This window comes from Paractinoplanes ovalisporus, from assembly GCF_016834655.1.
GTDB lineage: Bacteria > Actinomycetota > Actinomycetes > Mycobacteriales > Micromonosporaceae > Actinoplanes > Actinoplanes ovalisporus.
Genome location: NZ_JAENHP010000001.1, coordinates 1,132,569 through 1,189,499, shown reverse-complemented (window position 1 = coordinate 1,189,499; position 56,931 = coordinate 1,132,569). Strand labels below are relative to the sequence as shown.

Sequence of the window (56,931 nt, the reverse complement as noted above, 5' to 3'; positions counted from 1 at the left end):
CCGAGGTGTGGTTCACCGGCTTCCACAGCGACATCGGCGCCGGTGACATCACGCTGCGCTGGATGCTCGGCGAGGCCCTGCACGACGCCCCCGGTCTGGTGCTGACCCCGGAGGCGCTGAAGTTCCTCGCGGAGCCGGACTCCACGCCCCCGATGACGGACTCGTCGAATGTCGTGTGGGGACTGATGGAGCAACTGCCCCGCCTCGAGATCTTCAACGACGACAAGTGGCCCTACCGGCGCTGGGTCTGGGGCAGCGACGGCGCCCGCAAGCCGTCGAAGGTGGTGCGCCGCGACAAGCCGACCGCCCACGCGACCAACAGCGACGCCGCCGTCATGGGCCCGGCCGCGACGTCCACGACCCGCCGCCCGGAAGCGCCGTGATCCTCACCGCCGGGGATTTCCGCCGGCTGGTCCTCGACCGGGTGCACACCCTGCTCGAGACGATGGCGGAGGACGAGAAACTCACGGCGGCCGGCGGTTTCGCCAAACGTGAGCCCACGCCGCTGCAGCACCGCCACAGCCTGGCCGAGGTATATCGTCGGGCGGCCGCCCTCGCCTCGGAGCTGCGGCGCGATCACCCGGGAACCGCGCCCGTCGTGGACAAGACGGTGGAGTTGGCCGGCCAGGCCATGACGGCGCGCACCACGGCCGAACTCGTCGATGTCTACGCCGACGTTCTGAGCCTGCACGGGCACCGGCAGGACGGCCCGGCCGAGCTGCACGCCGAGCCGGACCGGGTACGCATCACCGTCGGCCGTGAGGAGAACGACGCGGAGTTCCTCGACGCGGTGACCGGCCTGCTGTCCCACAGTCGCCACGACGACCACCGTCCGGCTGCCGGTGAGGCCGCAGCGATCCAGGCCGCCTACCGCTGTCTCGACCGGGGGGTCGCGCTGACCGGCCCGTACCGGTCGATCGGGGTCCCGGGTTTCCGCCGCTTCCCGACCGCCCTGTCGGTGGCGGATCCGGGTGACTCGCACATGCGGGTGACCTGCCGCGGGCCTGACCTGACGCGCGGTCTTGTCGTGCACGTCGAGCACATCGACCGGGACCGGGAGTTCGACCGCGAGAAGGTCGAGCCCTACCGGATGCCCGCCGTCGTCGACGCCGCCCGGGTGCGCCTGCACACCGGCACCGATGCTCCGTGCAGCGTGTTCATCGGGCGTCCGGTCTTTGAGAGCGAGTCGTTCACGCGCGACCTGCTCAAAACGGTCCACCTGTACGCGGCGGCGGTCGCGGCCATGTTCATGCACGGCATCGCCGACTGCAAGCTGGGCCTGGAGCACATGACGGCGGCCGAGGCGGTCGAGTTCATGCGGGCGGTGGCGGGCAACGTCGTACGGGATCCCTCGCGCCAGACCCTCACGGCGGCGCTCAGCCTCAACACCCCGATCGTGGACGACCGCGCGGGCGCACCTGTGCTCGTCTCGGAGCCGTTCGACGTCGCCACCCTCGGGATCGAGCTGGTGCGCGACGGCGGTTTCGACCGGATCGCGTGGGACGGCTCGTCCAACCAGGTTCCGGCCGTCCCGGTCGTCGAGCAGCTGTCGTTCGGACACCTGCTCGGGCTCGTCCACCACGCCCACGAGACAGGCCTGGACACCTACATCTCGGCCGGAATGCTGCCCGACCACATGCGGACGGCCGTGAACCTCGGGGTGGGCGGCGTGGGCATGGGCACCAGCCTGCACCACGTCGACCTGGACACCCGCCTGATGGGCCGGCTACGACCCGAACTCATCCGCCGCGCCCTCGATGTGCGCGACCGGTCCGCGTCACGCTGGCCCGGCCGCGGGGCCGCGCTGCTGGCCCGCCTCGACCGCCTGCACTTCGAGAACGCCCTGCCCGCCGTGTGGGTCTCCGCCCGTACGGAACTCTTCGAAGTCCTCCAGGCCCAGGACCGGGCCGGCGTGGTCGAGCTGACGGGCCGGCTGGCCGAGGCCGAACGGATGCCGGAGGACACCGACCACCCGGTCATCGAACGCGCCCGGCGGGTGATCGCCCGGGCCCGCCGCGAATCGGTGACCGTCGCCGAGCTGGAGCGTGTTGTGGCCGGCCGCGACGTGACCCACCTGCGGGAGCTCCTGACCGGCGTGGTCGACTGATACCCGCAGGTCGTCCGGACGAGGGGAGCGGGACCGTGAACTCCGACGCCGAGGTCGAGGCCCAGGTGCGGGAAAATCTGCGCCCGGGCGAGACCTTCCGCGCCGCCGTGTGGGCGAGCCGGGCCGACGGCCGTACGCTGGCCGACCTCACCAAGGCCGACCTGTCCCCGTGGCGCTTCCGTCGTCCCTCCTCGGCCGTTCCCGAGAACCGCCGGGGCCTGCACGGCCGGCCGCGCAGCCGGGCCGTCGCCATGGACGAGCACATCCGCATCGTCACCGACCCGCGGCTGCTGGCCGTCACCGACCAGCGCCTGATGGTCCTGGCCAAGCGCCGGGGCGGCTGGCGTGACGTGTTCCGCTCGTCCACCGGCGAGGCGACGGCTCTGAGCGTGCGGTGGGAGTGCCCCCGCGAGGAGGTCGCCTCGGCCACCGAGCAGGACGGCCGTCTGCGCCTCGACTTCACCGACGGCTCCGCGGTCACCCTGCTCACCCCGTCCGCCGAGAGCCGGCCCTTCCTGGCCGCCCTGAGCTGACCGGCCGGCCCTCAGCGCTTCCGGCGGATCTCCCGCACCAGGAAATACAGGCCACCGAGGGCGCCCGGGAGGGCGATGAACCAGGCGGCCCACCACACGCCGTCCGCCCGCCAGCCGAGGAACGCCTGCACGGCGAGGCTGATCCCGACCAGGATGCCGACGATGTGAGCCGGTCGGGTGCGCCAGAACGGCACCTTCCGTACGGGCTCGTTCTCCTGAAGCTGCCGCGCGTACTCCTCGACCGGCCCGAATTCCTCCCGCGGCGACCGGCTGCGGGCCCGGACCCCACGCGTCAGCTCGGCGGCGCGGTCCGGCGGCAGGTCGTAGCGGCCGACCAGCAGACCGTCCAGGCGCTTGAACCAGGCGTCGGCATCCTCGGGTTCCGGAGCCCGTGCGGCCGGGCCCTGCGGCTTCTTCGGGGCCCGGCCCTGCCACGCCAGGGCGGCCGCCGCGACCCCGACGACGGCCAGAACCGGGATCGGGAACAGGTGCTCGCGGGGCAGCGTCGTGAACGCCGTCGCCGTGGCCAGAATCAGGACCACCACCCCGAGGTAGCAGTACTTCACCAGGTGGGGCCGGCCCGAGGCGCGCACCGCCTGCGGCACGCCGTGCGCACCGAAGAACGTCGCCGCCAGTAGCGCGAGACCGGTCAGGCCGGCCGTGGTCGCCGGGAACGTCCAGGTCCGGTCGATCGCGGCGAACAGCGGCGTCGCCACGAGGACGAGCAGCGTGAGGGCGAACAACTGGCCGCTGAGGTAGTCCGAGGGCGTCATGCCCTCACGGTCGACCGCTTCCCGCAACTCCACCGGCACGTCGGCGGCCGCCCGCGCCGCGAACACCCGGGGCTCGCCGAACGCCTCGTACGGGCTCTGACCGGTGCTCTCGCAGTGGGCCCGCGCGTCCTCGATGATCGGGTTCGCCGTGTGGTAGCCGACCCCGAGGTCGCCGAGGGCGAGCCGGGCCGGCAGTTCCCAGGATTCGAAGGTCGTCGTGGTCATGGGGAAAGGATGGCCGCGACGGGGGTGCCCGGGCGTCTGCCGGGCGACGGAACCGGCCACAACGAAAGTAGGAGACCCGAGGTCAGGCCGGTGACGCGTCGAGCAGGCCGGTGCGCTGGGCCAGCATGGCCGCCTGGACCCGGTTGTCGACACCGAGCTTGGCGAACACGTGATAGACGTGGGTCTTCACGGTCCCCTCGGAGACGAACAGCAGACGGCCGATCTCGGCATTGGACAGGCCCTGGGCCAGCCGGATCAGCACCTCGCGCTCGCGGTCGCTGAGCATGCCGACCTTGATCAACTCCTCCGACGGCCTCACGGGGGCGGGCGGCAGACGGTCGAGGACCTGCCGGGTGATCTTCGGGGAGAGGTAGGCGTTGCCGGCCGCGGCGGCGCGGACGGCGTATTCGAGCTCCTCGGCCGCGCTCTCCTTGAGCAGGAACCCGGCCGCCCCGGCGTGCAGCGCCTGAGCGACATAGTCGTCCTGGCCGAACGTGGTCAGCACGACGACGCGGACGGCCGGCGCCACCGTACGGATCTCGCGCAGCGCGGCCAAGCCGTCGAGGACGGGCATCTGGATGTCGAGCAGCGCCACGTCGGGCCGGTGCCGCACCGCCGCCTCGACCGCGGCCCGGCCGTCGGCCACCTGCGCGATCAGCTCGATACCGGCCGCCGGGCGCAGGATCGCGTCGATGGCCGTGCGGATCAGCGAGTCGTCGTCGGCCAGCAGGACCCGCAGCGGGTCGGTCATGACGGTTGCCCCCGGATGATCTGTTTGTCGACCAGCATGCCGTCGCGGAAGCAGAACCGGTAGCTGACGTCGCCGGTCTCGTCCCGCACCTGGTCCATGAGCGAGGCCGTGTAGTCGAGGCAGTCGGCGTCGGTCACCTCGTCGACGGTATCCGCGGCGTCGGCGTCGGGCAGCATCTCCCGCACCTCCCGTTCGCTCTGGCCGACCCGGACCGCGTCGTACGTGTCGCGGTCGACGACGACCAGGGCCGCGGCCAGCCAGGCCCCGCCCACACAGAGGGCCAGAAACGCCGCAATGGACAGCGTGGTGGCGACGACGACGAACTTGGTGCGCCGGCCGTGCCGCTCGATCACGCCCGCGAAGTCGGGACCCGCCGAGGGCGCCGGGACCACGGCCGGGGGCGCGGCCGGAGAAGCCTCGGCCTCCAGGTGGGGCAGCGTGGCCGCCACCCGGAAACCGCCGTCCGGGGTCGGCCCGTGATAGAGCATGCCGCCGGCGACCCGGACGCGTTCGGTCAGCCCGAGCAGTCCCTGCCGGCTGCCGGCGTGCACGGTCCGCTCCCCGGCGGTGTTGGTCACGGCGGCGATCAGGGCGTCCGGCTCGTAACGCAGCAGCAGGGTGATGGCGCCGCCACGGGCGTGCCGCAGCGCGTTGGTCAGACCCTCCTGGATCACCCGGTACGCGGCGTGCTCGGTCAGCGCCGCCTGGGCCCGGGGCGTTCCCTCGCGGATCAGCTCGACCTGGGCACCCGAGGCCCGGGCCTGGTCGGCCAGCTCGTCGAGGCCGGTCAGCGGGCGCACCGAGGACTGCGGGTCGTCCTGCCCGAGCAGCCCGAGGATCTGCCGCAGCTCGGACATGGCGGCCGCCGACGTGTGGCGCACCAGGTCGGCGGTCTCGGCCCGGCGCTGATCGTCGGCCGTGCGCAGCATGCCCGCGTACAGGGAGATGAGGGTCAGTTTGTGCCCCAGCGAGTCATGCATGTCGCGGGCGATGCGGGCCCGCTCCCGGGTCTGGGCCTGCCGGGCGATCTCGCTCTGCTGGTTGTGCAGCTGCACGTTGCGGCCGTGCATCGCCGCCAGCAGGGTGCGCCGCCGCCGGACCAGCCGGGCGACGCCGGCCGGGAGCACCGCCGTGACGGCGAACAGGGCCGAGGTCAGCACGGCCCACTCCACGGTCAGCGTCTCTTCCCAGGCGACCGACAGCACGAAGCAGACCCAGGCCACGGCCAGCGCGGCGACCACCTTCCACCACTGGACGAGGCGGTAGCTGACCGAGGCGCTGAGCACGATGAGCAGCAGGGTGCTGGGGCCGCCGGTGCCGAGGCCGATCAGGGCCGCGGCAATGTAGGCGACCAGCGGGTGGGTGAGCCGCGCCAGCATCAGTACGGGCGTGGTCACCCCGACCAGCCAGGGCGCGAGCGGATACCAGCCGACCGCGGCCGACGGGACCACGGCGCCGGTCGTCACGAGCGCGACCAGGGCGATCTCGTACGCGAGCCGCCATGTTTCGGTGAGGCCGGCCCGATCGCGCCACCGGGTCACGGCCGGCCCGATCTCGAATCGCATGACCATCAGTGTGACCGGGTCATTCCGGGATGCTGAGGGCGCCCGTTGGCGCGAGCCGCCACAGCTTCGTGCCGTCGGGTCCGCGGTCCATCTCGAACGCTGGGTGGGTTGCTGTCGCGGCCCATTTCGAACGTCGGTGGGTTGCTGTCGCGGCCCATTTCGAACGCCGGGTGGGTTGCCTTCGCGGCCCATCTCGAACGCCTGGTGGCCGGATGAGCCGGGACTGCCGTGGGTGACTTCCGCATGGTGTTTTCTCCGTGGTGAAGGGGATGCGGAAAGCCTGCCGGGATCGGGCGCGGGGGTCGTCAGGGCTTCGGGAGATCCGCGCGGCCCGGCCCTGCGACTTTCGTTGCAGGGCCGGGCCGTGGATGAGGCGGCGGCTTTGTTACGGGGCCGGGCCCTGAATCAGGCGGCGGCATTGTCGCGGAGCCGGGCCGCTTTGTTGCGGAGCCGGACCGCTTTGTTGTGGAGCCGGGCCGCTCTTGTTGCGGAGCCGGGCCGCTTTGTTGCGGAGCCGGACCGCTTTGTTGTGGAGCCGGGCCGCTCTTGTTGCGGAGCCGGGCCGCTTTGTTGTGGAGCCGGACCGCTTTTGTTGTCGAGCCGGGCCGTGGGTCAGGCGGCGGCGCAGCTCACGGTGGGGGCGGTGTTGGTTCCCGCGTACGAGGCGGTGAAGCCCCACGACGTGGCGGCGCCCGCGGCCAGGCTGCCGTTGTAGGACATGTTGCGGGCCGTGATGGCGCTGCCGGAGGTGGTCACCGTCGCGTTCCAGGTGTTGGTGAACTGCTGGCCGCTGGGCCAGGTCCAGGTGACGGTCCAGCCGCGGATGGCGGCCGTTCCGGCGGTGACGGTCACGGCGCCCTGGAAGCCGCTGCCCCACGAGCCGGTCACGGCGTACGTGGCGGTGCAAGCGCCTGACGCCGGGGGCGTGGTCGGTGGGGTTGTCGGAGGCGTCGTCGGGGGAGTGGTGGGCGGCGTGGTCGGAGGCGTTGTGGGCGGCGTGGTCGGGGGCGTGCCGCCGAAGATGGTGGCCTCGCGCGCGGTGGCCTTGATGCCGTTGGCGCCGTTGAACAGGCGCTGGCCCCATGAGGTGAGCTGGGCCGGGTTGAAGCCGGTGACCATGTCCAGATATTCGACGCCGCCGCCGTTGCCGCTCCACGACCAGCCCAGATAGCCGATGCCGCGGGCCTGGGCGGTGGCCAGGATGGTGTCCTCGTCGGGGTTGCCGTCGGAGTGGTTGTGCCCGAACTCGCCGATCACCAGCGGCAGGCCGGCGCTCTGGAACCGGCCCACATAGTCGGTGATCTCGGCCGCGGTGTCGAAGACCCCGTACATGTGGATGCTGAAGATGGTGTTGCGCTGCGGGTCGGAGGCGAACACCGAGGCGGCGTTGTCGCGCATGAGGAACTGCCAGTCCTGACCCCAGTTGGGCGCGTCGACCATCAGGGCGTGCGCGAAGCCGGCGGCCCGCAGGCGGGTGATCGCGTTCTTGGTGTCGGCGTTCCAGCCCGAGGCGTTGGTGTTCCCGTACGGCTCGTTGCCGATGTTGACGATGACGTAGTTCTCCTGGCCGTCGAGCGCGCTCTTGACGCCGATCCAGTAGTCGGCCGCGCGGGCCAGCGTCGTGGCCGCCCCGTCCTCGCCGTAACCCGTGGTGTCGTGGGCCTCGAGCACGCAGATCATCCGCAGGCGCTTGCACTCGGCGACGACCTTGGCCACGTCGGTGGCGTCGTTGCGGGTCCAGCGGTCACCCGTGCTGAGCACCACCCGTACGGTGTTGGCCCCCAGCGCCTTGATGTCGGCCAGCGACGAGAACCGGTCGGGATACCAGGTGTGGGCGTGGTTGACGCCGCGCATGACGAACGGGTTGCCGTTGCCCTCGAGGATCTGGGTCCCGCTGACCTTGATGCCGGTCGCCGCGGCGGCGGGCTGGGCGGTGGCGGCCAGCCCGAGACCGGCGGCGACGAGCACGGCGGCCAGACCGCCGAGCCAGCTTCTTCGCATGTTCACGGATCACCTCTTGTCGGTGGGGAGCGCCGTCTTGGGAGCGCTCCCAAAGCCTGCGTGAGCGTGACAGCGTTGTCAACCATTCGGAAACATCGATGAAATTGCTCATCACCGCGCAAACGCTCATCCACTGCGCGGACGCTCGCCTCTGCGCGATCGCTCATTCAGTGCGCGAACGCTTGCCTCTGCGCGATCGCTCATTCACTGCGCGAACGCTTGCCTCTGCGCGGACGTTCTCCCACTGCGCGAATGCTCGCCTCTGCGGGAACGTTCATCCACTGCGCGATCGCTCGCCTCTGCGGGAACGTTCATTTACTGCGCGAACGCTCACCCCTACGCGAACGCTCGGCCCCTGCGCGAACGCTCATCCACTGCGTGAACGTTGCCTCTGTGCGAACGCTCATCTACTGCGCGATCGCTGATTCCCCTGCGCGAACGCTCACCCTTTGCGCGAACGCTCATCACCCGCGCGCCGGATCGCTGCTCTGCCGGCTGCCCGGATCGTCGCCGCGTCGCGGATCGGGGGGCGGTGCGGTGTCCGGGACAAAAACGACAGTCGTCCAGCGCGACAACTGGGCCCGCCGCTTGTTGTCGGCAGCGCCAAAGACAAGGGACCCGCGTGCTCGGCAGTCTTTCGTGACACGCAGCACGTGGAGGCACGATGAAGGCTTTGCGATGCGCGGCCGCGCTGGGAGCAGTGGTGCTCCTGGCCGCTTGCGGTGACGACGGCGGCAGCGGCACGAGCGGCCGCCAGCCGGTCGACGGAAAGACATTCACGATGGCTGTCGCGGGCGACCCCGGCAACCTCGATCCCCATTTCACGTCCCTGTCGGTCACCGGCCAGGTCGACCGCTTCCTGTACGACTCGCTGCTCGGGTTCGCGCCCGACGGCAAGACGCTCCCCGGCCTCGCCGAGACCTGGGAGTCGACCAGCACGACCGCCAAGTTCACCCTGCGCAAGGGGATCACCTGCGCCGACGGCACCCCGCTGACGGCGGCCACGGTGGCCAAGAACATCAACTTCGTGGGCGACGTCAAGAACTCCTCGACCCGGATCGGCCTCTATGTGCCGGCCGGGGCCAAGGCCACTCCGGACGACGCGGCGGGCACGGTCGCGGTGACCTCGCCCAGCCCGGACGCGTTCCTCGAGCGCAACCTGGGCGGCCTGCCGATCGTCTGCGAGAAGGGCATGGCCGACCGGACGACGCTCAAGCAGGCGTCCGACGGGACCGGCGCGTACACCGTGACCGAGGCCGTGCCGGACGACCACTACACGCTCACCCGGCGCAAGGAGTACTTGTGGGGGCCGGGCGACTACAAGGCCGACACCGTGGGCCGGCCCGACAAGGTGGTGATCCGGGTGATCACCAACGAGACCACCACCGCCAACCTGGTGCTCTCGGGCGAGGTGAACGCGGCCCGCTTCACCGGACCGGACGTCCAGCGGCTGCAGGGCGACCAGTTCCTCAAGCGGGACGTGCTCGCCCCGACCGGCGAGATCTGGTTCAACCAGAAGGCCGGGCTGCCCACCGCCGACCTGAACGTGCGCAAGGCGCTCGTCCAGTCGCTCGACCTCACGCAGATGCAGCAGGTCTTCACCAGCGGCCGCGGAACCGCCGCGACCGGGCTGGTCGCGCCGGCCATGAGCCCCTGCAAGGGCGACAACGTGGCCGGGAACGTGCCCGCTTTCGACGCGGCCGCGGGCAAGACCGCGATCGGGTCGAGCGCGGCGGCCGGCAAGAAGCTCGTCGTGGCCTGGGGCGCCACCGGCAACCCGGGTGCGCAGGCCGCGGCCGAACTGCTGCAGCAGCAGTGGCAGGCCGCCGGCGTCCAGGTCGAGCTGAAGTCGGTCACGACCACGCAGGTCGGGCAGATCGCGGCCGGGCAGCTGGCCTGGGACGTGGCGATGTTCCCGATCGGGGTGACGCTGCCCAGCCAGCTGATCCCGTTCCTCTCCGGCCCGACGCCACCCAACGGCGCCAACTTCGCCGCGTTCGACAACAAGGAGTACGCGGCGGCGGTGGCCGAGGCCCAGAAGCAGTCCGGCGAGAGCGGCTGCCCACAGTGGGCGGCGGCCGAGAAGGCGGTGGTGCAGAACCTGGATCTGGTGCCGTTCGCCAACTCCAACGCGCCGACGATCGCCAACGGGGTCGAGCTGAACCTCTCCGAGGGTGACGTCGACCCGTCGTCGATCCGCATGCTGGGCTGACGGGAGAGACGGATGACGGTCGCGGCGGTGTCCCCGAGGCTGACCGGCCTGGCCGACAACCCGTGGGTGCGGTTCGCGGTCCGCCGGGCCGGGCGGCTCGTCCTGAGCGTCTGGGTGCTGGTCACCGCCGCGTTCCTGATGATCCACGTGTTGCCCGGCGATCCCGTCCGGGCGGCCCTGGGCCCGACCGCTCCGGTCGCGCTGATCGAGCAGCGGCGCGAGCAGCTGGGGTTGAACGACCCGCTCTGGCTGCAGTACCTGCACTACCTCGGCCACCTGCTGACCGGCGACCTGGGCGTCTCGATGACCTCCGGTCTGCCGGTCCAGGAGGTGATCTCGGCCCGGCTCGGCTCCACGGTCGAGATGGCGCTGCTGGCGTTCGCGGTGGCGGTGGTCGTCTCGGTGCCGCTGGGCCTGCTGATGGCCGTGACGGCCCGCGACGGGCGGCGCCGGGGCGGGGACTGGGCCCTCACCTCGGCCGGCGTCGTGGTCGCGACCATCCCCGAATTCCTCATGGCGGTCGGGCTGGTGTTCGTGTTCAGCGTCCAGCTCGGATGGTTCCCGGTGGCCGGGCGGTCCGGCCCCGACTCGTACGTGCTGCCGGTCCTCTCGCTGGCCGTCGGCCCGGCCTTCATGCTGGCCCGGATCGTGCGGGTCGAGTTGCTGGCGGTGCTGCAGACCGACTACATCCGTACGGCCCGGGCCAAGCGCCTGCGCACCGGCGCGATCTATCTGCGGCACGCGTTGCCCAACGCGCTGACCGCCACGCTCACCATCGGCGGGCTGCTGCTCGGCGCGCTGGTGGCGGGCACGGTGCTGATCGAGAACATCTTCGCCTGGCCCGGACTGGGCGGCACGATCGTCCAGTCGATCCTGGCCAAGGACTATCCGACCGTGCAGGGCGTGGTGCTCGTCTATGGCATCGGCGTGCTGCTGATCAACCTGGTCGTGGACGTGGCGCTGGCGCTGCTCGATCCACGCTCGGCGATCCGGGAGAGCTGATGACAGCGGCAAACGGTGCTCCGGGCGAGCCGACGACGGCCGCGCCGAACAGGGGGCCGGACGCGTCGGTGGCTGCTGGGTCAAGCGGTGGGCCGGGCGGGCCGGCGGCGGCTGGGTCGAGCAGTGGGCCGGGCGTCGCGGTGGCGGCTGGATCAAGCGGTGGGCCGGGCGCGTCAACGGCTTCTGGGGCGAACGCTGGTCCGGGTGCGTCGGGAGCGAACGTCCGCGCGGCCCGGCGCTGGATCGGCGTGCTGTGCAGCCCGCTGGGCCTCACGGCCGCGGTGTTGCTGGCCGCGGTGGTGGTGCTGGCCGTAGTGGCTCCGCTGATCTGGCAGGGCCGGGCCGACGCCGTCCAGTCGGCCGAGATTCTGCAGGGACCGTCGTCGGCGCACCCGGTCGGCACCGACCTGCTGGGCCGCGACATTCTGGCCCGGGTGCTGGTCGCGACGCGGCTCTCGGTGGCGCTGGCGTTGCTGGCCACCGGCATCGGCGTGACCGTCGGGCTGCTGCTCGGCACCGCGCCCGTGCTGCTCGGCCGCCGCGTCGGCCGGTGGATCGGCGCGCTCATCAACATCGCCGTCGCCTTCCCGTCGCTGCTGCTGGCCCTGTTCTTCGCGGTGATCTTCGGGGTCGGCGCCAAGGGGGCGGTGCTGGCGATCGGCTTCGCCACCGCACCCGGATTCGCCCGGCTCACCCAGACCATGGCCGCGACCATCTCCGGCCGTGACTTCATCGCCGCCGCCCGGGTCGCCGGGATCGGCCGCATGCGCATCCTGATTCGGCACGTACTTCCCAACATCGCCGAGCCCCTGGTGGTCTCGGCGACGATGGCGGCCGGCACCGCGCTGTTGTCGTTCGCCAGCCTGTCCTTCCTCGGCCTGGGCGTGCAAGCGCCCAGCTACGACTGGGGACGGTTGCTCGGCGAAGGCCTGGCCCAGATCTATGTGCACCCGGCCGGCGCGCTGGCCGCCGGGGTGGCCGTGGTGCTGGCCGCGATGGCGTTCAACCTGGCCGGCGAGGCCGTGGCCCGGGCCATCGGCTTGCGCTCACCTGGTCACCGCCGGCGCGCCGAGGAGACGCCCGCCCCCGAGTCGCCAGCGACCGGACCGGAGCCCGAGGCTCCACTTCACCCGCTGCTAGCCGTGGAGAACTTGCGCGTCAGCTTTCCGTCCGGGGCCGGCGAGGTCACTCCGGTGCGTGGGGTCAGCCTGACCATGCGGCCAGGCGAGGCCATCGGCATCGTCGGCGAGAGCGGCTCCGGCAAGAGCCTGACGGCGCTCGCGATCGCCCAGCTGATCGAACGCCCCGGCCGAGTCCGGGCCGATCGCCTCGAGTTCCTGGGCACCGACCTGACCGACGAGGAGCGTCGCCCCGAGGGCAACAGGCGTGGGGCCGCCGCTGCCTCCGACTCGACGGCCGCACCGCAAAACGAACCTTCGTTCGATGGGGAGCGGGCGGCTGTCGTTGGCTCTGCCGGCGTTGGTTCAGTGGCCGGCCCGCAAAACGAATCTTCGTTCGGGCGAGAGCGCCACCTTGAGGGCGGCGATGGTGGGGCCGCTGCCGCCGACTCGGCGGTCGCATCGCAAAACGAACCTTCGTTCGGCCGAGAGCGCCAGCTTGAGGGCGGCGAGCGTGGGGCTGCTTCTGCCGACTCGCCGGTCGCATCGCAAAACGAACCTTCGTTCGATGGGGAGCGGGCTGCTGTCGTTGGTCCTGCTGGTACTGGTTCAGTGGCCGATCTGCAAAACGAACCTTCGTTCGGTCGGGAGCGGCCGGCTGCTGTTGGCTCTGCTGGCGTCGGTTCAGCGGCCGGTTCGCAAAACGAGTCCTCGTTCGGTGACGGGGGCGGGCGACGCGAGGGTGCGGGTTCGGGCCGTAGTGCGCGTCGGCGGCTGCTTGGGACCTCGTTGGCCATGGTGTTTCAGGATCCGATGACCTCGCTCAACCCGACGCATCGGGTGGGGCGGCAACTGGCCGAAGTGGTGCGGGAGCATCAGCGGGCCGACCGGCGTACGGCCTGGCGGCGGGCCGTTGACCGGCTGTCGGCTGTGCGGATCACCGACGCCGAGCGGCGTGCTCGGCAGTTGCCGCATGAGTTCTCGGGAGGTATGCGGCAGCGGGCGATGATCGGCATGGGAGTGATGGCCAACCCGAAGCTGATCATTGCCGACGAGCCGACGACCGCACTCGATGTGACGGTGCAGCGGCAGGTGTTGCAGTTGCTGGCCAACATTCGGGCCGCTGAGCAGGTCGGGCTGTTGTTCATCAGTCACGACGTCACCGTTGTCGGGCAGGTCTGCGATCGGGTTCTGGTGATGTATGCCGGTCGGGTTGTGGAGGATCTGCCGACCGGGGCGTTGCTGCACGATGCGCGGCATCCGTACACGCGGGCGCTGGTGGCGGCGGTCCCGGACATGACCACCGACCGGAGTCTGCCGCTCGCGGTGATTCCAGGGCGGCCGCCGGACCCGTACGACATGCCGGCCGGCTGCCCGTACGCCCCGCGCTGCCCGCTCGCCACCGATCAGTGTCGCTCGCACGATCCGGCGCTGACCTCGTACGCCGCCGGTCGTCGCGTCGCCTGCTGGCACGCCGACCTGGCCCCGGCCGCGGTCGCCGACAACCACACGGACGGGGAGCCGGAGAACCGCACGGACGAGGTGCTGGACGACAGCGTGGACGAGCAGACGGAGAGCCGCGTGGACGGGGCGCCAGAGAACCGCATGGACGAGGTGCCGGGGAACCGCACGGACGAGGTGCCGGACGACCGGATCGGCGAAGTGCCGGACGACCAGATTGCCGCACCCCTGGGAGGAGACAGATCATGACCACCGACAACGATCACTGGAACCGGCGTCTGGCCGAGATCGCCGAACGCCACGACGTGCCGGGGGCGACCCTCGGGATTTTGCACGGAGAAGAGCTGACCGAGGCCGCGTACGGGGTTCTGAACCTGCGCACCGGAGTCGAGACGACCACCGACTCGCTGTTCCAGATCGGCTCGATCAGCAAGGTGTGGACCGCCACGCTGGTCATGCAGCTTGTGGACGAGGGGAAGCTGCAGCTCGACGCCCCGCTGGTCGAGGTTCTGCCCGAGCTTCGTCTCAGCGACCCGGGCGTGACCGCCAAGGTCACCATGCGGCACCTGCTCACCCACACCAGCGGCATCGACGGCGACATCTTCACCGACACCGGCCGCGGCGACGACTGTCTCGAGAAGTACACGGCGGTGCTGGCCGACGCCGCCCAGAACCATCCGCTCGAGGCCACCTGGTCGTACTGCAACTCCGGCTTCTCGCTGGCCGGACGCGTGGTCGAGAAGCTGACCGGCGGCACCTGGGACGCGGCCGTCCGCGAGCGTCTGGTCACCCCGCTCGGGCTGGCCCACACCGTCACCCTGCCCGAGGAGGCGCTGCTGCACCGGGCCGCCGCCGGGCACATGACCCAGGAGGGCAAGCAGGTCGTGGCGCCCGTGTGGGGCATCCCGCGCTCGGCCGGGCCGGCCGGGTCGATCGTCTCGACCGCCGCCGACCTGCTCGCCTTCGCGCGGATGCATCTGGACGGCGGGGTGGCCGCCGACGGCAGCCGGGTGCTGAGCGCCGATAGCGCCGCCGCGATGGCCGAGCACCAGGTCGAGCTGCCGGACAAGCACACGCTGGGCGACTCGTGGGGGCTGGGCTGGGAGCGGGCCGACTGGGACGGGCACCGCCTGATCGGCCACGACGGCAACACCATCGGGCAGGCCGCGTTCCTGCGCATCCTGCCCGAGCGGGGGATCGCGGTGGCGCTGCTGACCAACGGGGGCAACGGCGCGAAGCTCTACGAGGAGCTGTACCGGGAGATCTTCGACGAGCTGGCCGGCGTTCCCGTCCCGCACCCGCTCGGACCGCCGGCCACCCCGGTCGACGTCGACCCCACGCCGTTCGTCGGGGTCTACGAGCGGGCCAGCATCCGCCAGGAGATGAGCGTGGGCGACGACGGACCGGTCATGCGGTTCAGCATCACCGGGCCGCTGGCCGAGGTGCTGCAGGAGAAGCCGGTCGACTACAGGATGGTCGCGGTCGAGCCGAACCTGTTCGTCTGTCAGGACCCGGCGACCGGCAACTGGGTGCCGGCCACCTTCTACGAGCTGCCCACCGGCGAGAAGTACGTGCACTTCGGCGCCCGGGCCACCCCGCGATGCGCGAGCTGACCTTCGAGGACGTGACCGTGCGCTTCGGCTCGCGCCGGCTGGGCACGGTCGCGGTCGACGGTGTGAACCTGGTCGTGCCGGCCGGGCAGGTCGTCGGGCTGGTCGGTGAGAGCGGATCGGGCAAGTCGACGCTGGCCCGGGCCGCGGTCGGCCTGGCCCCGCTCACCGGCGGCCGGATCCGGCTGGACGGCCGGCCCGTGCAGGCGTTCAAGAACCGGCCGTTACAGATGATCTTCCAGGACCCGTACTCGGCCCTCGACCCGCGGATGAGCATCGGCGCCTCGATCGCGGAGGCGATGCCGCGCGGCGAGCCCGACCGGCGGGCCGAAGTGGGCCGGCTGCTGGAGCTGGTCGGGCTGTCGGCGGACCGGGCCGGCGCCCGCCCGGACGAGCTCTCCGGCGGCCAGCGGCAGCGGGTCGCGCTGGCCCGCGCCCTGGCCGGGCGGCCCGAGGTGATCGTGGCCGACGAGATCACCTCGGCGCTCGACGTGTCGATCCAGGGCGCGGTGCTCAACGTCGTCCGTGACCTGCAGCGCGAGCTGCGGCTGACGATGCTGTTCATCTCGCACAACCTGGCCGTGGTGCGCTACGTCAGCGACATCGTCGCGGTGATGCGCCACGGCCGGATCGTCGAGTACGGCCCGGTCGAGCAGGTGCTCATGGACCCGCAGCACGAATACACGCGCGAGCTGCTGGAAGCCGTCCCACGGCCCGGCATGCCGCTCGGGAACTGACCGATGCCACTAGGCTCCGGTGGCATGACCCAGCTGCCGCGCGCCAGCCTCGGGCGGGTCCTCGACGACCTCGGGGCCACGCTGCTCGACCTGGTGCACGGCGAGGTCCGCTCGACCGAGCCGATCGCCGGGATCGCCATCCACGACCCGTACGACGAACCGCATCTGCCCTCGCCCGCCCTCGTGCTCGGCGTGGGCCTGCGCGAGCCGGGCGAGATCGCGGCGCTGCTGCGGGCGCTGGGGGAGCAGGGCGCGGCCGGGCTGATCGTCCGGGCCCCGGTTCCGGCCGGCGACGATCTGCGGAAGGCGGCCGAGGAATCGGGCGTGGCGCTGCTGGCGCTGACCCGCGGCGCTTCCTGGGCCCAGCTGGCCGCGCTGCTGCGTTCGATGCTCAGCCAGGGCGATGTCGGGGACGCCGGCGACGAGATGCTCGGCGGCATGCCCTCGGGAGACCTGTTCGCGCTGGCCAACGCCGTGGCCGCGCTGGTCGACGCGCCGGTCACGATCGAAGACCCGGACTCGCGCGTGCTGGCCTTCTCGGGCCGCCAGGAGGAGGCCGACGAGTCGCGGGTCGAGACGATCCTCGGCCGTCAGGTGCCCGAACGCTACGCCCGCCTGCTGTCTCGGGCCGGGGTGCATCGCGATCTGCACCGCAGCGCCGATCCGGTGTTCGTGACCCCACCGCCGAGCGCGCCCGGCGACTTCTCGGTGCCACGGGTCGCCGTGGCCGTCCGGGCCGGGGACGAGTTCCTGGGCTCGATCTGGGCCGCCGTGCACGAGCCGCTGACCCCCGACCGGTCCCGCGCCTTCAGCGACGCCGCCAAGCTGGTCGCGCTGCACATGCTGCGGTTGCGCGCGGGCGCCGATGTCGAGCGCCGATTGCGTACGGAGTTGGTCGGCACCGCACTGGAGGGCGGCACCGGGGCCCGCGACTCCCTGGCCCGTCTCGGCCTGGCCGACCAGACCCTGGTCGTGCTCGCCCTGACGCCGGCCGAGCCGGAGGGCGCAGCCGACCGTTCCGGGCTGGCCGCCGACCGGCAACGCCTCACCGACGCGCTCGCGATGCACCTCAGCGCCGTGCACGCCGCGAGCGCGGTGGCCCTGCTCGGCGACGTCGCCTACGGGCTGCTGCCGGTGGCCACGTCGGAACGGGCCGTCCGGGTCGCCACCGAGTTCCTGGACCGGGTCGGCGACCGCGTGCCGGCCGTGATCGGGGTGGGCCCGACCGCGACCTCGGTGGCCCAGCTGGCCGTCGCGCGGGCCGATGCCGACCGCGCGCTGCGGGTGCTGCGCGCCGGGTGCGGGCTGCGGGTCGCGCGGCTGGGTGACGTCTATACCAAGGCGATGGTGCTCGACGTGCGCGATCTGGTCGCCGCCCGTGGTGACGAGCCGAGCGGGCCGCTCGCGAAGCTGCTCGCCTACGACGCCGAGCACAACGCCAACCTGGTCGAGACGTTCGCCGCGTGGCTGGACGCGTTCGGCGACGCGGTGGCCGCGGCGGCCGCCCTGCACGTGCACCCCAACACGTTCCGCTACCGGCTGCGCCGCCTGGCCGAGGTGGGCGAGATCGACCTGGCCGACCCCGAGGCCCGCTTCGGCGCGATGCTGCAGCTACGGGTGTTCTCGGCGTAGCGCGCGGTCGGACTCGGCGTAGCGGACGAGTCGAGGGGCCCCGACTCGTTCGGCCGCACCATGACACGGGTACCCGGTTACCGGCAGGCTTCGCGCTAAGACCCGCGAGGCGAGGGGGAACAACCGTGGCACGTCGTGCGCAGATCGAGGACCTGGTGTCGGTGGCGGCGCCCGAACAACCCGCGCTGAGCCCGGACGGCGGCCGGATCGCGTACGTGCTGCGCGCCGCCGACCAGAAGGCCGACCGGGTCACCCGCGAGATCTGGCTGGCCGGCCCGGACGGCTCCGGCGCCCGCCGCCTGACCCGCGGCCCGGCCGACACCTCACCGGCCTGGTCGCCCGACGGCCGGCAGATCGCGTTCCTGCGCGGCGGCGCCGGCCCGGCCCAGCTGTGGCTGCTGCCCGCCGACGGCGGTGAGGCCGAGCCGGTCACCGACCTCCCGCTGGGCGCCGGCGCCCCGATGTTCAGCCCCGACGGCACCAGAATCGCCTTCTCCGCCCCGGTCTCGGTGACCGGCGCCGAGAAGAGCGCCCCGATCGTCACCGCCCGCCTCGACTATCAGGCCGACGGTTCGGGCTGGCTGCGCGACCTCCGTACGCACCTGTTCGTGCTGGATCTGAAGACCCGCGAATGCCGCCAGGTGACCGAGGGGGACTGGCACGCGGGCGCCCCGGCCTGGTCGCCCGACTCGACCCGGCTGGCCTTCGCGGCCGCGACCGCCGAGGACGCCGACCTGATCCTGCGGGCGCCGGTGCACGTTCTCGACGTCACCGACCCCAAGGCGCGGCCGGTGGTGGCCGGGCTCGCCGACGGGCTCGCCGGTGCGGTCGTGTGGACCCCGCCGGGCGACGCGCTGCTGGTCGTCGGCACCATGGGCGCCCCGGTCGGGCACGCCGGCCTGCTCTATGTCCCGCTCGACGGCGGCCCGGTGCGCATCCTCGCCGACAGCCTCGACCGCAACGTCATGCCGGGCGGTCCGGCCTACCCCGGCGCGGTGCCACGGTTCGCTGCCGACGGCCGTACGGTCCTTTTCTGCGTACGGGACCGGGGTTGCTCGCACCTCTACGCCGTGCCGATCGACGGGGGCGCACCCCGGGCCGTCGTGGCCGGGGCCGGACGCGTGGTGTCGGGGCTGTCCATCGCCGGGGACACCGCGGCCATCGCGCTCGCGACTCCCACCTCGTACGGGGAAATCGTCACCGTCGACGTGGTGACCGGCGTCGAAACCGTGCGCACGACTCATGGATCGGTCTTCGGCGACGTCGAGCTGTTCGCCCGCGAGGAGCGTGAGTTCACCATCTCGGACGGCACCGTCGTGCACGGCTGGCTGATCCGCGACCCCGAGGTCACCGGCCCGCGGCCGTTGCTGCTGGACATCCACGGCGGCCCGCACAACGCGTGGAACGGCGCCGCCGACGACGTCCACCTCTACCACCAGGAACTGGCCGCCGACGGCTGGAACGTGCTGCTGCTCAACCCGCGCGCCAGCGACGGCTACGGCGAACGGTTCTTCACGGCCGCCCTCGGCGCGTGGGGCGAGGCCGACGCCCGCGACTTCCTCGAGCCGCTCGACCAGCTGGTCGCCGACGGGGTCGCCGATCCGGACAAGCTGGCGGTGGCCGGCTACAGCTACGGCGGCTACATGACCTGCTATCTCACCGCCATCGACGGACGGTTCGCGGCCGCGGTCACCGGGGGCGTGGTCAGCGACCTGACCAGCATGGCTGGCACCTCGGACGACGGGCACCTGCTGGCCGCGATCGAGCTCGGCGGCCGGCCGTGGGAGGTGCCCGAGCGCTACGCCGCGATGTCACCGCTGACCCGGGTCACCGAGGTCACCACCCCCACCCTGATCATCCAGGGCGACTCGGACCTGCGCTGCCCGGTCGGCCAGGCCCAGCAGTGGCACACCGCGCTGCGCGAGCGGGGCGTGCCGTCCGAGCTGGTGCTCTATCCGGGCGGTTCGCACCTGCTGATCGTCGAGGGGCCGCCCTCGCAGCGCCTCGACTTCAACCGGCGCATCGCCGAATGGGTGCGCCGCCACACCAGCGCCGGCCGCAAGCCGCTGGACGCCGGGCACTGGCAGCGCCGCCTCGACGTGCTCGCCAAGCGCCACGGCCTGCCCGGGGCGGTCCTCGGCATCTCGCGCGGCGACGAGCTGGTCGAGGCCGCGTACGGAATGGTCAATGTGGACACCGGCGTCGAGGCCACCACCGACTCGGTGTTCCAGATCGGCTCGATCAGCAAGGTCTGGACGGCCACGCTCGTGCAGCAGCTCGTCGACGAGGGCAAGCTCGAACTGGACGCCCCGATCGCCGACGTGCTGCCCGAGCTGACCCTGTCCGACCCGGGCGTCGCGGCCAAGGTGACCATGCGGCACCTGCTGACCCACACCAGCGGCATCGACGGCGACGTCTTCACCGACACCGGCCGCGGCGACGACTGCCTGGAGAAGTACGTCGACGGCCTGCGCGACGTGACCCAGAACCACCCGCTCGGCGCCACCTGGTCGTACTGCAACTCCGGTTTCTCGCTGGCCGGGCGGGTGGTCGAGAAGCTGACCGGCGGCACCTGGGACGCCGCCCTGCGCGAGCGGATCAGCACCCCGCTCGGCCTGCGCCGCACCGGAACCCTGCCCGAGGAGGCGCTGCTGCACCGGGCCGCCACCGGTCACCTGCCCGGTCCGAAGGTCGCCGCGGTCTGGACGCTGCCCCGGGCGCTCGGCCCGGCCGGGCTCATCACCGCCACCGCGGCCGACCTGCTGGCCTTCGCCCGCCTGCACCTCGCCGGCGGCCTGGCCCCGGACGGCACCCGGCTGCTCAGCGAGGCCGGCGCGGCCGAGATGACCGCCGAACAGGTCGAGTTGCCCGAGAAGTACACGCTGGGCGACTCGTGGGGGCTGGGCTGGATCCGCTTCGGCTGGGACGGCCACCGGCTGATCGGCCACGACGGCAACACCATCGGCCAGTCGGCGTTCCTGCGGATCCTGCCCGAGCAGGACCTCGCCGTCACCCTGCTGACCAACGGCGAGGGCGCCCGCGACCTCTACCAGGACCTGTTCGCCGAGATCTTCGCCGAGGTGGCCGGGGTGACGATGCCGCGGCCGCTCACCCCGCCCGCGACGCCGGTCGAGGTCGACATCACCGAGCACCTGGGCACCTACGAGCGGGCCAGCATCCAGATCGAGGTCCTCGAGGGCGCGGTTCTGCGGATGACCACCACCGGGCCGCTGGCCGAGCTCACCCCGGAACCGGTGCACGAGCTGGAGATGGTGGCGGTCAAGGACGACCTTTTCCTCGTACGCCTTCCCGAAAGCAGTTCCTGGGTGCCGGTGTTCTTCTACCGGCTGCCCACCGGCGAACGCTATGTGCACCTGGGTGTGCGGGCGACCCCGAAGGTGGCGTGAGATGGACCTGTCCGCGATGCTGGCCGACCTGCGGGAGCTGGTGACCTGCGAATCACCCTCGGACGACCGGGCCGCCGTGGCCCGCAGCGCCGAGGTGCTGGCCGGGGTCGGCCGCCGGCGGCTGGGCGTGGAACCCGAGCGGATCGTCCTCGACGGGCGTACCCATTTGCGGTGGCGCTTCGGTTCCGGCCCGCCCCGGGCGCTGTTGCTGGGCCACCATGACACGGTGTGGCCGATCGGATCGCTGGAACAGAACCCGTACGCGGTGGATGACGGGATCGCGCGCGGGCCGGGCTGCTTCGACATGAAGGCCGGTGTGGTGCAGGCCCTGCACGCGGTGGCCGCGCTGCCCGACCGGGACGGCGTGAGCGTGCTGATCACCGGCGACGAGGAGCTCGGTTCGCCGTCGTCGCGCGAGCTGATCGAGAAGGAGGCCGCCGGGTGCGCGGCCGCCCTGGTGCTGGAGGCCTCGGCCGACGGGGGTGCCCTCAAGACCGAGCGCAAAGGCGTTTCCCTCTATCGCGTACGGGTTCTGGGCCGTGCCTCGCACGCCGGGCTCGAACCGGAGGCCGGCGTGAACTCCACAGTGGAGCTGGCTCACCAGGTTCTCGCCGTGCAGGCCCTGGGCGACCCCGCGCTCGGCACGACGGTGGTGCCGACCCGGATGACCGCGGGCACCACCACCAACACCGTTCCGGCGGCGGGGGAGTTCGCCGTCGACGTCCGCGCCCGCACGGTCGCCGAGCAGGAACGGGTCGACGCGGCGCTGCACGCGCTGACCCCGGTGGTGCCGGGCGCGCGAATCGTGATCGAGGGTGGCCCGAACCGGCCGCCGCTGGAAGCCACGGCCTCGGCGGAGTTGTTCGCGCGGGCGGTGGCGATCGCCGGACGGCTGGAGTTGCCGCCGCTGGCCCGGGCCGCCGTGGGCGGCGCCTCGGACGGCAACTTCACCGCGGGCGTCGGCACCCCCACCCTGGACGGGCTCGGGGCGGTCGGCGGTGGCGCGCACGCGGCCGGCGAACACGTGGTGGTCGCGGAGATGCCGCGCCGCGCCGCGCTGGTCGCGGAGCTGCTGCAGGAGGTGATCCGCCGATGAGCGATCTGCTGAGTCCGGCCACCGCGGCCAAGTCAGCGGCCGAGGCGGCCGGGGTCGAGGTGCGGATCCTCACCGAGCTGGCCGAGCTGCACGACGTGTGCCGGCTGTTCGACTCGATCTGGCAGTCCGACCCGGCCGACCCGCCGGTGACCCGGGACCTGCTGCGCGCGATGAGCAAGGCCGGCAACTACGTGGCGGGCGCGTTCGACCGTACGGGCATGATCGGGGCCTGCATCGCCTTCTTCGGCCCGCCCGAGCGCCGCGAGATGCACAGCCACATCGCCGGGGTCACACGCGCGGCGCGGGGCCGCAGCGTCGGCGGGGCGATCAAGCTGCACCAGCGGGCGTGGGCGCTGCGCCAGGGCGTGACCACGATCAGCTGGACCTTCGACCCGCTGGTGGGCCGCAACGCGTACTTCAACCTGGTCAAGCTGGGCGGCGAGCCGGTGCAGTACCTGCCGCACTTCTACGGCCCGATGAGCGACGGCATCAACAGCGCCGACGACACCGACCGGCTGCTGCTGCGCTGGGACCTGGCGTCGCCGCGGGTCGACCTGGCCGTGCAGGGGCTGGCCTCGCCCGTGGACGTGACCGGGGCAGCCTTCGCGCTGGAACGCACTCCCGACGGTGAACCGGCTCCGCGCCCGGCCGACACGCGGACCGTGCTGGTCGCGGTGCCGGCCGACATCGAGACGCTCCGCCGGGAGGATCCCGCCTGCGCCCGGCGATGGCGATTGGCCGTACGGGAAACGCTTGCTCCTCTCATCGACGGCGGGGCGCGGGTGACCGGATTCGATCGGGCCGGCTGGTATGTGGTGGAGAGGCAGGGTTCATGAAACTCAGCGGGATCGAGATGCGCCGGATCCGGATGCCGTTGGTGGCGCCGTTCCGCACCTCGTTCGGCACCGAGACCGAGCGTGACGTGCTGCTGCTGCGGGCGGTCACCGACGAGGCCGAGGGCTGGGGCGAATGTGTCGCGATGAGCGATCCGCTCTACTCCAGCGAATATGTGGAGGCGGCGGCCGATGTGTTGCGCCGCTACCTGATCCCCGCACTCGCGGCGGTCGAGCCGGCGTCGGCCATCGATGTTGCCCCGGCGCTGCACAAGTTCAAGGGCCACCGGATGGCCAAGGCGGCGCTGGAGACCGCGGTGCTCGACGCCGAACTGCGCGCGGCCGGCCGCAGCTTCGCCCGCGAGCTCGGGGCCACCGCCGACCGGGTGCCCTGCGGGGTGTCGGTCGGCATCATGGACTCGATTCCCCAACTGCTCGACGCGGTCGACGGCTATCTGGCCCAGGGGTACGTCCGGATCAAGCTGAAGATCGAGCCGGGCTGGGACGTCGAGCCGGTCCGGGCGGTCCGCGAGCGCTTCGGCGACGACGTTCTGCTGCAGGTGGACGCGAACACGGCGTACACGGTCGGGCAGGCGCCGCTGCTGGCCGCGCTCGACCCGTTCGGCCTGCTGCTGATCGAACAGCCCCTCGACGAGGAGGACGTGCTCGGCCACGTCGAGCTGTCTCGCCGCGTGCGCACCCCGATCTGCCTGGACGAGTCGATCGTGTCGGCCCGGGCCGCGGCGGACGCGATCCGGCTCGGCGCGTGCAGCATCATCAACGTCAAGCCGGGCCGGGTCGGCGGCTATCTGGAGGCGCGCCGCATCCACGACGTGTGCGTGGCCAACGGCATCCCGGTCTGGTGCGGGGGCATGCTCGAGACGGGGCTGGGGCGGGCGGCCAATGTCGCGCTGGCCGCGCTGCCCGGTTTCACGCTGCCGGGGGATACGTCGGCTTCGGACCGCTATTTCCGTACGGACGTGACCGTGCCGTTCGTGCTGGAGAACGGTCACCTGCCCGTTCCGTCCGGGCCCGGCCTCGGTGTGGAGCCGTTGCCCGAGGTGCTGGCCGAGATCACCACCAGCACGGAGTGGGTGCCGCTGTAGCTCCGGCGCGCCTTTTTCCCGGCGCCTTTTTGACGCCGCGCGCTTCCGAAGAAATCCCGCCTTGCGTGCAACCCGCGGAGGGGGTCGTCCCGTAGTAGGGGCGACCTGAACCGAGTGGATGACGAAAGGCGGGTGACCGTGAAGCGGGCTTCCGATCGGGAACGTGAGTTCACCGAGTTCGTGACCGCACGACGCGCGGCCCTGGTCCGTACGGCCGCGTTGCTGGTCTCCGGCGACGCGGCCCGGGCCGAGGACGTGGTGCAGACCGCCCTGACCAACCTGTATCTGGCCTGGTCCCGGGTGCGCCCCGAGACGGTGGACGCGTACGCCCGCCGGTGCGTCGTGAACGCGGCCACCGACGAGCACCGCAGCCTGTTCCGCCGGCGCGAACAGGTGCGGGCCGTGCTGCCCGAGACGGCGACCGACCCGCCCACGGGCGACGACCAGACCATGCTCGCCCTGCTGGCCACGCTGCCCCCGAGCCAGCGGGCGGCAGTGGTGCTGCGCTACGTCGAGGGGCTCACCGTCGCCGAGACGGCCGACGCCCTGCGCTGCAGCGAGGGCAACGTCAAGAGCCAGAGCGCCCGCGGGCTGCAACGGCTGCGCGAACTCTTTCCGCCCCTGCTGAACCCCCACGTTCTGGAAGGAAACCGTCATGCCTGACGTCGAGGACGTCCTGCGTAATCTCACCGTCGCCCCCGGCCGCACCGGGCCCGACGTGGTCGCCGGCGATGTGGCCCGGGGCCGGCGGGCCGCGACCCGCCGCAGCCGTCAGCGCCTCACGATCGCCGGCGGGTTCGTCGCCGTCGTGGCCGCGGCCGCGGTCGGCCTGACCCAGGTCGGCCCCGGTTCCGGTTCGCCGGAGAAGGTCGGCCCCGGTTCCGGTTCGTCGGCCCGGCTCACCCTGGTCTCGTACACCGGCGCGCAGCCGACCGGCTTCGAGGTCAGCACCGTGCCGGACGGCTGGAAGGTCGTCTCGTCCGACCCGTCGTCGTTCGTGGTCGAGCCTCCGAACCGGGGCGATCTGCCGGGGGACAATTCGGGCGCTTTCAGCTTGGAGGGCCGGATCGCGGTCCAGCTCCAGGGCGAGTCGCGGTTCCCGGCCGAGTCCCCGGTGACGAAGGTCGACGTCAACGGCCGGGAGGGCCGCCTCGGTCACCCGTTGGAGTCGGAGGGCAAGCTCTCGGGCACCCGCTGGCTGTTCTTCCCCGACGCCACCGGCCGTGACGTGCAGGTGCAGGTGCCGGAGTCGGTCGGTCTCACCCAGGAGCAGATCGTCGACTTCGCCGAGGGCATCACGGTCACCGCCGAGGCGGTCGAGATCGGCGGCTGACCCGGGCTCTACGCTGGTGGCGGAACGGGTATCGCCGGGCGCCGGGGCGTGGGTACGGTGACCGCATGGCGGACAACGACGGCAGGCGGCCCCTGTTGCGTACGGTGGTCGGCCGGGTGTTGCGCCGCCACCGGTTGGAGCAGCGCCGCACCTTGGCCGAGGTCGCCCGCGAGGCGAACGTCTCGGTGCAATACCTGTCTGAGGTGGAACGCGGCCGCAAGGAGCCCAGCTCCGAGATCCTGGCCGCGGTCTGCGAGTCGCTGCGGATCGAGCTGTCCGACCTGTTGGCCGAGGTCCGCCTCGACCTGGTCGGCCACACCGCCCCGGTGCTCCGCCTCGCCCCGGTCGCCCCGGTCACACCCGTTACTCCCCAGACGCCCGGCCGCTCCGGCAGCGTCATGCTGCTCGCCGCCTGACCCCGGCACGCCGCCTGCACTGAGCCGCCGAACCCAGTCGCCGCCTGCGCTGAGCCGCCGCACTCGGCTGCCGGCCGCGCTGAGCTGTCTCACCCGGCTGCCGGGCGCGGCCAACCGGGTGCGTGTTCGGCTGGTCAGCTGGCGGCGGTCAAGCGGTAGGCGCGCTCGGGGCGTGACGTGATCACCCGGTCGGCCAGGCCGTAGGCGACCGCGTCGGGGGCGGAGAGGGCCATGCTCCGGTCGGTGTCGGCGCGGATCTTCTCGACCGGGTGACCGGTGTGGCGTCCGAGGATGCGGTCCATCTCGGCGCGCACCTTGGCCACCTCCTTGGCCTCCACGGCCAGGTCCGGCAGCGTGCCCCGGGCCTGGCTGGAGGGCTGATGCAGGGTCACCTTGGCGTGGGGGAGCACCGAACGCTTGCCCGGGGTGCCGGCGGCGAGCAGGGCCGCGGCCGCCGACGCCGCCTGGCCGACGCAGATGGTGGCGATGTCACACCGTACGAAATTCATGGTGTCGTAGATCGCGGTGAGGGCGCTGAAGGAACCGCCGGGCGAGTTGATGTACAGCCCGATCTCCTGCTCGCCGGCCGATTCGAGATGGATCAGCTGGGCGATCACCACGTTGGCCACGCCGTCGTCGATCTCGGTGCCGAGGAAGATGATCCGGTCGGAGAGCAGGCGCGAATAAATGTCGTACGCCCGTTCGCCGTTGGGGGTCTTCTCGACGACGGTGGGAATCGTGTACTGGCTCATGCGCTCAATCCCATCGGCTGGCGGGTCATCTCGGGTCGCACGTCGTTCACGCTGTCCAGGACGTGATCGATCAGCCCGTACGCGAGAGCTTCCTCGGCCGTGAACCAGCGATCGCGGCGACTGTCCCGTTCCACGGTCTCGATCGGCTGCCCGGTGTGCTCGGCGGTCAGCCGCAGCAGCGTGGTGCCGACCCGGTCCAGCTGATCGGCGTAGATCTCGACGTCGGCCGCGGTGCCCCCGAAACCGGCCGAGCCCTGGTGCATCAGGATCTGCGCGTGCGGCAGGCTGAACCGCTTGCCCGGCGTGCCCGCGGTGAGCAGGAACTGGCCCATGCTGCCGGCCAGACCCAGCGCCAGCGTGCTGACATCGTTCGGGATCAGCCGCATGGTGTCGTAGATGGCCAGGCCGGCGCTGACCGACCCGCCCGGCGAGTTGATGTAGAGGCTGATCACCCCGCGCGGGTCCTCGGCCGACAGCAGCAGGAGCTGCCCGCACAGCCGGTTGGCGATCTGGTCGTCCACCTCCGTCCCGAGCACGATGATCCGCTGATGCAGCAGCCGCGCCGCCACCTGATCGTCGATGGACCCGGCGTTCCACCCGTTGGGTTGCATGCGATCTCCTAGCTCTCGTCCCCGTCTTCCTGGATCCACCTTGGGAGCCGGGACGGCCGATCTCCAAGCGCATCTGCTGTCAGCAGACGAACCCGGACGGGCTGGTCCGACCGGCCGTATCGTGGCGATGATCGGCGGTTCCGCCGCACCGGGAACTGCGGCCACACTGTGCAGGTGCCCAACCTCGATGCTCGTGCGCCGGCCGGTTCCCAGGCCGGTGCGGCCGTCGTACTCCGCCGGAGCGTCGTGACCGTGGCTGTAGGCGGCGTCACCTTTCTGATCACCAATGGGCTGAACCAGCCGCCGAGCGTGGCGCTCACCTTGTCGATATTGACGGGTGGAATCGTGCTCGTCGTCATGTTGCTGGCCGGCTTCGAGGCGCGGCAGGAATCCGTCGAGACCGCCCTGGGCTTCTACGCCGAAGACGTGCGGACGCTCGCGGCGCAGCGGGACGACGAGATCCGACAGAGCGGGCTGTTGGAGCGCTACATCGAGGAGCAGATCCCGCGCATCATCGGCGAAACGCTCAACCGCAAACAGCGCGAGGACCCGCTGATCCGGGAACTGGCCCACTCATTGAACACGCCGCTGGCCCAGATGGAGGCGATCCTGATCGCCCGGCACGGGGACGGCGCCGGCCGCGACACCGACGACCTGCTTGTAGGCGTCCAGGTGTGCAAGTCGTTCCTCGCGGCCTTCCGGGAGCTGGCGACCCTCGCCCGGGACACGCAGGCTTGGGAACCGGCATCGCTGGCCGACGCGCTCGATCGAGCCGCCCAGCTCTACACGAAACGGCTCGACGGCGACGTGAGCTGCGAGACGCGGATGCCCGAGAGGATCGTCGGGTACGGGAACAACTTCGTCCTCGCGGTCGTGCTGCCCCTGCTGGAGAACGCGGTCGAGGCGAGCCCTCCGTACGGGAAAGTATCGGTCTTCTACCGTGCCACCGACGACGAGAACGTCATCGAGGTGGCGAACGACCTCCGGCCCGGTGTCACGCTCGACCCGCTCATGTACCGCGAATCCTGGAGCTCCAAGCCCGGTCACCTCGGCCTCGGCCTGAGGACGGTCAGCGATCTTCTCTCCACCCACCACGCCGCCGGGATGAGCCACACCGTCGATCCGGCGGGCCGGGTCACGTTCGCCGTGAACCTGCGCCGGAGGAGCGGATGACCGCGCAGGTCCTGGTGGTCGACGACAGCCCCGAGTTCGGGCGGCGCGCGGCCGAGCTGATCACCCTCAAGGCCGGCCTGGCCACCGAGTTCGTGTCCGACGCCGACGCCGCGTGCGCGCTGGTGGAACGGGAGCGGGTCGCGGTCGTCGTGCTGGACGAGCGCATGCCCGAGGTGCCCGGCACCGAACTGTTCCAGCGGCTGCTCGCGGTCCGGCCCGACCTGCGCGCGATCATGCTGACCGGGGAGGCCGACGCCGCCGAGGTAGGGCGCGCGCTCAGCCTCGGCTACAAGGACTACCTGTCCAAGAGCCGGATCGCCGACCTGCCGCAGCGCGCCGCCATGCAGTACCTCGACTTCATGGTCGCCGAGGCCACGGCCGGCAACGACGGGGACCGGAACGGGACGCTGGTGTGGCCGCGCAACCTGCTCACCCGGGTGCTGCGGGGAGTCGAGGTGCGCCGGGCCGCCACGATGGTTCTCGACGAGCGGGTGGTGGGCGAGTGGGTCACCGTTCTGGAACTCAATGCGGGGGAGGAGAGGCGTTTCTCGTACGGACGTACCGACACGCGCACCGTGCAGATCGAGCGGGAAAGCCAGATCGCCCTGAAGAGCGCCCTCAAGGTCAAGTCGACCACGCTCGCGACCATTCTGGAATCGGCCACCGAATCGTCGGCCGCCACCAAGGACCGCCATTCGACGACGGTTGTCCGGGGCGCGACGCAGAGCACCGAGCGTGTGCTGAGTCTGCCCGCGCAGGCGGATTCGGATTTTGTCCGCGTGCGGCATTTCCAGGAGGCGCCGGTCCGCCGCAAACTGCTCGTCACGCTCGTCATCGGATGCGAACGGTGCCGGGTGCGGTCGACCGTGCCGGTGGTGGTGCTCGAGACCACGGGCCAGGTGGCGACCCGTCATCAGGACTATCTCAACGACAATTCGGTGCGGACGGTCGAGACGGGCACGGTCGATCTGCGTTTCCGGGGCGAGGTGTGAGGTAGCCTCCACGCATTGAGACCTGTCAATGACTGGAGGGCGTGATGAAACGTTTCACGACGCTGGCGGCCGGGCTGCTCCTGATCGTGCCGGGTCAGCAGGCCGCCCCGGTCGTCACGGCCGTCTCCACCACGGTGCTGACCACGAACGGGCGGACGGCGCTCACCTACACCGGCTACATGAACGGCGAGTCCTTCCAGCAGGACGGCATCGTCACCGACGGCGGGCGGCAGTACGCGGCCTTCTGGGACTCCGACGGCTACGTCAACCTCTCCCGTCGTCAGCTGCCCTCCGGCGCCTGGCAGAACCTGCGGCTGACCGACTACCGGACCACCTCGACCGACTCGCACAACGTGATCAGCATCGGCATCGCGCCCGCCGACGGCACCATCCACCTCGCGTTCGACACCCACTCGTCGGTCTTCCGCTATCGCAAGTCGGTCGCCGGGCTCACCGGGTCGGCCCCGTGGGCGGCCAGTTCCTTCGGGGCCGTGCAGAGCAGCCTGACCAGCACCAGCATGGCCGTCGTGACGTACCCGCAATTCTTCGCTCATCCCGACGGCACACTGCAGCTCGCGATCCGTACGGGCGTCAGCGGCACCGGCGACGAGGTGCTCTACGAATACCGCGCGGGCGCGTGGACCTACGTCGGTGAGTTCATCGACGGCACGACCTACAACAACAACGCCTACCTGTTCGGCATCGAGTACGACAACACCGACCCGGCCACCCCGTTGCTCCACGCGACCTGGACCGTACGCGAGACCTCGGACGCCAGCACGAACCACGACCTGTTCTACGCGTACAGCCGCGACAAGGGACGCACCTGGCGCAACAACGCCGGCACTGTGGTCGCGACCACCGGAAGCAGCCCATTGGCGTCCAACGCGGCCGGGCTCAAGGTGTGGAGCATCGCCCAGAACCGGGGCCTGATCAACCAGGAGTCCCAGGTGGTCGACGCCGCGGGCATCGTGCACGTGCTCGCCTCGCATCTGCCGGCGTCGGCCCCGAGCAACACCAACTTCACGGCCGCCCGCGAAAGTGCCGTCCTCGTGCACTACTGGCGCGACAAGGCCAGCAAGGTCTGGCACCAGACGTACACGCCGTTCCTGGAACGCTCCTCCCGAGGCGACATCGCCGTCGACGCCGCCGACAACCTGTACGTGGCGAGCGGCGACTCGAGCACGAAGAAGCTGCACATCGAGACCGCGTCCAAGGCCTCCGGCTGGACCGACTGGACGATCCGCTACACGTCGGCCGCGATCTACTTCTCCGACCCGCTGATCGACCACCAGCGCCTCAAGACCCAGAACGTCATGAGCATCTTCACCCCGCGCTACGGCGGCAGCCAGATCGACGTCCAGGACTGGCGCGTCAGCGGCTGAGCTCTTTGACGAGCAGGTCGTCCAGCGCATCGAGGCCACGTTGCTCGGGCGTGGCGTACGGGCTGTCGGTCCGTACGGCCACGTCGCGCAGGGCCGCCTCGATCCGCTCGGAGTCGCCGTCGATCAGAGCCTCCATCAGCCGTACGGTCGGCTCACGGTCGGTGCCGTGGTCGGCCTCGCGGCGACGCGCGATCGCCGGCTGTACGGAAGCGCCGGCGGCGGGGCAGGCGGCGGCCAGCCCAAGAAGAAAGAACTGCGAGGCTTCGGAGTACCAGTCCCACCGGTCGAACAGACGGGGGAGGGCCTCGGCGACCGCCCGCCGGGCCGCAACCGCCTCGGGTGCCTCGATCGCCGGGCGTCCCAGGGCGCGCAGGGTGTCGGCCTGAGCGCAAAGGTCCCGGCGGCCGACGGTGGCGATCAGGAACAGATCGAGCAGGACCCAGGCGCGGTACTTGTCGCCCAGCCGGTCGTCGAGGGCCAGCGTGACAAAGCCGGGCACCGTGCCGGCGGTGTGCGGATAGCAGGTGCCCTGGTGCATGGCGCCGTCGAAGAGCTCGCCGAGCATCTCGCCGGCGTCCTCCCACTCGACGTCCTCGATCTCGTCGGCGTCCAGCAGTTCGGCGATCGCCGCCATCTCGGCCTGTTCATCCGGAGTCGCCCGCGACGCGAGCGGTGGTGCGGACCGGAGCGACCGTGTCCCGCCGACGAAGACGGCGGGGTCAACGGCTGCGAGGGCGGCCCGGCGTTCGATGACCTCCCCGTCGGTCAGCTCATGGACCAAGCCGACCCGGGTGAATGTGGTGAGCACCGTGGCGACGTGGCCTCCGCCGGGGCCGCTGGCGACGCCTCCGTGCCGACGGGCGATGTCTTGGAGCGCAACACCTTCCCCCGTACGGAGGGAAAGGTCGTCCAGCACGCTGAACACGTCCCACCACCCGGCGAATTCGGGCCGTATGCTCGGCTTTCCGTACCACCAGCTGGTCGGGTCGAGGATGAAGTGGTCGACGACGCGGACGGCGACCAGCCGATGCCCGCGCCGCGCGAGTTCGTCCGCCACCGCGTGGGCGGCCTGCGAGGTGGGCAGCGTCAATGAGTACGTCTCCGCGAACTGCTGGTCGGCCACGACGTGATCTCACCACACCGCCTTGTGCCGGGCGGTGACGGGAGGTTAACGTACGCACCGACATCAATCCCTGGCTGCGCCGTGGCTTCGCCGTGCCCGAAGAAGCCGCAGCTCAGCAGGGGTTCGAGAACCACCAACGGGGAAAACTTCATGACATCGAACAACCGTGCCCGCTGGGTGCGGCCGGTTCTGGCTGCCGGTATCGCGGTGGCCGCTTTGACCGCCACCACTCCCGGCGCCGCCTTCGCCGCTCCCACGCCGATCAAAGCCGTTGCGCTTGCCGCCGGTCAGGCCACGTACGAGCAGAAACTCGCCGTTGCCGTGAAGTTCGGCCGCGGCGACGACTTCGCCCTCATCGAGCGCGCCGACCGTGACTTCGTCATCGAGATCTGGAAGCACGTCAAAGACAACCCGGACTACCTCGAGGTCCGCGCGGCCGCCGAGGAGGCCTTCGGCACGGTCGCCGACGCCACCAACCCGGCCGCCACCGACCTGGCCTGCTACGAGTTCATCACCACCGGCGTGTTCGCGGCTTTCAACCGTGATGTCGACCGCGAGCGGCGTGAGGCCGAGGCCAAGCGGCTCTCCGACCAGGCCCGGGCCGCCGCCGCGGCCAGCATCGACGTCGTGGCCGGCTCCGACCTGCTCAACGGCACCGACGCCGACTTCATCCGGCTGATCTGGGAGCGCGTCGCCGAGGATCCCAAGTGGACCGAGGTCAAGACGGCCGCGGCCGCCGCTCGTAACGGCACCGCCGAGGAGCAGGCCCAGTTCATCGCCTCCGGCATGGCGGCCGCCGCCAAGCAGGCCGTCGACCGGCGGATCGAGGAGGACGAAACCCGTACGGAGGCCGAAAAGGCGGCCGCCCTGGCGCGCGCGGCCAAGCAGTTGGCCGCGAACCGGATCGGCCTGCCGGTCACCGAGCAGCTGCTCGCGATGCCCGACCGCGACTTCGTGACCGAGGTCTGGAACTTCGCCGTCGCGGACAGCGAGGTCGAGGCGGCCGCCATCGCCGCCGCCCGCAGCAACGACCCGGCGGTGTGGAAGGCGTTCATCGACTCCGGCATCCACGCCGCCAAGAACCGTGACATCGAGAAGGCCCTGGCCGCGGCCGAGGCCGAGGACCGCCGCCTGGTCGGCGAGATCGTGACCCGGGCCGAGAAGGTGCCGGCCAACCGCAACCTCGCCCTGGCCGCCCGCAACGCGCTGGCCGGCAACGCCCAGGTGGTCGCCGACTTCCTGCGCGTCGGGCAGTACGAGGTGCGCCCCGACCTGCCGCAGCGCCTCCAGGTCGGCCACACCGGTCAGTGCCTGGCCGTGCCGTCGGCCTCGATGGACACGAACACGCAGCTCATCCAGTGGCCGTGCGGCGCCGGCAAGGAGCAGGGCTGGGTCTTCTACCCGAAGACCGGTGGCTACTACGAGCTGCGCAACTTCAACAGCGGTCAGTGCCTGGCGATCGGCGGCGGGTCGAAGGCCCCCGAGGGCCGCGCCATCCAGTGGACCTGCAACAACGGTGACGAGCAGCTGTGGACGCTGGCGTCGGACAGCACCGGCCTGACCCGGGTCAAGAACAAGAACAGCTCGATGTGCCTGGCCGTCCTCGACGGCTCGACCGCCAACGCGGCCAAGATGGTGCAGCTGGGCTGCACCACGGCGACCTCGATGGGCTGGAACGTGCGGGCCCGTGGCCTGGTCAACGTCGAGGCGGTCTCACTCAACGGCGACGCCTACCAGGACCTGGTCGCGACCGAGGTCTCGACCGGCCGGCTCTGGCTCTACCCCGGCACCAAGGCCCGCGACGCGTTCGGCACCCGCGTGCTGATCGGCACCGGCGGCTGGAACGGCATGGACAAGCTGATCACCGGCACGTTCGACGGTGACCAGTACGAGGACGTGGTCGCGGTCGAGAAGTCGACCGGCATCCTGTGGCTCTACCCGGGCACCGCCAACGGCACCCTGGGCGCCCGCGTGAAGATCGGCAACAGCGGCTGGAACTTCATGGACCGCATCGCCGCCGGCCACTTCAACAACGACCCGTACCTCGACATCACCACCGTGGACACCCGCGACAACAAGCTCTACCTCTACCCCGGTACGGCTTCCGGCGTCCCCGGCGCCCGGGTCGTGCTGAACGGCGGCGGCTGGGGCGGCAACAGCAAGAACACGGTCGGCCGGTTCAACCGGGACGCGTTCGACGACATCGTCTCGGTCGAGAACTCCACCGGCAAGCTGTGGCTCTATCCGGGCAACGGCAACGGCGCCCTCGGCACCCGCGTCGAGATCGGCACCGGTGGCTGGAACGGCATGAACGAGCTCACCGTGGGCCGCTTCAACGGTGACGAGTTCGACGACCTGGTCGCCACCGAGAACGCCTCGGGCAAGCTGTGGCTCTACCCGGGCACGACGGCCGGTCCCGGCGTCGGCAGCCGGGTCGAGCTCGGCATCGGCGGCTGACCCCCACTCACCGCCGCAACGGCGACGGCCCGCTTCCCGTACGGAGGCGGGCCGTCGTCTTTTGAAACGGGAGTCAGCCCGACTGCGGGCCGAAGCGCAGGTGCTGGGTGATGCGGTAACGGTCGCCGCGGTACACCGAGCGGGCGTGCTCGATCACCCGGCCCTGCGTGTCCCGCGTGGTGCGTTCGAACAGCAGCGCGGGGGAGTGCGGCTCCACACCCAGCAGTTGTGACTGGTCGGCGCTCAGCAGGGTGGGCTCGGTGGTCTGCACGGCCTCGGCCGGGATCACGCCGTGGTGCTCGCGCAGCCGCTGATAGAGCGTCCCCTCCAGAAAGTCCTTCTCGGACAACGCGGGGGCGACCGACACCGGCACCCGGATCTCTTCGAGCGCCATCGGAATGCCGTCGACGCGGCGCAGGCGCTGCACACACACGTCGCCTTCGGTCACCCCGTACGCCAGCAATTCGCTCTGCCAGACACCCTCGGCCGGGGGCAGGTCGGCGCTCGACGGCACCTCCTGCGAGATCTTGCCGAGCGCGCGGAACGTGCCGCGCCCGTGACGGCGGACGAGCAGGCCTTCGCCGGTCAGTTCCTCGATGGCGATCCGTACGGTGGGTCGCGACGTGCCCAGACGCACGCTGAGGTCACGCTCCGACGGCAGGGCGTCGCCGGGGGTCACCGTGCCGACGAGCTCACGCAGACGCTCGCGTACCTCACCTCGCCTCACCGCCTGCACTCTGCCGGGGAACTCCGGGCAAGTCACCTGTGCCACGCCTTAAATCCACAACCATGCATTGACGTACGTCGTGATGGTGGCGTTTCTTTACCAGTGGTAAACATCCCCACGCGGTTAGGAGACCCACCCCCATGGGCCGCTCACGCACGCTCGTTCTCGGCGCCACCGTCGCCACCGTCACCGCCGGGCTCGGCATAGCCGTGGCTTCCACGAGTGACGCCGCGGTCGCCTGCGGCAGCCTCTTCGACGACTTCAACTACGCTTCCCGTACGGATCCCGCCCTCGGGCAACGAGGCTGGAGCATCCGTACGGCCAGTGGCGGTCCGGGCGTCCCCGGTGCCGGCTGGCGCGCCGACAACGTCGCCTTCCCCACAGTGGACGGCCAGAAGGTCGCTCAGCTGACCGCGACCACCAACGGCACCGCCGCCGGCACCACGCACGCCGAGTTCTCGCAGAGCCAGCGCCGCTTCCTGGCCGGCACCTACCTGGCCCGCATCAAGTTCAGCGACGCGCCGGTCAGCGGCCCCGACGGCGACCACGTCAACCAGACCTTCTATTCGATCTCGCCGCTGGCCGCCCCGCGCGACCCCAACTACTCCGAGCTCGACTTCTCCGAATACCTGCCCAACGGCGGCTGGGGCGAGGCCGGGCCGATCAACTATCAGACCAGCTGGTACACGTACGTGGCCGACCCCTGGTACGCCGACAACCAGCACAGCCAGCAGGCCCGCAGCATCGCGGGCTGGCACGACGTGCAGGCCACGGTCGGAGACGGCCACGTGAAGTACTACATCGACGGCCAGCTGGTGGGCGACCACTCCGGCAAGTTCTACCCCCGGCAGAGCATGTCGATCGACTTCAACCAGTGGTTCATCGACCTGGCCGGCCGCGCCGCCGGGGCCAACGCGGTCTGGCAGCAGTCGGTCGACTACGTCTTCCACGCCAAGAACCAGATTCTCAGCCCGGCCCAGGCGTCGGCGGCGGTGGCGTCGTACCGGTCGTCCGGAACCACCCACACCGACACCGTCTCGACCGCCGGGGACTGCACGGTCACCACCCCGCAGCCGACCGCCACCACCACCCGGCCGCCGACCACGCCTCCGGCGACGACCGCTCCTCCCGTTCCCGGCACGCAGGCCTGGGCGCCCGGGGTGGCCTACGCGCGCGGGCAGGTCGTCAGCTACCAGGGCAAGCGCTACGAGTGCCGGATCGCCCACACCTCGCTGGTGACCTGGGAACCGCCGAACGTCGCCGCTCTCTGGCTGCCGCTGTAGCACCTGTTTCACGGCTCAGAGGGCGGCGAACAGGCACAGCGTTCTGATAATCTGCCCGGCTGCCCAACGGAAGGCCGAGCGTGCCCCACCTGCCCGATCTCTGGCAACTGACATGGAACGACCTCGACCCGGCCGGCCGGTCCTCAGTCGACCCGGCCGGCCTGGCCGCGATCGTGCGGTCGCTGCCGCCGGCGGCCGAGGTCCCGCCCGCCGGCACCGACTGGCGCCTGACCGACTTCTGGTACGACCAGTTGACCCGGGCGCTGGCCGACCGGCTGGGCATCTGGGTGGCGGGTTGGCGCTACACCTCGGCGACGGACGCCACCGGGCCGTACTGGCGGGCGGAACGTCCGCCCGTCACCACCCCGGAGGAGACCCTGGGCCGGTTCACCGACGCCGTGCTGGCCTGGCACGAGGTGCTGACCGGCTTCTCCGAAGCGACGTGGCCGGTGGCCGCGAGCCGACGCTCGCACTACCCCAGCCACCCGCGGCGCCTGCCGCATCCGAGTCAACTGAGCTGGGCCGAGATCGACGCCGTCGACTTCTTCGACCCGGATACGGTCCGGACCGAGGCGGCCGCGGCCGTCGCGGCGACCCCGCCACCGGCCCGGGACGCCGACTGGCGTCTGGTCGGGCACTGGCTGGAGACGGTCACCGTCGGGTTTGCCGACCGCTACGGCCGCTGGGTGGTCGGCTGGCGCTGGTCGACCGGCGAGGGCGATCTCGACGGCGGCCCGATCGGCAACTGGTGCTGCTTCGCGCACTCCGCCACCACACCCGAAGCGACCGCCGAGGCCATCGCCGCATCCCTCCTCGAATGGCGGGACTGGCTCGACGAACTGGCCGAACGGTTCGACCGCTACCTGCCGATGGCGCCCGGCGACCTGGACGGTTGGGAGCGGGCGGTGGCCCATTTGATCACCGCGGTCGGCGACCGTACGCAATATGACTCGGGCTGGTACGGCTGCTGCAGGACGGTCCTGGGCTGGTTCCTCGAAGCGGCCGGCATCGAGCTCGCGCGCCGGGCCGAACTGCTCACGCACGCGATCGGCGGCCGTTTCCAGAGCTGGGTGGAGCCGCCGAGGATGGTCGTGGAGTCGGTGGCTGAGACACTGGCGCGGCGGGTGACCGTTGACCGAGCCTGATCACTTGGCCGCCTGGCTGCACGTCCGTTCGGTCGTCCCCTGGCGCGACGTCGTTCCGTTCCCGCGTCCGGGCCTTGCCGCGCCCGGCACCTCTGCCCGTCCCGCGTTCAATGCCACCCTTCCCGCGTACGAAGCCGGTCGTCCCGCTTTCGACGCCGCCTCTCCCGCGGGCGAGGCTCATTTTCCCGCGCTGGATTCCCCGGCTCTTCCTGCGTTCGATGTCGCCGCCCGCCTCACACCGGAGCTGACGGCGCGCTGGAACGCGGCGGTCCGGGGCATTCCGTTCGCGGAGTTCCGGCGCGGTCCGGCGTACGCGAAGAACGGCCGCGAGCGGTACGCGCTGCACGCCGACACCGAGAGCCGCTACGCCGACTGCCTGGCCGAGACGGCCGACACGCGGATCCCGGTGACCGCCCGAGCGGCCCGCGCCTACCTCGACGTCGCGTTCTTCCACCCGTACGCCGACGGCAACGGGCGGCTGGCCGGCCTGGTGCTCCAGTTCGTGCTGGCCCGCGAGGGGATCGAACTCGACGACCTCGCCCCGATCCTCACTACCGTGCGCCGAGCCGATGACGCCGAGGGCGCGGCCGGCCTGGCGCGCATGGTCCACGGAACAGCCGAAGCCACCCGCCGCCGCCGAGCGCGCCGATCGCACCCTTCGCACCCGCCGCATCGGCCGAATCCGCCGCACCCTTCGGACCCTTCGGACTCTTCGCATCCTTCACTGACTGAGCCGGTCGCACCCCTTGCCGACTGAGCCGGTCGCACCGACTCGCCGGCTGCGCCACAATGACCTGTGCGCAGAGCAACGGTGACCGGAAGCTCAGGCCTGGTCGGTTCGGTGGTTTCGGAGGCCCTGGAAGCGGACGGCTGGTCGGTCACCGGCGTCGACCGGGCCCCCGGCCGCTGGACGAGCGTCGTCGGTGATCTGCGCGACCGTCCGGTGCGCGAGGCCGCCCTGCAAGGCTCGGACGCCGTGGTCCACGCGGCCGCCCGGCACGCCCCGCACGTCGGCCGGGTCGACGACCGCGAGTTCCGGGCCGTCAACGTCGACGCCACCGAGGCCCTGCTCGAGGCCACCGGTGACCGCCGCTTCGTCTACATCAGCACCACCAGCGTGTACGGCCATTCGCTCGTCCCCACCGACCGGGCCGTGTGGGTCGACGAGAGCCTGCCCCCACGCCCGCGTGACATCTACGACGAGACCAAGCTGGCCGCCGAAGCCCTGGTCACCGCCGCCACCACCTCGGTCGTGCTGCGCATAGCGCGCTGCTTCCCCGAGCCCCCGCCCGTGCTCGCCGCCCACCTGCTGCACCGAGCCGTGCACCCCGCCGATGTCGCAGCCGCAGCCGCGACGGTAACGGAAAGAAGCGACGTGACCGGAGTCTTCACCATCGCCGGCCCGTACGCCTTCACCCGAGTCGACTGCCCGGCCCTGCACCACGACGCGGCTGCCCTGATCGCCGAGCGCCTTCCCGAGGTGGCCGAGGCCTTCCGTACGCGAGGGTGGTCCTTGTCGGCCACCATCGACCGCGTCTACGACTCGACGGCGGCCGCGCACGCCTTCGGTTACCGTCCGGCGTACGGAGTTCACCAGGCCCTTGCCATCGCCCAGCCGGCCCGGTGAGCGGCCAGATGGAGATCGTCGAGCAGTTCGTGCTGGGCAAGACGGGCGATCCGCAGGCGTGCGAGGACGCGATCGTGGTGACCGCCGCCCACGCCGCCGTGATCGACGGCGCCACCGACCTGAGCGGCCGCACCTATGCGGGCCGCCCCGGCGGCTGGTGGGCCATGGCTGCTTGCCGAGACGCAGTCCTGCAGCTGCCACCCGACGCCGACGCCCATGCGGCGGTGGAGGCCATGACCTCGGTTCTCCAAGCCCGTACGGGACCCGGCCTGACCGCCGCCGAGCGCCCGAGCGCCGCGGTCACCGTCTATTCACGAGCGCGCCGGGAGATCTGGCAGGTGGGCGATGTCGGCTTCGCATACCGAGGCTTGCCGGCCACGGTCGGGCAACCGCGCAAGCTGGTGGACCAGATCGCAGCGTCGTTCCGGGCAGCCGTCGTCGCCGCCGAGGTGGCCGCCGGAACATTGACACTCGACTCGGCACCGGAGATCGACCCCGGACGGCTGGGGGCCCGTGCCCTCATCAGCCGCCAGGGAGCCCTGCGCAACCGCATCGGCCCCTACGGTTACGCCGCCATCGACGGCCGCCCGGTCCCACGTCCGCTGGTGAAAGTGCATCCGATACCCGAAGACATCAACGAGCTGACCCTGGCCAGCGACGGCTACCCGCTGATCGGCGAGACCTTGGCCGCCTCCGAGGCCGAGCTGGCCGCGCTGCTCGAGAAGGACCCCTGGTGCGTGGCCGAGCTGGCCGGCACCAAGGGCGTAGGCCCCGGCCAGCTGAGCTTCGACGACCGCGCCTACCTACGCATCCGCATCTGACACCCGCGTTCGTCAGCCTGGAGCGGCGGTCAGTCGGCGAGCAACTCGGCGAACTCGGCCGGGTCGATGATGGGGATGCCGAGCTTGGCCGCCTTGGTCGCCTTGGCCGTGGTGGTCTCGGAGGTGACCAGCGCCGTCGTGGTGGCTGAGACGCTGCCGCTGGCTCGGCCGCCCAGCTGCTCGATGCGTTCGCTCACCGTGGTGCGGGTGTAGCCGGGGACGCTGCCGCTCACGACGTACGTCTTGCCTTCCAACGGCTTTTCGCCCTCGGTCTCGGGGACGCTCATCGTGACGCCGGCCGCGGCCAGACGGTCGATGACGCCGGACATGGCGGCCAGACCGTCGACCACGTGCTGCGCCTTGATGAGGCCCATCTTGTCGATCTCGGCGATCTCTTCGACCGTGGCCGTGCGCAGGGCCTCCATCGTCTTGAACCGGGCGGCCAGCCAGCGGCCGACGCTGCGACCGGTCATGCGGATGCCGAGGCCCGTGATGACCCGGTTGAACGGCTGGCTCTTGCTGCGTTCGAGCGACGCCACCACCTTGGCCGCGTTGAGCTTGCCGAGCAGCACGACCCCACCGGCCTTGGTGTTGCCGACCGGCAGTTCGGCCAGCTGCTCCTCGGTGAGCGTGTAGAGGTCGGCCACGTCGTTGGCCAGCCCGGTGCTGACCAGGGCCACGCACAGAGCCTCGCCCGCGCCTTCGACGTCCATGGCCTCGCGGCTGCACCAGTATTCGAGTGCGTTGGTCGCGCTGCACGACGCGGTGTGGCAGCGCCAGAGCAGGCTCGACTTGTCCCACGGCTCGCCGCACTGCGGGCACGTCTCGGGCGGCGTCCACGGGGTGAGGCCGTGCGGCTGTTCGCCGATGGGCGCGGTCACCCGCGGGATGACGTCACCGGCCCGCCACACGGCCACGGTCTGGCCGATCGCCAGCCCCTGCTCCTCGACGAACTTCGGGTTGTGCAGCGTCGCGTACGTGATCGTGGTGCCGTCGACGAACACCGGGTCGAGCACGGCCCGCAGCGAGATGCGGCCGGTGCGCCCGACCCGGACCTCGATGTCGCGCAGCACCGTCGAGCCGGTGTCGGCCGGGTATTTGAACGCGGCCGCCCAGTAGGGTGTGCGGCTGCCCGAGCCGAGCCGCCGGCGCGTCGATTCCAGGTCGGCCGTGAGCACCGCGCCGTCGATCGGGAACTCGAGGTCACGCCGCAGCTCGCCGATGTGCGCGACGGCGGCGAGCGCGGCCTCGGCGTCGGCGCAGACCTGGATCTCGCCCGTGGCGAGCCGCCCCGCCACGGGAAAGCCCAGCTCGACGGCCCGCCCCATGCGCTCGGAGTGGGAGGCGAAGTCGCCCGAGATGTCGTACGCCGCGAAGGTCATCGGCGCCGCGTAGGCGCGGTCGACGGTGCGGATCGCCCCCGCGACCGCACCCCGCGAGTTGATGAACGCCTTGCCGCCGGCCTCGACCCGGTTGGCGCTGGCCGTCTCGAAGTCGCTGACTGTCATGTAGACCTCGCCGCGGACCTCACCCGTCCACGCCGTCTCGAGCCGCGCGGGCAGACCGGCAACCCCTCGGAGCACCTGTGCGGTGACGTTCTCGCCGGTGCTGCCGTCGCCGCGCAGCGCGGCCAGGGCGAGACGCCCCGACTCGTATTCCACCCGGATCGCGAGCCCGTCGAGCTTCACCTCGACCAGGCAGGAGTCACCGCCGAGGCTTGCCACGAAAGCGCGCACGCCCTCCTCGCCGTTGATCTTTTCGAGCGACATCATCGGCACCGGGTGCCGCACGTCGCCGCCCCCTGAAACCCCGGCCGCGACCTGCGTGGTGATGCCGCGGTCGTCCCAGTCGGGGTGGGCCCTCTTGGCCTCGGCGATGCGATCGAGCAACACGTCGTAGTCGGCGTCGGTCATCACCACGTCGCCGGTGTCGTAGTACGACTTGGCGGCGGTCTGAGCCTGGTCGACAGCAGCGGCAAAGTCAGCCTCGGTGAGGGCGTTCTCCGTCATGCCGACAACCTACGTCCCCCGTACGACAAAACCGCGGACCTCACCCGGCGTCGGCCGCCAGCTGCTGAAGCTCGGTGACCAGCTCGTCGATCCAGCCGCGGGACACCGGCACGACGTGGACGCCGATCTCGACCACCCACCGCAGCGCGCTCATGGTCCAGCACAGCCCGCCGGTCACGAGCTGGTCGTCCACGGTTGCGAGATCGGTGCCGGCCTCGCTCGCGAAGAGCTTTCGCAAGACCTCCGTCCGTACGGCGTCCAGGCTGCCCTGTTTGCGCCCTTCGCGAAGGAGCAGGTAGAGGTCGCCGAGGTGCGGGTGCACGTAGGCGTCCGACCAGTCGATGGTGACGATGCCGCCGCCGGCGGTGTGCAGCAGGTTCTTGGCCTGGAAGTCGCCGTGCACGACCGTCGCGGGTTCGGCCTCGAGGCGGTGCAGGCGGGCCGTCATCGCGCGGATCGGTTCGTCCAGAGCATCGGCCGGAAGACGGGCGGCGGCCGGAAGATGGGCGGCGGCCCGTGCGGCCACGGCCAGAAGGTCGGCGGTGGATCGGCGCAGACCCGCGGCCAGGGTGGGGTCGGACGTGAGGCGGCGGGCGGACTCGACGCGCATCCGGGCCAGGACCCGTACGGCCTCCTCGTAGCCCTCGGCCGTGGGCCGCTCCTCGAGGTTGTCGCCGCCCAGATCCTCCAGCACGATCACTCCGGGACCGCCCTCGGCGAGCAGCCGCGGGGCGGGAATCCCCAGCGGCACAACGAGTTCCCGGTAGCGTCGCGCCTCGCCGGTCAGCTCACCGACACCCCGCTTGGCGATCACCGAACGGTGCGCGGCGCCGGCCAGATCGATCCGCCAGGCCTCAGAGAGCGCCCACCCCCGCAGCAGCCGGCCCCCGACGATGGTGCCGTCCAGCTCGGGAATCCAGTCGGGGATCATCTGGACGACCTTAGCCGGACGAGCCGGATCAGGCAGGCCACCGCGGCCGCGAGGCCGGCTGCGGCGGCGATCCCGATGGTGATGGTCAGCGGCGCCGCGAAGTAGGTCATCTGCGCCCACGTCACGGCCCGCCCGTTGGTCAGGAACGACACCCACTGCGGGTACGTCACGAACACCACCACCGGCGTCAGCGCCGCGGCCAGGCGCAGCCACTTCAGACGGCGGCCGGGCCGTAGCACGCCGAGCACCCCGAGCCCGATCGCCAGCAGCGCGACCAAGGCGAGGGCCAGCTCGATCCACTGCCGTCCGTGGCCGGGCACCGCCGGTTCGCGGCCGTCGGTCAGGGCGACCAGGCCGAGCATGATGTCGTACGTGTCGTCGCGCAGCCCCGCGCTGTCGGTCAGCACCGCGTAGCCGTAGCCGGTGGCCGGGTCGACCGCCTGCACGGCCGTATAGGTGAACAGGTTTCCCGAGTGGACCAGCAGCGTGTGCCCGTCCACCTCGACCGGGCCCCACCCCATCGCGTATCCCGTGCCCGGCGCCGGCTCGTGCATCACGGCCAGGCTGGCCCGTGTCAGCGTCCGCGGCCCGTGCCCGGTCTGGCTGATCAGCCACCGTCCCATGTCGGACGCCGTGGTCACGACGCCGCCGGCCCCACCGCGGAATCCGGGCAGCTCGGGCCGGCGCACCCACCACCCGAACAGCGAGTTGTATCCGTCGGCCACGTCGTCCCCGACGCTGCTCGCCTTCATTCCCAGAGGCGCGAAGACCTTTTCCCGTACGGCGTCAGGAAAGCTCCGCCCGTCCACGACCTCGACCAGCCGGGCCGCCACGTCGTAGTTCACGTTGCAGTATTCCCACCGGCTCCCCGGCTCACCCGCGAGCCGCCCGTCGCGCAGCGCCCCCACATAGCCGGCCAGATCTTTCGCGTGCTGCGTGGCCGCGATGTCCACGGTCCGGTCGGACAGGCCAGAGGTCTGGTTGAGCAACTGCCGTACGGTGGTCCGCCCGGCCCGCTCGTCGGCCATGCGGAACTCCGGCAGATAGGTGACCACGGGCTCGTCGAGCTCGACCCGCCCCTCGTCGACCAGGGCCAGCACCGCCGCCGCGGTGAACGATTTGCTGATCGAGGCCACCCGCATCGGCGTGTCCACGGTGACGCCGTCCCCGAGCGCGCTCGCGTGCACGACCTGGTCGTCCTTGGTCACCACCACCGACATCCCCGGCAAGCCCGTCGCGTCGAAGGCCTCCCGCAGATAGTCGTCGATGGTCGTTCCGCTCGCCCGGGCGGGGCCGGGCCACACGACGATCAGGGACAGGACGAGGGCCACCAGAAGTGTTTTGCGCACGGACCGAACCTAGGAACCGTCGCCCCGGCGTCGCTGCCGTCGATCGTCAGCGATGACCCCTGACGAAAGTCAGCCGGCTGTCGGCAGCATCAGCTCCACGGCGACGGTCATCCGCTCGCCGAACTCGGCCCGGCTGTCCACCTCGTGCTTGATGCCGGCCGCGGTGCTGTGCAGGGTGCGGGCCATGTCTTCGGCCCGGTCCTGACCGGCGGCGGAGAGAGCATCCGTGACCATCCGAACGAAGCGCCGCGGATAGTCGGTGACGACCGGCCCGAGCAGGGCCGGACTGGTCTCGATCAGCACGGCGACCTCGGCCGCCACGGCCCCGACGTAACGGCCGGTCCACAGGTCGAAGGCTTCGGTCAGGCGTTCCCGCAGCGGCCGCCCGGCATCGTCGAGCACCCGACCGGCCGCTTCGAGGTCACCGTCGAGGGCGTCGACAACCGCGGCGCGGAACAGGTTCTCCTTGGACGAGAAGAGGAAGTAGAGCCCGGGCCGGGAGATCTCGGCCGCGCGGGCGACGTCCTCCATCGAGGTCTTCCGGTATCCGAAGCGGGCGAACGTGGCGAGGGCGACCGTCAGCACATGCTTGCGGCGCCCGCTTTCGCTCGGGCTCTCGGGCGCCGCAGCAACACTCATCGCGCCACTCTAGCAGCGGGTTGACGTGCTAGACAGTATAGGCAGAGTTTGTATAGTTGAAACATGATCAGAACTCAGTTCGACGCCGGCAGCACCGCCGACGATGTCGCCCGCGACCTCGACCTGTCGGGGGTGCGGGCCGTCGTCACCGGTGCCTCGTCCGGGATCGGTGTGGAGACCGCGCGCTCGCTGGCCCGGGCCGGTGCCGAGGTCACGCTGGCGGTGCGCGATGTCGCCGCCGGTGAGACGGCGGCCCGTGACATCGCCGCCACGACCGGCAACGACCACGTCCGCGTACGGGCTCTCGACCTGCTCGACCGGGGCTCGATCACCGGGTTCGCGGAAGGCTGGACCGGACCGCTGCATCTGCTGGTCAACAACGCCGGGGTCTTCCTCAGCCACCTGCACCGGACCAATGCGGGGTGGGAGCAGCAGTTCGCCGTCAACCACCTCGGCCACTTCGCCCTGGCCGCTGGTCTGCGCAACGCCTTGGCCGCGGGGGCGCGCGAGCGCGGGGAGGCCCGCATCGTCGCGGTCAGCTCGACCGCCCACATGAACTCGCCGGTGGTCTTCGAGGACATCCACTTCGAACGGCGCCCGTACGATCCGCAGGCCGCCTATGCGCAGTCCAAGACCGCCACCTCGTTGTTCGCGGTCGAGGCGTCGCGGCGCTGGGCGTCCGACGGCATCGTGGCGAACGCCGTCAACCCCGGTGGTGTCTCGACCGGGCTGCAGCGGGACTTCACGCCGGAGCAGAAGGACTATCTGGCCGCGGCCGAGGCGGCGGGCGCCTTCGCCTACAAGACCGTCCAGCAGGGCGCCGCCACCACCCTCGTCGCGGCGGTCGCCCCCGAGTTCGCCCGCACCGGCGGTCACTATCTCGACGACGGCCGTGAGGCGCACACCGTCGGCAACGACGCCGATCTGTTCGGCAACAGCCACGGCGTCAAGCAGTGGGCGCTCGACCCGGAGTCGGCGGCCCGGTTGTGGGACGTGAGCCTCGCCTGTTACAGGTAGTGCTCGAGCCCGACCAGCACCAGCAGGCGGCGCAGGTGGCTCGACGGGTGGTCCAGCCGGAACTGGCGTCCCCGGCCGTTCTGGCGGCCCGCGGCCCGGGCCAGGGCGCGCAGCCCGGCGGCGTCGATGAAGGTCAACTGGCTCAGGTTGATGGCGAGGTCACCGCCCGTGTCCAGCCTGCGCTCGATCGCCACTTCGAAAGCCTGCCGGTTCGTCAGATCGACCTCACCCCGTACGTGCAGTGTTGTCATGGAGGTGGAGCGCGCGGCGGCCCCTTTCTGTTACAGCTGCGCGCAGTGACGGGTCGATGCCAGTCTGCCGTGTGCGCAGGCCGGGCCGGTGTCGCCGGAGTCGTACAACTATCGGGGATTTTTTCGTACGCCGCGTCGGCGACCAGGTCTGGATCGACAAGTTCGGCAATGGCGGCGTTTCCTCGGTCGGCAACTCCTTCCGGGCCCGGCTGCCGCTGAGTTGAGCGGGCAGCCCGAGGGCGCAATGGCATTCCCGTGGCCGGGCTGAAGAAACTACGCTGACCGGCGTGGGGGAGGACGCTGCCGACCGCAGTGAGCGCCGTCAGGAGCGCGCCCGCCACCGTGCCAAGGAACTGCGGCAACGCCTCGAAGAGCTCCAGTGGCGCCACGACCAGATCGAGGCCGAGCTCGGGAGCCTGCGGGGCGCGGGCACCGAACAGATCCGGCGGGCCCGTGAGGGACTCGACCGGGCGAGGCAGGCCGCCATCGAGGCGTCCGAGTTCGCGGCCGCGGCCCACGAGTCCGCGGCGATCGCCCACGACCGGGCCGCGCTGCTGAACGAGGCCCTGGCCAAGCTCGAAGGCGCCGACCGTCGACGGCACGAGCGCCGCGCGGCCGAGCACCGCCGCGCGGCCTGTGAGGACCGCGCGGCCGCCCGTGCGCGGAAGGACCAGAACCCCGAAGGCTGAACTCCGTGAACCGCGGGCGCGTACTCCCCGGCGACCGTCCCGGCCGGATCGAGGAGACAGCGATGGAAGATCCCGATGCCACCGCCACCTACCCGCTGCTCTCCGGGGCGGCCGGATTCGCCTGGACCCACCACGACGAGCCGTCCGCGGCCGGCGTGGACGACGAGCCGCCGACCGAGGAGATCCCCCTGGTCCCGGCGCTCGGGCCGGAACCACCGGCCCCGCCCCGGCGGCGCCGGCCGCGTCTGGCGGCGGTGCTGGTCGCCGCCGCGGTGGTGCTCGGTGTGGGCATGCTCGTCATCGCGGGAACGACCGGAAACGAAGACGGGACGCAGGCGACCGGGAACCGGGGCGGGAAGCAGGCGACCGGGAGCGGGGACGGGCAGCGGCAGCCACCGCCAGCGGCCGTCCCGCCGGCGCGGCCGGCGTTCGAGGCGGGCACGTTCGACCTGGTGAGCAGCGTGGGCGAGCTCAACCTGACGCTGGGCCGCCCGGACCGCGGCCCGATCCAGGTCAGCACCCCACCCGGCAGCGGGATCGCCCCGGCCGCCCGGGTGGACGGCACCGACGTCCGCCTCACCACCACGCCCACCGGAGCGCCCGGCACCGGCCGGCTCGACGTGCTGCTCGACGAGCGCATCACGTGGACGATCCGGATGAACGGCGGCGTGCGGGCGGCCACGTTCGTGCTGACCGGCGGCACGGTCCGCGAGGTCGACCTGTCCGGCGGCGCCGATTCCGTCTATCTGGCGCTGCCCACCCCCGACCAGGCGCTGCCGATCACCATGTCGGGCGGCGTCCGCGAGTGGAGCATCCGCACCGAGAACGAGATTCCGGTCCGGGTGCGGGCCCGGTCCGGCGCGGGCGAGGTGAGCCTCTATGGCAAGCGGGAACGCGGCATCGGCTCGGACACCACGCTCACCGCCGGCGACGGCTCCGGCCTGGAGGTCAACGCCGCCGCCGGTTTCGGCTCGCTGGCCGTCAGCTCACGCTGAGAGCGGCGGTCAGCTCGCGCTGAGGGTGGCCGCCAGCTCGCGCTGAGGGTGATGATCAGCTCGCACTGAGAGCGGCATGGGCCCGCAGGGTGCGCCGGACCGCCCAGATGTGGAAGCCGAGCCCGATGCCCCAGCCGACGATCGACCACAGCGGCCAGAAGAACTTCTCCGGCGTGGCGTAGACCCAGGTGAAGATCTGGCCGACGTTGGCCAGCACGTACCAGATGATGTGGGACCACAGGCCCCACCGCAGAGCGGCGTCGTTCTTCTGCATCGTCATGCTCGCAAGCTAGGCGGGAGCTCTTGACGCGTACGGAACAGTTTGTGGACGCCCTCCGGAAAATCGGCATGTCCACTCTGTACCGATCATCGCCATTGATCGATAGCCTCTGATTTCCAGCTCTTTCGACTCACGGGGAGGCCCGCCATGGGCCGAGCGAAGAAGTTCCTGGGAATACTGGCCACGACCCTGTCCGTGGTGGCTCTCGCCGCCTGCGGCTCCGACGACAGCGCCGGCGATCAGGCGGCCGCGCCGGGGCTGCGCAAAGTCACCTACATCACCGGCTTCGGCGCCGCCGGTCGCGACGCGTACGCCTGGATGGCCCGTGAGAAGGGCTACTTCCGCGAGGCCGGGCTCGACGTCGACATCAAGCTCGGCGCCGCCCTCAGCGAGAACCTGAAGGCCCTCGCGGCCGGGCAGGCCGACTTCTCGACGCTCGACCTGACCGGCGGCTTCATCATGGCCGGCCAGGGGAAATACACCGACTTCCGGGCCATCGCGGCGGTGCACCAGCAGACCGTCGTCTCGATCATCGCGCCGGCCGACGGGCCCATCAAGAAACCGGCCGACCTCAAGGGCAAGACGATCGGGGCGGCCACCGGCTCGGTCAACCAGGCGCTCTTCCCGGCGTACGCGAAGAAGGCCGGTCTCGACCCGGCGAGCGTGCGCTGGGTCAACGCCAGTCCGCAGCAGGTCCCGGCGCTGCTGGCCGCCGGGCGGGTCGACGCGCTCAGCACCTTCCTCATCGGACGACCGGGCATCGAGAAGGCGGCGGGCAAACCGATGACCGTCCTTCCGTACGAGGAATTTCTGCCCGATCTCTACGGCAACGGCATCGTCACCAGCACCAAACTGCTCGAGAGCGACCCCGATCTGGTCCAGCGCTTCCGCGAGGCCGCGATCAAGGGGCTGGCCGACGCGATCGCCGACCCCGCGGCCGCGGCGGCGCTGCTGCACAAGGACTATCCGGCCGCCTCGGCCGAGGCCGCCGAAGCCGAGATCAAGCTGATGACGCCGTACACGCAGCCGTTGGGGGCCCTCGACCGCGAGAAGGTCACCCGGGCCATCAAGGTGCTGTCCGACGCCGGTCTGTTCCCGGCCGGGCTGACCGCCGACCAGGTGATGGCGCCGTGAGCTACGCGTTCGACAACGACGACCCGGCCTCCGCGGGCCGCCTGAACGTCCTGTCCGCGATGCTCGACGGCCTCACCACGCGGCGCCTGTCGGGTCTCGGCCCACTGGCAGGGCGGCGCTGCCTCGAGATCGGGGCGGGCGGCGGCAGCGTCGCGGGCTGGCTCGCCGGCCAGGGGGCCGAGGTCACGGCCACCGACATCAACCTGCGGCACCTGCCGCCCGACCCGCCCTACCGGGTGCTGCGCCACGACCTGACCCGCGAACCGCTGCCACCGGGGGAGTGGGACGTCATTCACTCCCGCCTGCTGCTCATGCACCTGCCGCAGCGCCACGAGATCCTGGAGGCGCTGATCGGGGCGCTCGCTCCCGCGGGCGCGTTGCTGATCGAAGACTTCGAGACGACGTACGGGAAAGGGGTCATGCGCGCCCCGAGCGAGACGGACGTGGCCGCGTACGAGGAATATCATGCCGCCCTGGTCGGCAAGGTGCTGCCCGCGCTCGGCAACGACCCGACCTGGGCGAGCCGGGTGCACGCGACGATGATCGACGCGGGGCTGACCGGCGTCGACACCGAGGTGCACGCGCGGTCGTGGCCGGGTGGCTCGCCGGGCGCCGCGCTGATCGTGGCGAACATCGTGCAGCAGCGGCCTGCCCTGCTCGACGCCGGGGTCTCCGAGGCCGTGCTCGACCGGGTGGTCGAGCTGATGGCCGACCCGGGCGTGGTGCTGCGCGGCCATGTCGTCTATTCCACGCTGGGCCGAGCCGGTTCATGAGGGCCGGGCGGGTCGTCGCGCCCCTGGCCGCGACGGTGCTGGCGGTCGCGTTCTGGTGGGGCGCCACGGCGGCCTGGAACATCAAGCCGTTCTTCGTGCCGGCCCCGCCCGACATCGTCGCCGCGTTCCGGCGCGACCCGGGCTACCTCCTGAGCGAGCTGGGCAGCACGATGGCCTCCACCGCGGCCGGTTTCGCGCTGGCCGCGGTGGGCGGGGTGCTGCTGGCCGTGGTGCTGACCACCTCGCGCACGGTCGAACGGGCGATCCTGCCGTTGCTCATCGCCGTGAACGCGATCCCCAAGGTGGCCGTGGCGCCGCTGCTGGTGGTGTGGCTGGGCTTCGGGCGTGAGCCGAAGATCGTGCTGGTCGTGCTGATCTCGTTCTTCCCGATCGTGCTGGCCTCGGCGGCCGGCCTGACCTCGACGCCGATCGAGCTGACCGAGCTGGCCCGCTCGATGGACGCGTCGTTCTGGCAGTCCTACCTGCGACTGCGCCTGCCGTGGGCGCTGCCGCAGATCTTCGTCGGGCTCAAGGTGGCGGTCTCGCTGGCCGTGATCGGCGCGGTCGTGGCCGAGATCAGCAACCCCGACACCGGGCTCGGCGCCGTGGTCGTGCTCTCCAGCACCTCGGCCGACACCCCGCTCGCGTTCGCCGCGATCATTCTGCTGGCCGCCCTGAGCGTCAGCCTGTTCTATGCCATCTCCGCCGTGGAACGCCTGGTCATCCCTTGGGCGCGCGAGATCGCCGGTTGATTTCTCGGATCCGCGAGGGTTTTCCCTATTACGCGGATAGACGTTCGTATATAGCGTGATACGGACCCGCCCACACCCCCCTTTCGGGCGGGAAAGGAGTACGCGAGATGGTACGAAACCCCCTGATCATCGCGCTGGCCGGCGCTACCGCGGCCGCCTCGGCGATGGTCGCGGTGTCCGGCCCGGCCGCCGCGCAGCCGACCGCCCCCGCGGTGGACGCGGTCGCGCAGGCCGACGCCGTGGTCGCCGCCCGCCCCTCCGAGCTGCGGGCGAGCAAGCACGACACCTTCCAGCGCCGTCAGGTGTACAAGTCGCAGGGCCTGACGTACGCGTCCTACGACCGCACCTACAAGGGCTTCCCGGTCAAGGGTGGCGACCTCGTGGTGGTCACCGACGCCGCCGGGCAGACGCGCTACACGTCGGTCGCGCAGAGCAGCCCGATCGGCGAGCTCTCGACCGTGGCCCAGGTCGCCGAGAGTGCGGCCGTCGCGACCTCGAAGGCGCAGCTCAAGACCGTCGACAACGTCGAGGGCACCCGCCTGGTCGTGATCGCGGCCGAGGGCAGTGCGGCCAAGCTCGCGTACGAGACCACGGTCAACGGCACCGGCGCCGAGGGCGTCAGCCGGCTCACCGTCGACGTCGACGCGGTCACCGGCAAGGTGCTGTCCACCGAGGAGCACGTCACCGAGGCCACCGGAACCGGAACCGGCTGGATCAACGGGACGGTCTCGCTCAACACCACCCAGTCGGGCTCGACCTATTCGCTCAAGGACCCCACGGTCACGAACCTGAGCTGCCAGGACGCCTCGACCCGGGTGACGTTCAGCGGCTCCGACAACGTGTGGGGCAACGGCAACGGCACCAGCAAGGAGACCGGCTGCGTCGACGCCCTCTATGTGGCGCAGAAGCAGCACGCGATGCTCTCGTCGTGGCTGGGCCGCAACGGCGCCAACGGCAGCGGCGGCGCCTGGCCGATCCGCGTCGGGCTCAACCAGCAGAACGCGTACTACGACGGCACCCAGGTGCAGATCGGCAAGAACACCGCCGGTCGCTGGATCTCGTCGCTCGACGTGGTCGGCCACGAGCTCGGCCACGGCATCGACGACAAGACCCCGGGCGGCATCTCGAAGGGCGGCACCCAGGAGTTCGTGGCCGACACCATCGGCGCGGCCACCGAGGCGTTCGCCGCCAACGCCAACGACCCGGCCGACTACCAGGTCGGCGAGGAGGTCAACCTGGTCGGCAGCGGCCCGATCCGCTACATGTACAACCCGTCGCTGGCCGGTGACGCCAACTGCTACTCCAGCAGCACCCCCGGCTCCGAGGTGCACTCGGCCGCCGGCCCCGGCAACCACTGGTTCTATCTGCTGGCCCAGGGCAGCGGCGGCAACGGCCAGCCGGCCAGCCCGACCTGCAACAGCTCCACGGTCACCGGCGTCGGCATCCAGACCGCCATCAAGATCATGTACAACGCGATGCTGCTGAAGACCTCCAGCTCCTCCTACGCCAAGTACCGCGTGTGGACGCTGCAGGCCGCGAAGAACCTCTACCCGGGCAGCTGCACCCAGTTCAACGCGGTCAAGGCCGCCTGGAACGCGGTCAGCCTGCCGGCCCAGTCCGGCGAGCCCACCTGCTAGACCCACCCCGGTAACACCGACCGAGGCCGGCGCGTCCCCCCCCGTGGCGTGCCGGTCTCAGTTCATGGTCAGACGGGCGTCGTGCAGGGTGACGTACCAGTCGGAGTCGGTGAAGTCGGGGCCGGTCTCGGGGCCGATGTAGGCGTCGATGTGGCGGTTGCCGCCGAGGCCGGGGGTGAACTCGTCGGTGATCAGCCAGGAACCGCGGCGCAGGGCCGTGCAGGTGGTGGCGGGCAGGGGTGAATTGTCGTCCTGGTGGCCGCAGCCGGTGATGGTGAAGCGGGTGCCGTGGGGGAGCACGCCGGGGTCGGCGGCGGCCGAGACGAACGGTTCGAGGCGGCGGCCGTCGGCGCTGCGCGGGGCCGAGTCGAGCCAGTAGCCGATGTCGTACGACCAGTTCAGGTATTTGCCGGCGGTGGTGAGACCGGTTCCCTCGTCCTGGACCGCCTGCACGAAGTCGTCCGGATAGGTGCCCAGTTCGTCGTCGCCGTTCGCGCAGTCCAGCTTCAAGCAACCGGTGACGTCGGTCGGGTCGCCGTCGTGGAACTTCTCGACCGCCGTGTAGTAGACCGTGATCTCCCAGCCCTCACTGACCCTCTTCGAGTCGCCGCCGGCGGTAGTTGTCGTTGGCCTGGTCGTCGCCGTCCAAGGGCCGAGGGACCACACGGGCTTCGCCGGCGGGCTCAGAACGGGCGGCACGCTCATTGAGGGCGGCGCGCTGATAACGGCCGGCGGTGACGTCAGCGGGGCACCCTCCTCGGGCGACGCCGAGCCACAGCCGGCCGTCAGCATGACGGCTACGCTGCCGCAAAGAGCCAAGCGCAGGCACATCTGCCGAGCATGTCAGTCCGAAGGCGGCCGACCGGGCCGATTCGGCGGCAAAGCCCTCGCTCGTCAGCTCAACGTGAGCGTCACGTCGTCCACGTCGAAGGCGGTGACCCCGTTCCCGGCGGTCTCGCTCGCGGCGAAGCTGACCGTCGCGGTGCGTTCGGTGGCCGACACGCCGGCCACCGAGGTGTGCTGCTGCCACTGCTGGGAGTGGTCGAAGGTGAGCGAGAACAGCGTCTTCGGCGGCGTCCCGGTGATCGACAACCCCACGTTCAGATAGTCGCCGCGGGCCGTCTCGGTCGTGCTGACCCGGGCCCAGAACCCCAGCGTGACGTTGCATCCGGCGGGCACGGTCACCGTGGTGCGGACGACTTCGGTGCGGGTCACATCAAGACCGGCGAGCGCGGCGTACGCCCGTCCGGTGTGCGCGGGCCGGGCCTGGTCGGCGACCACGACCGTACGCGGCCCGGCGGTCCAGCCGGTGGAACCGCGCTCGAAGCTGTGGTTGGGCACGATCTGCCCGGTGCAGGCCGGCGCGGCCTGCACCGGTTGGCCGACGGCCAGGCTGCCCGCGACCAGCAGGAGGGAGGTGACGAGTCTCTTCATGGCTTTCCCCGTTCATCAGACATCAGCTACTGTCGATGTAGGACTCACTCTGCCACCGCCGGCGCCGGTTCGCAGCCCCGCCCCGGCCGTGGGGAACAGGGCGCCAAGGGGGGATCGACAATCCGAGGATGCGCTCCGGCATCGGTGGTAGAAACGAGCCGTGATCGATCGACCCGGGCTCGCCGAGTTCCTGCGCCGCCGCCGGGAATCGCTGCAGCCCGAGGATGTCGGCCTCCCGCGTGGGCAGCGCCGGCGCACGGCCGGGCTGCGCCGCGAAGAGGTCGCCACCCTCTGCCACATCTCCACCGACTACTACAGCCGGCTCGAGCGGGAACGCGGCCCGCACCCGTCCGAGCAGATGATCGCGTCGATCGCCCAGGGCCTGCACCTCTCGCTCGACGAGCGCGACCACCTGTTCCGCCTGGCCGGCCACAATCCGCCTCCGCGGGGTGCGGCCGGCGAGCACGTCAGCCCCGGCCTGCTGCGCATCTTCGACCGGCTCGCCGACACCCCGGCCGAGATCGTGACCGAGCTCGGCGAGACGCTGCGGCAGAACGCGCTGGGCGTGGCCCTCTGCGGCGATCTGACCAGATACACCGGCCCCGCCCGCAGTGTCGGCTACCGGTGGTTCACCGACCCGGAATGGCGGGCCCTCTATCACCCCGACGACCATCCGTTGCACGCCCGCGTCTTCGCCTCGGGGCTGCGCCGGATCGTCACGTTGCGCGGCCCCAAGTCGTACGCGGCTCATCTGCAGAACCTGCTGCTGGAGAGCAACGAGGAGTTCCGCGAGGTCTGGAACTCCCACGAGATCGGCGTGACCTACCAGAACGTCAAGCGCTTCGTGCATCCCCAGGTCGGCGATCTCGAACTCGCCTGCCAGGTGCTTCTCGACCCCGAGCAGTCGCATTCGCTGCTGGTCTACACGGCGGTCCCGGGCAGCGAGAGCTACGAGAAGCTGGAGCTGCTGGCCGTCATCGGCTCCCAGTACGAGACGGTCAGCGGCCGGTCCAGCAGCTGATCTCCATGCCGTCCTCGACCGGGAAGTCCACGCTGACATAGCCGTTTCCGGGTTCCCGTACGTAGGCGAGGTAGTCGCCCATCGAGTCGAACGTGGAGTCGTCGGCGACCACCAGTGCGCCGGGCGCCAGCCGGTCCTCGAGCAGGCGCAGCACCGGCAGGCACAGTTCCTTCCAGCCGTCGAGCAGCACGAGCTGGACCGGTCCCTCGACGCCGGCCAGGGTGGTCAGCGCGTCGCCGGGCAGCACGGTGGCCACGTCGGCGAGCCGGGCCGCGGCCAGGTTGGCCCGGGCCGCCGCCACCTTGGTCGCGCTCAGCTCGGTGCTCACCACGTGCCCGGAGCCGTTGTCACGGATCGCGGCGGCGAGGAAGAGCGTCGAGATCCCGTACGAGGTCCCGAACTCGACCACGGTCGTGGGGCGGACGGCGCGCACCAGGGAGTAGAGCAGGTCACCGCCGCGCTCGGAGATCGGCATGTAGATGCCGGCGAGCAGGTCGGAGCGGGCGGCGGCGGTCAGGGACGGGTCGGGGCGGCCGGGGGAGCGCTCGTCGTCGCGGCCGGCCTCGGCGAACAGCCGGTCGAGCAGGTCGCGGACTTCGGGGGCGTTCAGGGTTGTTGTCATGTGCGCTAGGCTAGACGCAACGTTGCGTACAGGGAAGGGGTCGTGATGCACCGCGGAAACCGGCACGGACGCAGTGAGGCCGCCCGTGAGGCCGTGCTCGAGGCCGCCGACAACCTGGTCGCCGAGGTCGGCTTCGCGCGCGTCACCATCGAGGGGATCGCCGCCCGGGCCGGCGTGGCCAAGCAGACCATCTACCGCTGGTGGCGTTCGAAGACCGACATCCTGGTCGACGCGTTCGTGGCCGACGCCGACCAGGAGCTGACCGAGCACGACACCGGTGACCTGGCCACCGACCTGCGCGCCCACCTGGGGGAGCTGGCGCGGTTCCTCACCGAGTCGGATTCCGGAGCGGTCTTCCGGGCGCTCGTCGGCGAGGCCCAGCACGATCCGGGTCTGGCCGCCCGGCTGCGCGCCGAGATCCTGCCCGGGCTGCGCGCCCGTGACCGCCGGCCGTTCGAGCGGGCACAGGCGCGTGGAGAGCTGCCCGACGATGCCGACCTCGACGCGATGGTGGACCGGGCGGTGGGCCCGATCCACTACCGCGTGCTGGTCACCGGCGAACCGCTGACGTCGGCGATGCTGGATTTTCTGGCCGGTCAGCGCGGCCAGCGCGCCGAGGCGTCGGGGAGCGCGGGGAGCGCGCCCGACGGCGTGTCCTGATACCAGTACGCCGTGGTCGAGATGTCGTCCGACCGCTCGAACAGGCCGTGGTCCCAGGCGCCGATCTGCTGCAGCGTCACGCGCAGGCGCTCGTCGAAATAGATCGGGTCGGGCCCGTGGAAGCGGTAGAGCCCGTGCATCGGCGCCGCCGCCGTCGAGAACGGGGACGCCTTGGTGGTGTCCTGGGTCGAGCGGAACGGGTAGCCGAAGTAGGGTGCGCTGAACGTCTTGACCTCGGGTTCGGGGTCGGCCCGCAGCTCGTCCTGGAACGCCCAGGCGCCGCCCGCGTAGTCCTCGAGCCCGGTGCTGCACAGCGTGGGGAAGTCGGTGTCGCCGTCCACGAAGAACTTGACCTCGCCCTCACCCCACCAGAACCGGGTCAACGAGCTCAGGGCTACGTACGTACCGAAATAGACGCCCTTGCCTTCGACGCCGTCGAGGATGACGTGGTCCTCGCCCGGCGCGGTGGTGCCGTTGGACCGTCGCCACTGCGCGTGGAAGTAGCCCGTCTCCTCCGGCAGCGGGTCGCCGCTCGTGTAGTCGATCTGGAAGAAGATGTGCTCGAGGTCGCCCGGGTGCTGACTCTCCAGCGTGATCCGCGCCCCGGTGCGGAACGGCATCGGGATGTACGAGTTCATGCCGCCGGTCGGTGCGACCACGATCGGGACCGAGGTCACCAGCGCCCGGGTCGCGAAGCCGTTGCAGAAGAAGTCACCCAGCGGCA

Annotated in this window: 51 protein-coding genes and 1 pseudogene (2 of these 52 running past the window's edge); 34 read left to right on the top strand and 18 right to left on the bottom strand. The window is 71.2% G+C overall.

The features are described 5' to 3' along the window. The 3 genes in view from JIG36_RS05405 to JIG36_RS05395 are tightly spaced (at most 35 nt apart) and all read left to right on the top strand, a layout consistent with a single transcriptional unit that may run on beyond the window. Window positions 1–383, top strand: the final stretch of a protein-coding gene (locus JIG36_RS05405) for a T6SS phospholipase effector Tle1-like catalytic domain-containing protein (protein ID WP_203374836.1). It extends 745 nt beyond the left edge of the window; the window shows 383 of its 1,128 coding nt (coding positions 746–1,128); its start codon lies beyond the left edge, outside the window; the stop codon is at window positions 381–383. After that, window positions 380–2,107 carry a hypothetical protein gene (locus JIG36_RS05400; RefSeq protein WP_203374835.1) on the top strand — a complete coding sequence of 576 codons (1,728 nt, stop codon included), beginning with the start codon at window positions 380–382 and terminating at the stop codon, window positions 2,105–2,107. Before JIG36_RS05405 ends, JIG36_RS05400 begins: the two co-directional genes overlap by 4 nt. Window positions 2,108–2,142: 35 nt before the next feature. After that, window positions 2,143–2,640 carry a hypothetical protein gene (locus tag JIG36_RS05395; protein ID WP_203374834.1) on the top strand — a complete coding sequence of 166 codons (498 nt, stop codon included), beginning with the start codon at window positions 2,143–2,145 and terminating at the stop codon, window positions 2,638–2,640. A gap of 11 nt (window positions 2,641–2,651) precedes the next feature. On the opposite strand, the gene JIG36_RS05390 is transcribed toward JIG36_RS05395, so the two are convergent. The 4 genes from JIG36_RS05390 to JIG36_RS05375 form a co-directional block, all read right to left on the bottom strand. Beyond that, window positions 2,652–3,638, bottom strand: a complete 987-nt coding sequence (locus JIG36_RS05390) for a hypothetical protein (RefSeq protein WP_203374833.1) — start codon at window positions 3,636–3,638, stop codon at window positions 2,652–2,654. An 82-nt stretch (window positions 3,639–3,720) separates the two neighbouring features. Further along, a complete protein-coding gene (locus tag JIG36_RS05385; protein ID WP_203374832.1) occupies window positions 3,721–4,389 on the bottom strand; it encodes a response regulator in 669 nt (222 codons plus the stop codon). Continuing rightward, window positions 4,386–5,954: a sensor histidine kinase gene (locus JIG36_RS05380; protein ID WP_203374831.1), complete on the bottom strand. Its 1,569-nt coding sequence runs from the start codon at window positions 5,952–5,954 to the stop codon at window positions 4,386–4,388. The genes JIG36_RS05385 and JIG36_RS05380 overlap by 4 nt, the downstream gene beginning before the upstream one ends. A gap of 612 nt (window positions 5,955–6,566) precedes the next feature. Next, complete coding sequence (locus JIG36_RS05375) at window positions 6,567–7,955, bottom strand: cellulase family glycosylhydrolase (protein WP_203374830.1); 1,389 nt, start codon at window positions 7,953–7,955, stop codon at window positions 6,567–6,569. A gap of 664 nt (window positions 7,956–8,619) precedes the next feature. Between JIG36_RS05375 and JIG36_RS05370 the strand changes: the two genes are divergently transcribed. The 13 genes and pseudogenes from JIG36_RS05370 to JIG36_RS05305 form a co-directional block, all read left to right on the top strand. Further along, window positions 8,620–10,167 (top strand): ABC transporter substrate-binding protein, encoded by a 1,548-nt coding sequence (locus tag JIG36_RS05370; protein WP_203374829.1) that lies wholly within the window; start codon window positions 8,620–8,622, stop codon window positions 10,165–10,167. Between the two features lie 12 nt (window positions 10,168–10,179). Beyond that, a complete protein-coding gene (locus JIG36_RS05365; RefSeq protein ID WP_236045536.1) occupies window positions 10,180–11,169 on the top strand; it encodes an ABC transporter permease in 990 nt (329 codons plus the stop codon). 248 nt (window positions 11,170–11,417) lie between these two features. Beyond that, entirely contained in the window at window positions 11,418–13,997 is a 2,580-nt protein-coding gene (locus JIG36_RS51590) for a dipeptide/oligopeptide/nickel ABC transporter permease/ATP-binding protein (RefSeq protein ID WP_307872575.1), read from the top strand. Further along, a complete protein-coding gene (locus JIG36_RS05350) occupies window positions 13,994–15,361 on the top strand; it encodes a serine hydrolase domain-containing protein (protein ID WP_203374828.1) in 1,368 nt (455 codons plus the stop codon). Before JIG36_RS51590 ends, JIG36_RS05350 begins: the two co-directional genes overlap by 4 nt. Further along, on the top strand, window positions 15,349–16,095 hold the full coding sequence (locus JIG36_RS05345) for an ABC transporter ATP-binding protein (protein ID WP_203374827.1): 747 nt from the start codon (window positions 15,349–15,351) through the stop codon (window positions 16,093–16,095). The genes JIG36_RS05350 and JIG36_RS05345 overlap by 13 nt, the downstream gene beginning before the upstream one ends. Before the next feature lie 24 nt (window positions 16,096–16,119). Continuing rightward, on the top strand, window positions 16,120–17,727 hold the full coding sequence (locus JIG36_RS05340) for a PucR family transcriptional regulator (RefSeq protein WP_236045535.1): 1,608 nt from the start codon (window positions 16,120–16,122) through the stop codon (window positions 17,725–17,727). A gap of 125 nt (window positions 17,728–17,852) precedes the next feature. Then, window positions 17,853–21,134: a serine hydrolase gene (locus tag JIG36_RS05335; protein WP_203374825.1), complete on the top strand. Its 3,282-nt coding sequence runs from the start codon at window positions 17,853–17,855 to the stop codon at window positions 21,132–21,134. Window position 21,135: 1 nt separating this feature from the next. Further along, the gene (locus JIG36_RS05330) at window positions 21,136–22,230 is read left to right on the top strand and encodes a M20 family metallopeptidase (RefSeq protein ID WP_203374824.1); all 1,095 of its coding nucleotides are present in this window, start codon (window positions 21,136–21,138) and stop codon (window positions 22,228–22,230) included. Next, the gene (locus tag JIG36_RS05325; protein WP_203374823.1) at window positions 22,227–23,066 is read left to right on the top strand and encodes a GNAT family N-acetyltransferase; all 840 of its coding nucleotides are present in this window, start codon (window positions 22,227–22,229) and stop codon (window positions 23,064–23,066) included. Before JIG36_RS05330 ends, JIG36_RS05325 begins: the two co-directional genes overlap by 4 nt. Next, window positions 23,063–24,169 (top strand): o-succinylbenzoate synthase, encoded by a 1,107-nt coding sequence (gene menC, locus JIG36_RS05320; RefSeq protein ID WP_203374822.1) that lies wholly within the window; start codon window positions 23,063–23,065, stop codon window positions 24,167–24,169. Before JIG36_RS05325 ends, menC begins: the two co-directional genes overlap by 4 nt. 132 nt (window positions 24,170–24,301) lie before the next feature. After that, the gene (locus tag JIG36_RS05315; RefSeq protein WP_307872574.1) at window positions 24,302–24,832 is read left to right on the top strand and encodes a SigE family RNA polymerase sigma factor; all 531 of its coding nucleotides are present in this window, start codon (window positions 24,302–24,304) and stop codon (window positions 24,830–24,832) included. After that, window positions 24,825–25,502, top strand: coding sequence for a hypothetical protein (locus JIG36_RS05310; RefSeq protein WP_203374820.1), 678 nt, complete (start codon window positions 24,825–24,827; stop codon window positions 25,500–25,502). Before JIG36_RS05315 ends, JIG36_RS05310 begins: the two co-directional genes overlap by 8 nt. A gap of 65 nt (window positions 25,503–25,567) precedes the next feature. Next, window positions 25,568–25,810: pseudogene (locus JIG36_RS05305) on the top strand (helix-turn-helix domain-containing protein); the annotation flags it as partial. A gap of 242 nt (window positions 25,811–26,052) precedes the next feature. Here JIG36_RS05305 and JIG36_RS05300 read toward each other — a convergent pair. Both JIG36_RS05300 and JIG36_RS05295 read right to left on the bottom strand, forming a co-directional pair. Beyond that, complete coding sequence (locus tag JIG36_RS05300) at window positions 26,053–26,670, bottom strand: ClpP family protease (RefSeq protein WP_203374818.1); 618 nt, start codon at window positions 26,668–26,670, stop codon at window positions 26,053–26,055. Then, the gene (locus JIG36_RS05295; protein ID WP_203374817.1) at window positions 26,667–27,281 is read right to left on the bottom strand and encodes a ClpP family protease; all 615 of its coding nucleotides are present in this window, start codon (window positions 27,279–27,281) and stop codon (window positions 26,667–26,669) included. The genes JIG36_RS05300 and JIG36_RS05295 overlap by 4 nt, the downstream gene beginning before the upstream one ends. A gap of 174 nt (window positions 27,282–27,455) precedes the next feature. Between JIG36_RS05295 and JIG36_RS05290 the strand changes: the two genes are divergently transcribed. From JIG36_RS05290 to JIG36_RS05280, 3 genes are read left to right on the top strand one after another with little or no spacing between them, the layout of a single operon-like run. Then, window positions 27,456–28,454 carry a histidine kinase gene (locus tag JIG36_RS05290; protein ID WP_203374816.1) on the top strand — a complete coding sequence of 333 codons (999 nt, stop codon included), beginning with the start codon at window positions 27,456–27,458 and terminating at the stop codon, window positions 28,452–28,454. Beyond that, window positions 28,451–29,446 (top strand): response regulator, encoded by a 996-nt coding sequence (locus JIG36_RS05285; protein ID WP_203374815.1) that lies wholly within the window; start codon window positions 28,451–28,453, stop codon window positions 29,444–29,446. Before JIG36_RS05290 ends, JIG36_RS05285 begins: the two co-directional genes overlap by 4 nt. A 44-nt stretch (window positions 29,447–29,490) precedes the next feature. Beyond that, window positions 29,491–30,831, top strand: coding sequence for a BNR repeat-containing protein (locus JIG36_RS05280; protein ID WP_203374814.1), 1,341 nt, complete (start codon window positions 29,491–29,493; stop codon window positions 30,829–30,831). Here the strand turns inward: JIG36_RS05280 and JIG36_RS05275 are convergent. Continuing rightward, window positions 30,821–31,954: a hypothetical protein gene (locus JIG36_RS05275; RefSeq protein ID WP_203374813.1), complete on the bottom strand. Its 1,134-nt coding sequence runs from the start codon at window positions 31,952–31,954 to the stop codon at window positions 30,821–30,823. The genes JIG36_RS05280 and JIG36_RS05275 overlap by 11 nt on opposite strands. A gap of 150 nt (window positions 31,955–32,104) precedes the next feature. On the opposite strand from JIG36_RS05275, the gene JIG36_RS53175 reads away from it, so the two are divergent. After that, window positions 32,105–34,411: an RICIN domain-containing protein gene (locus JIG36_RS53175; protein WP_203374812.1), complete on the top strand. Its 2,307-nt coding sequence runs from the start codon at window positions 32,105–32,107 to the stop codon at window positions 34,409–34,411. 73 nt (window positions 34,412–34,484) lie between these two features. Here JIG36_RS53175 and JIG36_RS53905 read toward each other — a convergent pair whose 3' ends face one another. Then, on the bottom strand, window positions 34,485–35,138 hold the full coding sequence (locus JIG36_RS53905) for a GntR family transcriptional regulator (protein ID WP_203374811.1): 654 nt from the start codon (window positions 35,136–35,138) through the stop codon (window positions 34,485–34,487). A gap of 140 nt (window positions 35,139–35,278) precedes the next feature. Between JIG36_RS53905 and JIG36_RS05260 the strand changes: the two genes are divergently transcribed. The 5 genes from JIG36_RS05260 (at window position 35,279) to JIG36_RS05240 (ending at window position 40,014) form a co-directional block, all read left to right on the top strand. Next, the gene (locus JIG36_RS05260; protein WP_203374810.1) at window positions 35,279–36,421 is read left to right on the top strand and encodes a carbohydrate-binding protein; all 1,143 of its coding nucleotides are present in this window, start codon (window positions 35,279–35,281) and stop codon (window positions 36,419–36,421) included. Between the two features lie 80 nt (window positions 36,422–36,501). Further along, entirely contained in the window at window positions 36,502–37,566 is a 1,065-nt protein-coding gene (locus tag JIG36_RS05255; protein ID WP_203374809.1) for a hypothetical protein, read from the top strand. A gap of 4 nt (window positions 37,567–37,570) precedes the next feature. Beyond that, window positions 37,571–38,323, top strand: a complete 753-nt coding sequence (locus JIG36_RS05250) for a Fic family protein (RefSeq protein WP_236045534.1) — start codon at window positions 37,571–37,573, stop codon at window positions 38,321–38,323. 54 nt (window positions 38,324–38,377) lie between these two features. Further along, window positions 38,378–39,193 carry an NAD-dependent epimerase/dehydratase family protein gene (locus tag JIG36_RS05245; RefSeq protein ID WP_307872573.1) on the top strand — a complete coding sequence of 272 codons (816 nt, stop codon included), beginning with the start codon at window positions 38,378–38,380 and terminating at the stop codon, window positions 39,191–39,193. 8 nt (window positions 39,194–39,201) lie between these two features. After that, window positions 39,202–40,014 carry a hypothetical protein gene (locus JIG36_RS05240; protein WP_203374806.1) on the top strand — a complete coding sequence of 271 codons (813 nt, stop codon included), beginning with the start codon at window positions 39,202–39,204 and terminating at the stop codon, window positions 40,012–40,014. A gap of 29 nt (window positions 40,015–40,043) precedes the next feature. Here JIG36_RS05240 and ligA read toward each other — a convergent pair whose 3' ends face one another. The 4 genes from ligA to JIG36_RS05220 form a co-directional block, all read right to left on the bottom strand. Continuing rightward, complete coding sequence (gene ligA, locus JIG36_RS05235) at window positions 40,044–42,023, bottom strand: NAD-dependent DNA ligase LigA (RefSeq protein WP_203374805.1); 1,980 nt, start codon at window positions 42,021–42,023, stop codon at window positions 40,044–40,046. Between the two features lie 40 nt (window positions 42,024–42,063). Next, window positions 42,064–42,954, bottom strand: coding sequence for a phosphotransferase (locus tag JIG36_RS05230; RefSeq protein WP_203374804.1), 891 nt, complete (start codon window positions 42,952–42,954; stop codon window positions 42,064–42,066). Then, a complete protein-coding gene (locus tag JIG36_RS05225) occupies window positions 42,951–44,303 on the bottom strand; it encodes a serine hydrolase domain-containing protein (RefSeq protein WP_203374803.1) in 1,353 nt (450 codons plus the stop codon). Before JIG36_RS05225 ends, JIG36_RS05230 begins: the two co-directional genes overlap by 4 nt. 69 nt (window positions 44,304–44,372) lie before the next feature. Beyond that, entirely contained in the window at window positions 44,373–44,942 is a 570-nt protein-coding gene (locus tag JIG36_RS05220; RefSeq protein WP_203374802.1) for a TetR/AcrR family transcriptional regulator, read from the bottom strand. Window positions 44,943–45,005: 63 nt separating this feature from the next. Here JIG36_RS05220 and JIG36_RS05215 point away from each other — a divergent pair, with 63 nt between their 5' ends. Then, window positions 45,006–45,959, top strand: a complete 954-nt coding sequence (locus JIG36_RS05215; RefSeq protein ID WP_203374801.1) for an SDR family NAD(P)-dependent oxidoreductase — start codon at window positions 45,006–45,008, stop codon at window positions 45,957–45,959. Here the strand turns inward: JIG36_RS05215 and JIG36_RS05210 are convergent. Further along, on the bottom strand, window positions 45,950–46,210 hold the full coding sequence (locus tag JIG36_RS05210) for an STAS domain-containing protein (RefSeq protein ID WP_203374800.1): 261 nt from the start codon (window positions 46,208–46,210) through the stop codon (window positions 45,950–45,952). The genes JIG36_RS05215 and JIG36_RS05210 overlap by 10 nt on opposite strands. A gap of 287 nt (window positions 46,211–46,497) precedes the next feature. Between JIG36_RS05210 and JIG36_RS05205 the strand changes: the two genes are divergently transcribed. Together JIG36_RS05205 and JIG36_RS05200 are read left to right on the top strand one after the other, a co-directional pair. Further along, a complete protein-coding gene (locus JIG36_RS05205; RefSeq protein WP_203374799.1) occupies window positions 46,498–46,899 on the top strand; it encodes a hypothetical protein in 402 nt (133 codons plus the stop codon). A gap of 62 nt (window positions 46,900–46,961) precedes the next feature. After that, a complete protein-coding gene (locus JIG36_RS05200) occupies window positions 46,962–47,894 on the top strand; it encodes a hypothetical protein (RefSeq protein WP_203374798.1) in 933 nt (310 codons plus the stop codon). Between the two features lie 55 nt (window positions 47,895–47,949). Here JIG36_RS05200 and JIG36_RS05195 read toward each other — a convergent pair whose 3' ends face one another. Further along, the gene (locus tag JIG36_RS05195; RefSeq protein WP_236045533.1) at window positions 47,950–48,174 is read right to left on the bottom strand and encodes a 2TM domain-containing protein; all 225 of its coding nucleotides are present in this window, start codon (window positions 48,172–48,174) and stop codon (window positions 47,950–47,952) included. 147 nt (window positions 48,175–48,321) lie between these two features. Between JIG36_RS05195 and JIG36_RS05190 the strand changes: the two genes are divergently transcribed. The 4 genes from JIG36_RS05190 to JIG36_RS05175 all read left to right on the top strand — a co-directional run bounded on the left by JIG36_RS05190 (window position 48,322) and on the right by JIG36_RS05175 (window position 52,470). Beyond that, window positions 48,322–49,308, top strand: coding sequence for an ABC transporter substrate-binding protein (locus JIG36_RS05190; RefSeq protein WP_203374797.1), 987 nt, complete (start codon window positions 48,322–48,324; stop codon window positions 49,306–49,308). Next, window positions 49,305–50,081 (top strand): class I SAM-dependent methyltransferase, encoded by a 777-nt coding sequence (locus JIG36_RS05185; RefSeq protein ID WP_307872572.1) that lies wholly within the window; start codon window positions 49,305–49,307, stop codon window positions 50,079–50,081. The genes JIG36_RS05190 and JIG36_RS05185 overlap by 4 nt, the downstream gene beginning before the upstream one ends. Continuing rightward, entirely contained in the window at window positions 50,078–50,833 is a 756-nt protein-coding gene (locus JIG36_RS05180; RefSeq protein ID WP_203374796.1) for an ABC transporter permease, read from the top strand. The genes JIG36_RS05185 and JIG36_RS05180 overlap by 4 nt, the downstream gene beginning before the upstream one ends. A 107-nt stretch (window positions 50,834–50,940) precedes the next feature. Beyond that, window positions 50,941–52,470: a M4 family metallopeptidase gene (locus tag JIG36_RS05175; protein ID WP_203374795.1), complete on the top strand. Its 1,530-nt coding sequence runs from the start codon at window positions 50,941–50,943 to the stop codon at window positions 52,468–52,470. A 57-nt stretch (window positions 52,471–52,527) separates the two neighbouring features. Here JIG36_RS05175 and JIG36_RS05170 read toward each other — a convergent pair whose 3' ends face one another. Then, window positions 52,528–53,262, bottom strand: coding sequence for an RlpA-like double-psi beta-barrel domain-containing protein (locus JIG36_RS05170; protein ID WP_203374794.1), 735 nt, complete (start codon window positions 53,260–53,262; stop codon window positions 52,528–52,530). A gap of 102 nt (window positions 53,263–53,364) precedes the next feature. After that, window positions 53,365–53,904 (bottom strand): hypothetical protein, encoded by a 540-nt coding sequence (locus JIG36_RS05165; RefSeq protein WP_236045532.1) that lies wholly within the window; start codon window positions 53,902–53,904, stop codon window positions 53,365–53,367. 160 nt (window positions 53,905–54,064) lie between these two features. On the opposite strand from JIG36_RS05165, the gene JIG36_RS05160 reads away from it, so the two are divergent. Next, the gene (locus JIG36_RS05160) at window positions 54,065–54,925 is read left to right on the top strand and encodes a helix-turn-helix transcriptional regulator (protein ID WP_438870696.1); all 861 of its coding nucleotides are present in this window, start codon (window positions 54,065–54,067) and stop codon (window positions 54,923–54,925) included. On the opposite strand, the gene JIG36_RS05155 is transcribed toward JIG36_RS05160, so the two are convergent. Next, complete coding sequence (locus JIG36_RS05155) at window positions 54,903–55,547, bottom strand: O-methyltransferase (RefSeq protein WP_236045531.1); 645 nt, start codon at window positions 55,545–55,547, stop codon at window positions 54,903–54,905. The two genes, JIG36_RS05160 and JIG36_RS05155, sit on opposite strands and share 23 nt — an antisense overlap. A gap of 45 nt (window positions 55,548–55,592) precedes the next feature. Between JIG36_RS05155 and JIG36_RS05150 the strand changes: the two genes are divergently transcribed. Then, window positions 55,593–56,207, top strand: a complete 615-nt coding sequence (locus JIG36_RS05150) for a TetR/AcrR family transcriptional regulator (protein WP_203374793.1) — start codon at window positions 55,593–55,595, stop codon at window positions 56,205–56,207. Here the strand turns inward: JIG36_RS05150 and JIG36_RS05145 are convergent. Continuing rightward, window positions 56,144–56,931: the 3' portion of a glycoside hydrolase family 172 protein gene (locus JIG36_RS05145; protein WP_203374792.1), read on the bottom strand. The gene runs 307 nt beyond the window's last position; the window shows 788 of its 1,095 coding nt (coding positions 308–1,095); the start codon falls outside the window, past its right edge; its stop codon occupies window positions 56,144–56,146. The genes JIG36_RS05150 and JIG36_RS05145 overlap by 64 nt on opposite strands.

Bases quoted from the DNA above. Each gene is read 5' to 3' on its own strand.
- JIG36_RS05390 (WP_203374833.1), bottom strand. From the start codon at position 3,638: ATGACCACGACGACCTTCGAATCCTGGGAACTGCCGGCCCGGCTCGCC.
- JIG36_RS05385 (WP_203374832.1), bottom strand. From the start codon at position 4,389: ATGACCGACCCGCTGCGGGTCCTGCTGGCCGACGACGACTCGCTGATC.
- JIG36_RS05380 (WP_203374831.1), bottom strand. From the start codon at position 5,954: ATGCGATTCGAGATCGGGCCGGCCGTGACCCGGTGGCGCGATCGGGCC.
- JIG36_RS05375 (WP_203374830.1), bottom strand. From the start codon at position 7,955: ATGCGAAGAAGCTGGCTCGGCGGTCTGGCCGCCGTGCTCGTCGCCGCC.
- JIG36_RS05370 (WP_203374829.1), top strand. From the start codon at position 8,620: ATGAAGGCTTTGCGATGCGCGGCCGCGCTGGGAGCAGTGGTGCTCCTG.
- JIG36_RS05365 (WP_236045536.1), top strand. From the start codon at position 10,180: ATGACGGTCGCGGCGGTGTCCCCGAGGCTGACCGGCCTGGCCGACAAC.
- JIG36_RS05350 (WP_203374828.1), top strand. From the start codon at position 13,994: ATGACCACCGACAACGATCACTGGAACCGGCGTCTGGCCGAGATCGCC.
- JIG36_RS05345 (WP_203374827.1), top strand. From the start codon at position 15,349: ATGCGCGAGCTGACCTTCGAGGACGTGACCGTGCGCTTCGGCTCGCGC.
- JIG36_RS05340 (WP_236045535.1), top strand. From the start codon at position 16,120: ATGACCCAGCTGCCGCGCGCCAGCCTCGGGCGGGTCCTCGACGACCTC.
- JIG36_RS05330 (WP_203374824.1), top strand. From the start codon at position 21,136: ATGGACCTGTCCGCGATGCTGGCCGACCTGCGGGAGCTGGTGACCTGC.
- JIG36_RS05325 (WP_203374823.1), top strand. From the start codon at position 22,227: ATGAGCGATCTGCTGAGTCCGGCCACCGCGGCCAAGTCAGCGGCCGAG.
- menC (WP_203374822.1), top strand. From the start codon at position 23,063: ATGAAACTCAGCGGGATCGAGATGCGCCGGATCCGGATGCCGTTGGTG.
- JIG36_RS05310 (WP_203374820.1), top strand. From the start codon at position 24,825: ATGCCTGACGTCGAGGACGTCCTGCGTAATCTCACCGTCGCCCCCGGC.
- JIG36_RS05300 (WP_203374818.1), bottom strand. From the start codon at position 26,670: ATGAGCCAGTACACGATTCCCACCGTCGTCGAGAAGACCCCCAACGGC.
- JIG36_RS05295 (WP_203374817.1), bottom strand. From the start codon at position 27,281: ATGCAACCCAACGGGTGGAACGCCGGGTCCATCGACGATCAGGTGGCG.
- JIG36_RS05285 (WP_203374815.1), top strand. From the start codon at position 28,451: ATGACCGCGCAGGTCCTGGTGGTCGACGACAGCCCCGAGTTCGGGCGG.
- JIG36_RS05280 (WP_203374814.1), top strand. From the start codon at position 29,491: ATGAAACGTTTCACGACGCTGGCGGCCGGGCTGCTCCTGATCGTGCCG.
- JIG36_RS53175 (WP_203374812.1), top strand. From the start codon at position 32,105: ATGACATCGAACAACCGTGCCCGCTGGGTGCGGCCGGTTCTGGCTGCC.
- JIG36_RS05260 (WP_203374810.1), top strand. From the start codon at position 35,279: ATGGGCCGCTCACGCACGCTCGTTCTCGGCGCCACCGTCGCCACCGTC.
- JIG36_RS05240 (WP_203374806.1), top strand. From the start codon at position 39,202: ATGGAGATCGTCGAGCAGTTCGTGCTGGGCAAGACGGGCGATCCGCAG.
- ligA (WP_203374805.1), bottom strand. From the start codon at position 42,023: ATGACGGAGAACGCCCTCACCGAGGCTGACTTTGCCGCTGCTGTCGAC.
- JIG36_RS05230 (WP_203374804.1), bottom strand. From the start codon at position 42,954: ATGATCCCCGACTGGATTCCCGAGCTGGACGGCACCATCGTCGGGGGC.
- JIG36_RS05220 (WP_203374802.1), bottom strand. From the start codon at position 44,942: ATGAGTGTTGCTGCGGCGCCCGAGAGCCCGAGCGAAAGCGGGCGCCGC.
- JIG36_RS05215 (WP_203374801.1), top strand. From the start codon at position 45,006: ATGATCAGAACTCAGTTCGACGCCGGCAGCACCGCCGACGATGTCGCC.
- JIG36_RS05210 (WP_203374800.1), bottom strand. From the start codon at position 46,210: ATGACAACACTGCACGTACGGGGTGAGGTCGATCTGACGAACCGGCAG.
- JIG36_RS05200 (WP_203374798.1), top strand. From the start codon at position 46,962: ATGGAAGATCCCGATGCCACCGCCACCTACCCGCTGCTCTCCGGGGCG.
- JIG36_RS05195 (WP_236045533.1), bottom strand. From the start codon at position 48,174: ATGACGATGCAGAAGAACGACGCCGCTCTGCGGTGGGGCCTGTGGTCC.
- JIG36_RS05190 (WP_203374797.1), top strand. From the start codon at position 48,322: ATGGGCCGAGCGAAGAAGTTCCTGGGAATACTGGCCACGACCCTGTCC.
- JIG36_RS05180 (WP_203374796.1), top strand. From the start codon at position 50,078: ATGAGGGCCGGGCGGGTCGTCGCGCCCCTGGCCGCGACGGTGCTGGCG.
- JIG36_RS05175 (WP_203374795.1), top strand. From the start codon at position 50,941: ATGGTACGAAACCCCCTGATCATCGCGCTGGCCGGCGCTACCGCGGCC.
- JIG36_RS05170 (WP_203374794.1), bottom strand. From the start codon at position 53,262: ATGCTGACGGCCGGCTGTGGCTCGGCGTCGCCCGAGGAGGGTGCCCCG.
- JIG36_RS05165 (WP_236045532.1), bottom strand. From the start codon at position 53,904: ATGAAGAGACTCGTCACCTCCCTCCTGCTGGTCGCGGGCAGCCTGGCC.
- JIG36_RS05155 (WP_236045531.1), bottom strand. From the start codon at position 55,547: ATGACAACAACCCTGAACGCCCCCGAAGTCCGCGACCTGCTCGACCGG.
- JIG36_RS05150 (WP_203374793.1), top strand. From the start codon at position 55,593: ATGCACCGCGGAAACCGGCACGGACGCAGTGAGGCCGCCCGTGAGGCC.